At 62.3% G+C, this 42539-nt stretch carries 39 protein-coding genes, 1 tRNA gene and 5 pseudogenes; 27 read left to right on the forward strand and 18 right to left on the reverse strand.

Going from position 1 to position 42539, the window contains the following annotated elements:
- Positions 1–82: 82 nt before the first annotated feature.
- Positions 83–268 (reverse strand): annotated as a pseudogene (locus AB4Z16_RS27055) (3'-5' exonuclease); the annotation flags it as partial.
- Positions 269–434: 166 nt separating this feature from the next.
- Between AB4Z16_RS27055 and AB4Z16_RS27060 the strand changes: the two are divergent.
- The 7 genes from AB4Z16_RS27060 to AB4Z16_RS27090 all read left to right on the forward strand — a co-directional run bounded on the left by AB4Z16_RS27060 (position 435) and on the right by AB4Z16_RS27090 (position 5882).
- Complete coding sequence (locus AB4Z16_RS27060; RefSeq protein ID WP_441514420.1) at positions 435–641, forward strand: hypothetical protein; 207 nt, start codon at positions 435–437, stop codon at positions 639–641.
- A gap of 742 nt (positions 642–1383) precedes the next feature.
- Positions 1384–2124: an ATP-binding cassette domain-containing protein gene (locus tag AB4Z16_RS27065; protein ID WP_441514421.1), complete on the forward strand. Its 741-nt coding sequence runs from the start codon at positions 1384–1386 to the stop codon at positions 2122–2124.
- Positions 2125–2144: 20 nt separating this feature from the next.
- A complete protein-coding gene (locus AB4Z16_RS27070) occupies positions 2145–3170 on the forward strand; it encodes an ABC transporter permease (protein WP_441514422.1) in 1026 nt (341 codons plus the stop codon).
- A gap of 39 nt (positions 3171–3209) precedes the next feature.
- Entirely contained in the window at positions 3210–4223 is a 1014-nt protein-coding gene (locus tag AB4Z16_RS27075; RefSeq protein ID WP_441514423.1) for a sugar-binding protein, read from the forward strand.
- A gap of 523 nt (positions 4224–4746) precedes the next feature.
- Positions 4747–5208, forward strand: a complete 462-nt coding sequence (locus AB4Z16_RS27080; RefSeq protein ID WP_441514424.1) for a Ros/MucR family transcriptional regulator — start codon at positions 4747–4749, stop codon at positions 5206–5208.
- 53 nt (positions 5209–5261) lie between these two features.
- Entirely contained in the window at positions 5262–5549 is a 288-nt protein-coding gene (locus AB4Z16_RS27085) for a BrnA antitoxin family protein (RefSeq protein ID WP_441514425.1), read from the forward strand.
- 123 nt (positions 5550–5672) lie between these two features.
- Positions 5673–5882, forward strand: a complete 210-nt coding sequence (locus tag AB4Z16_RS27090) for a cold-shock protein (protein WP_441514426.1) — start codon at positions 5673–5675, stop codon at positions 5880–5882.
- Between the two features lie 41 nt (positions 5883–5923).
- Here the strand turns inward: AB4Z16_RS27090 and scpB are convergent, their stop codons facing one another.
- Both scpB and AB4Z16_RS27100 read right to left on the reverse strand, forming a co-directional pair.
- Complete coding sequence (gene scpB / locus AB4Z16_RS27095) at positions 5924–6631, reverse strand: SMC-Scp complex subunit ScpB (protein WP_441514427.1); 708 nt, start codon at positions 6629–6631, stop codon at positions 5924–5926.
- A 4-nt stretch (positions 6632–6635) separates the two neighbouring features.
- Positions 6636–7586, reverse strand: a complete 951-nt coding sequence (locus AB4Z16_RS27100; protein ID WP_441514428.1) for a DUF1403 family protein — start codon at positions 7584–7586, stop codon at positions 6636–6638.
- 127 nt (positions 7587–7713) lie between these two features.
- On the opposite strand from AB4Z16_RS27100, the gene AB4Z16_RS27105 reads away from it, so the two are divergent.
- From AB4Z16_RS27105 to AB4Z16_RS27120, 4 genes are all read left to right on the forward strand, one after another.
- The gene (locus AB4Z16_RS27105; RefSeq protein ID WP_441514429.1) at positions 7714–8859 is read left to right on the forward strand and encodes a site-specific integrase; all 1146 of its coding nucleotides are present in this window, start codon (positions 7714–7716) and stop codon (positions 8857–8859) included.
- A 122-nt stretch (positions 8860–8981) separates the two neighbouring features.
- On the forward strand, positions 8982–9563 hold the full coding sequence (locus tag AB4Z16_RS27110; RefSeq protein ID WP_441514430.1) for a DUF433 domain-containing protein: 582 nt from the start codon (positions 8982–8984) through the stop codon (positions 9561–9563).
- Positions 9560–9934, forward strand: coding sequence for a DUF5615 family PIN-like protein (locus tag AB4Z16_RS27115; RefSeq protein ID WP_441514431.1), 375 nt, complete (start codon positions 9560–9562; stop codon positions 9932–9934). The genes AB4Z16_RS27110 and AB4Z16_RS27115 overlap by 4 nt, the downstream gene beginning before the upstream one ends.
- A 597-nt stretch (positions 9935–10531) precedes the next feature.
- Positions 10532–10607, forward strand: a tRNA-Ile gene (locus AB4Z16_RS27120).
- 44 nt (positions 10608–10651) lie between these two features.
- On the opposite strand, the gene AB4Z16_RS27125 is transcribed toward AB4Z16_RS27120, so the two are convergent.
- The 9 genes and pseudogenes from AB4Z16_RS27125 to repA all read right to left on the reverse strand — a co-directional run bounded on the left by AB4Z16_RS27125 (position 10652) and on the right by repA (position 17378).
- Entirely contained in the window at positions 10652–10951 is a 300-nt protein-coding gene (locus AB4Z16_RS27125) for a WGR domain-containing protein (RefSeq protein WP_441514432.1), read from the reverse strand.
- A 187-nt stretch (positions 10952–11138) separates the two neighbouring features.
- Positions 11139–11534: pseudogene (locus AB4Z16_RS27130) on the reverse strand (plasmid partitioning protein RepA); the annotation flags it as partial.
- Positions 11535–11930: 396 nt separating this feature from the next.
- Entirely contained in the window at positions 11931–12365 is a 435-nt protein-coding gene (locus AB4Z16_RS27135) for a type II toxin-antitoxin system VapC family toxin (protein WP_441514433.1), read from the reverse strand.
- Positions 12365–12607 carry a type II toxin-antitoxin system Phd/YefM family antitoxin gene (locus tag AB4Z16_RS27140; protein WP_441514434.1) on the reverse strand — a complete coding sequence of 81 codons (243 nt, stop codon included), beginning with the start codon at positions 12605–12607 and terminating at the stop codon, positions 12365–12367. Before AB4Z16_RS27140 ends, AB4Z16_RS27135 begins: the two co-directional genes overlap by 1 nt.
- Positions 12608–12800: 193 nt before the next feature.
- Positions 12801–13283: an RES family NAD+ phosphorylase gene (locus AB4Z16_RS27145; RefSeq protein ID WP_441514435.1), complete on the reverse strand. Its 483-nt coding sequence runs from the start codon at positions 13281–13283 to the stop codon at positions 12801–12803.
- Positions 13280–13640: pseudogene (locus tag AB4Z16_RS27150) on the reverse strand (antitoxin Xre/MbcA/ParS toxin-binding domain-containing protein); the annotation flags it as partial. The pseudogene AB4Z16_RS27150 and the gene AB4Z16_RS27145, both read right to left, overlap by 4 nt.
- Positions 13641–13712: 72 nt before the next feature.
- On the reverse strand, positions 13713–14942 hold the full coding sequence (repC, locus tag AB4Z16_RS27155) for a plasmid replication protein RepC (RefSeq protein WP_441514436.1): 1230 nt from the start codon (positions 14940–14942) through the stop codon (positions 13713–13715).
- A gap of 156 nt (positions 14943–15098) precedes the next feature.
- Positions 15099–16100, reverse strand: a complete 1002-nt coding sequence (gene repB, locus AB4Z16_RS27160) for a plasmid partitioning protein RepB (RefSeq protein ID WP_441514437.1) — start codon at positions 16098–16100, stop codon at positions 15099–15101.
- A 75-nt stretch (positions 16101–16175) separates the two neighbouring features.
- Positions 16176–17378 (reverse strand): plasmid partitioning protein RepA, encoded by a 1203-nt coding sequence (gene repA, locus AB4Z16_RS27165; RefSeq protein ID WP_441514438.1) that lies wholly within the window; start codon positions 17376–17378, stop codon positions 16176–16178.
- 398 nt (positions 17379–17776) lie between these two features.
- On the opposite strand from repA, the gene AB4Z16_RS27170 reads away from it, so the two are divergent.
- Positions 17777–18022, forward strand: a complete 246-nt coding sequence (locus AB4Z16_RS27170; protein ID WP_441514439.1) for a WGR domain-containing protein — start codon at positions 17777–17779, stop codon at positions 18020–18022.
- Positions 18023–18699: 677 nt separating this feature from the next.
- Here AB4Z16_RS27170 and AB4Z16_RS27175 read toward each other — a convergent pair.
- On the reverse strand, positions 18700–18945 hold the full coding sequence (locus AB4Z16_RS27175) for a helix-turn-helix domain-containing protein (RefSeq protein ID WP_441514440.1): 246 nt from the start codon (positions 18943–18945) through the stop codon (positions 18700–18702).
- A gap of 118 nt (positions 18946–19063) precedes the next feature.
- Here AB4Z16_RS27175 and AB4Z16_RS27180 point away from each other — a divergent pair, with 118 nt between their 5' ends.
- Complete coding sequence (locus AB4Z16_RS27180) at positions 19064–19492, forward strand: hypothetical protein (RefSeq protein WP_441514441.1); 429 nt, start codon at positions 19064–19066, stop codon at positions 19490–19492.
- A 282-nt stretch (positions 19493–19774) separates the two neighbouring features.
- On the opposite strand, the gene AB4Z16_RS27185 is transcribed toward AB4Z16_RS27180, so the two are convergent.
- From AB4Z16_RS27185 to AB4Z16_RS27205, 5 genes are all read right to left on the reverse strand, one after another.
- Positions 19775–22120 carry a MobA/MobL family protein gene (locus tag AB4Z16_RS27185; protein ID WP_441514442.1) on the reverse strand — a complete coding sequence of 782 codons (2346 nt, stop codon included), beginning with the start codon at positions 22118–22120 and terminating at the stop codon, positions 19775–19777.
- 1898 nt (positions 22121–24018) lie between these two features.
- A complete protein-coding gene (locus AB4Z16_RS27190; RefSeq protein WP_441514443.1) occupies positions 24019–24441 on the reverse strand; it encodes a hypothetical protein in 423 nt (140 codons plus the stop codon).
- A gap of 291 nt (positions 24442–24732) precedes the next feature.
- Positions 24733–25503, reverse strand: coding sequence for an RES family NAD+ phosphorylase (locus AB4Z16_RS27195; RefSeq protein ID WP_441514444.1), 771 nt, complete (start codon positions 25501–25503; stop codon positions 24733–24735).
- A complete protein-coding gene (locus AB4Z16_RS27200; RefSeq protein WP_441514458.1) occupies positions 25463–25843 on the reverse strand; it encodes an MbcA/ParS/Xre antitoxin family protein in 381 nt (126 codons plus the stop codon). Before AB4Z16_RS27200 ends, AB4Z16_RS27195 begins: the two co-directional genes overlap by 41 nt.
- A gap of 79 nt (positions 25844–25922) precedes the next feature.
- A complete protein-coding gene (locus tag AB4Z16_RS27205; protein ID WP_441514445.1) occupies positions 25923–26153 on the reverse strand; it encodes a hypothetical protein in 231 nt (76 codons plus the stop codon).
- A gap of 103 nt (positions 26154–26256) precedes the next feature.
- Here AB4Z16_RS27205 and AB4Z16_RS27210 point away from each other — a divergent pair, with 103 nt between their 5' ends.
- The 14 genes and pseudogenes from AB4Z16_RS27210 (at position 26257) to AB4Z16_RS27275 (ending at position 42044) form a co-directional block, all read left to right on the forward strand.
- Positions 26257–27720, forward strand: coding sequence for an ABC transporter substrate-binding protein (locus AB4Z16_RS27210; RefSeq protein ID WP_441514446.1), 1464 nt, complete (start codon positions 26257–26259; stop codon positions 27718–27720).
- A 10-nt stretch (positions 27721–27730) separates the two neighbouring features.
- Entirely contained in the window at positions 27731–28666 is a 936-nt protein-coding gene (locus AB4Z16_RS27215) for an ABC transporter permease (RefSeq protein WP_441514447.1), read from the forward strand.
- Positions 28659–29624, forward strand: a complete 966-nt coding sequence (locus AB4Z16_RS27220) for an ABC transporter permease (RefSeq protein WP_441514448.1) — start codon at positions 28659–28661, stop codon at positions 29622–29624. The genes AB4Z16_RS27215 and AB4Z16_RS27220 overlap by 8 nt, the downstream gene beginning before the upstream one ends.
- Complete coding sequence (locus AB4Z16_RS27225) at positions 29621–30571, forward strand: ABC transporter ATP-binding protein (RefSeq protein ID WP_441514449.1); 951 nt, start codon at positions 29621–29623, stop codon at positions 30569–30571. The genes AB4Z16_RS27220 and AB4Z16_RS27225 overlap by 4 nt, the downstream gene beginning before the upstream one ends.
- Before the next feature lies 1 nt (position 30572).
- The gene (locus AB4Z16_RS27230) at positions 30573–31562 is read left to right on the forward strand and encodes an ABC transporter ATP-binding protein (RefSeq protein WP_441514450.1); all 990 of its coding nucleotides are present in this window, start codon (positions 30573–30575) and stop codon (positions 31560–31562) included.
- The gene (locus AB4Z16_RS27235; protein ID WP_441514451.1) at positions 31559–33667 is read left to right on the forward strand and encodes a hydantoinase/oxoprolinase family protein; all 2109 of its coding nucleotides are present in this window, start codon (positions 31559–31561) and stop codon (positions 33665–33667) included. The genes AB4Z16_RS27230 and AB4Z16_RS27235 overlap by 4 nt, the downstream gene beginning before the upstream one ends.
- Positions 33668–33671: 4 nt before the next feature.
- Positions 33672–35516 carry a hydantoinase B/oxoprolinase family protein gene (locus AB4Z16_RS27240; protein ID WP_441514452.1) on the forward strand — a complete coding sequence of 615 codons (1845 nt, stop codon included), beginning with the start codon at positions 33672–33674 and terminating at the stop codon, positions 35514–35516.
- Complete coding sequence (alr, locus tag AB4Z16_RS27245) at positions 35513–36724, forward strand: alanine racemase (protein ID WP_441514453.1); 1212 nt, start codon at positions 35513–35515, stop codon at positions 36722–36724. Before AB4Z16_RS27240 ends, alr begins: the two co-directional genes overlap by 4 nt.
- Complete coding sequence (locus tag AB4Z16_RS27250; protein ID WP_441514454.1) at positions 36717–37793, forward strand: LacI family DNA-binding transcriptional regulator; 1077 nt, start codon at positions 36717–36719, stop codon at positions 37791–37793. Before alr ends, AB4Z16_RS27250 begins: the two co-directional genes overlap by 8 nt.
- A 27-nt stretch (positions 37794–37820) precedes the next feature.
- Positions 37821–38756, forward strand: a complete 936-nt coding sequence (locus AB4Z16_RS27255) for a pyridoxal-phosphate dependent enzyme (RefSeq protein ID WP_441514455.1) — start codon at positions 37821–37823, stop codon at positions 38754–38756.
- Positions 38757–38820: 64 nt separating this feature from the next.
- A complete protein-coding gene (locus AB4Z16_RS27260; protein ID WP_441514456.1) occupies positions 38821–39381 on the forward strand; it encodes a cysteine hydrolase family protein in 561 nt (186 codons plus the stop codon).
- A gap of 334 nt (positions 39382–39715) precedes the next feature.
- A pseudogene (locus AB4Z16_RS27265) lies at positions 39716–40093 on the forward strand (transposase); the annotation flags it as partial.
- Between the two features lie 129 nt (positions 40094–40222).
- Positions 40223–41252 (forward strand): annotated as a pseudogene (locus AB4Z16_RS27270) (IS110 family RNA-guided transposase).
- Between the two features lie 603 nt (positions 41253–41855).
- Entirely contained in the window at positions 41856–42044 is a 189-nt protein-coding gene (locus AB4Z16_RS27275; protein ID WP_441514457.1) for a hypothetical protein, read from the forward strand.
- Positions 42045–42539 lie beyond the last annotated feature (495 nt).

Raw genomic sequence — 42539 nt, forward strand, 5'->3', positions numbered from 1 at the left:
GTTGAAAGCGATGCCTGAGCATGTCGACCTCTAAGGTCGTTGAGCCAGGGGCGCGCGCGTGGGAGAATGCCCTTCCGCAGCAGGCCAACAGATCCTGGATATGGGCGCTGTCGAGGAACTTGAGACCGCCGAATTTGACGAACGGGATGTTCCGGCGCGTGAGCTCGATTTCGAGCGGACCGCTGTGATGGGAGGCGCGAGACAGCACCGCCTGTTGCTTCAGCGTCGAGCCGCCCTCCCGGTTCTCCAGAACCTTCTCGGCGATGAAGCAGCGCAGATGCACGAGGCCCTGGCGAAAGGGTCGCCGGCCAAAGGTATCGAAACCGCCTTTCTCGTCGGACTGGGACGTCGAAAGCGGCTGCTTGGGCGTTGGGTCGATCGTCGAGTTCAGCCGCGCAGACCCTGAAATCAATGCTCTCAACGAAGCTGCCAGCATGACCTTGGTCAAGGCATTCGCGGCTCGCGTTCGCGCTGGTATGGAAGACGGCGAACTCGACGAGAGGCTCGACGCCGACGCCGCCGGCAGCATGTTGCTGATGCTGCGCTCGGGTCTCAAGGTGGCGGCGCGAGGAGGCGTCAGCGGTTCTGAACTTCGTGACGCCGCATGTCTGGCGTTGCGCAGCCGAACACGCAGCCGCTAACGCCCGCTGCCTGACTAGCCACAAGGCGGGACTTCCACAGCAGTAGCATTGCCGAAAGCGACAAGACACAGAGCGCCATGACCGGACGTTGAGCCATTGCCTGTGCGACTCCGGGCTGAATGGCAGCGCAGGTAGCCGGGGGACCGCGACGATCAACAGATCTCGGTGATCCCCGTCAAAACTGCCGGCGACGAACAACAGGACGAGGATGCGCAGAGGTCGCGCGTGCCCGACAATTGGGAAAGCGGCTGGCCACGTCATGCCGGCTGCAAGGAGGGTGGAGGCTCTCTGAATGCCGGTCCCGCCCCGCCAGACGGGCGGGAGAAGGCAGACGAACGCCTTTACCTGAATGACGAAATCGTCTGTTGAGCGTAGGATTTCGCTGGAAGCATTCTGCGAGGACGATTTGCGAAAGAGCCTGAGGCACAGCAGACGCCCGCGTTCTAGGCATTAGCTATGGAGTCATCGAGGTTCGCGCCGATGACTGCGCTCCGAATGCTCGGCGCGGTCTGAAGAGAATGGACTGCAAATGTGATGTGGCGAATAGCTCAGCTATTTCGACGACGCGGCGGCTGGCGATCGGTTATGTAAATGCACGGCTATAAAAATTAACATCAGATATTTTGAATAATTGTTTAAATCATTTATCACATAAGCTAATATAATTGAATATGACTTATAAAAATTATCTGAATTATGGTTTAAACAAATATAGATCGCCCGAAGCATAAGGAATAGACCTATGCCTCTGCTGGAACTTCGGGGAATTTCAAAGCACTTCGGCGCGATCGAGGCACTAAAGGCCGTCGATCTAGCAATTGACGCAGGTGAAGTTGTCGGCCTCATGGGTGATAATGGTGCGGGCAAATCGACGTTAGTGAAGGTTGTCGCCGGTAATTATCTTCCGTCCGAGGGAGAGCTTCGCCTCGATGGCATGGTCAAGCACTTTCGCAGGCCAGTTGATGCCCGGACTGAGGGGATTGAGGTTGTCTATCAGGACCTCGCCCTGTGCGACAATCTGAGCGCGGCCGCGAACGTATTCCTTGGAAGGGAACTGAAACGCCGCATCGGTCCGCTTGCGGTCCTCGACTACAAGGGGATGTACGCCCGCGCCGCCGAGCTGTTCAAAGAGCTGAAGTCTGAGACCCGCCCCCGCGATCTCGTGAGACTGATGTCCGGCGGCCAGCGCCAAGCTGTGGCAATTGCACGGACACGCCTTGCCAACGCGAAGATGGTGCTCATGGACGAGCCAACCGCGGCCATCAGCGTTCGTCAGGTCGCCGAGGTGCTGGATATGATCCACCGGCTCAAGGATCGCGGAATCGCAGTCGTCCTCATCAGTCACCGCATGCCGGACGTGTTCGCCGTTTGCGACCGGGTGGTCGTCATGAGACGAGGCCGCAAGGTCGCCGACAAGCCTATTGCGTCGAGTTCGCCTGAGGAGGTCACGGGATTGATCACCGGGGCCATCCAGACCGCCTGATGCTGCGCAAGGAGCCGCCCATGTCGAGCGCCGTTACCCGCCCGCTTCAAGGCAGTGTCGCGATCGAGGACGTCACTGGCCTCAGGGAGCGGAGTTTTGGGCAGAGGCTGCTCTCCAGCCAGCCCTTCTGGGTGACGATCGCCCTCATCGTCATGACCCTAGCCATGACCTGGTATCAACCGGAGGCGTTTGCCTCGGCCGACAACTTCTTCAACATCACGCGAAATTTCGCCTTCATCGGCATCATGGCGATCGGCATGACCGCCGTCATCCTCACGGGCGGCATCGATTTGTCGGTCGGGTCGATCATGGGGCTCGCCGGCGTCGTCTGCGGCCTCGTTCTCCAGGCCGAGGGGCATTGGGCGCTCGCAATCCTCGCCGGTCTTCTCACCGGAGTGGTCGTCGGGGTCGTGAATGGCGTCCTGATCTCCTATGTCGGCCTCCCGGCCTTCGTCGTCACGCTCGGGATGCTGTCCGGAGCCCGCTCGCTTGCCATCGTCCTGTCTCAGAACAAGATGATCTACGAATTCGGTCCCTCGGGAGACGCTTTCAATGCGATCGGCGGCGGCTCCATCTTCAGCATTGCCAACCCGGTCTGGGTGCTGCTCGTGCTGGCCGTCACCTTCAGCATCATTCTCAACTTCACGAGCTGGGGCAATTATCTCTACGCCATCGGCAGCAATGAGAACGCAGCCCGCCTGACGGGCGTGCCGGTCCGGCGGATCAAGCTGCAGGCCTATATCGTCTCGGGCCTGACAGCCGCGCTGAGCGCCGTCCTCATCGTCGGCTGGCAGGGCTCCGCCATCAATGCGCTCGGACAGGGTTACGAATTGCGCGTGATCGCTTCGACCGTGATCGGCGGCGCGGACCTGATGGGCGGGCAAGGCGGGGCCTACGGCGCTGTGATCGGCGCCGCGCTCATCGAGGTGATCCGCAATTCTCTTCTCATGGCCGGCGTCGACGCCAACTGGCAAGGCGCCTTCGTCGGCCTGTTCATCGTGTTGGCGGTTCTGCTGCAGCGGATCCGCGGCAGGCGTTCGGCATGATGAATGCCGGACAACCATAACCACCAGGAGGAGACCCTCATGAAAACGCTGACTTTAGGTGTCGCCGCGCTCGCACTGCTCGCTGTTGGAGGAGAAGTTCAGGCTCAGGGCAGGAAATACGTCTTCGCTCTGGTTCCCAAGAACATGAACAACCCCTTCTTCGACCAGGCCCGGGACGGCTGCAAGAAGGCCGAGAAGGAATCCAATGGCGCGATCGAATGTCTCTATATCGGCCCCGGCGAGCATGGCGGCGGCGATGAACAGGTCCAGGTCGTCAACGATCTCATTACCAAGAAGGTCGATGGCATCGCCGTCTCTCCGTCGAATGCAGCCGCGATGGGCAAGGCGCTCGAGGGCGCAAAGAAAGCGGGAATTCCGGTCCTGACCTGGGATTCAGACCTGCTCGCGAAGGACAAGGCTCTGCGCACCGCCTATGTCGGCACGTATAACTATGACATCGGCGTCAACCTCGCGAAGCTCGTCCAGCAGATCAAGCCGAAGGGCGGGACGATCTGCATCCAGTCCGGTGGCGCGGCTGCTGCAAACCATAACGAGCGCATGCAAGGAATCCGCGATACGCTGTCAGGTGCGAAATCTGGTTCCGCTCCCGGCACGAGGCTCTCGGGCCAGAATGGCTGGACCGAGGTCGCAGGTTGCCCGCTCTACACCAATGACGATTTTCCGCTCTCGGTGCAGCAGATGGAAGATACGCTCGGCAAGAACCCAAAGCTCGATGCTTTCGTGCCGACCGGCGGCTTCCCGCAGTTCATCCCGCAAGCGTATCGCAAGGTCGCAGAGAAGTATAAGGCCCGCATCGACGACGGCTCTCTTGCACTCGTCGTCGCCGATACGCTGCCCGTCCAGATGGATCTTCTGAAGGCCGGCCTGTCCAAGGGGCAAGTTGGTCAGCGCCCATTCGAGATGGGTTACAGGACCATGCTGTTCCTCAAGGACATGAAGGACGGCAAGCCCGCGCCGAAGGATCCCACCTATACTGGCCTCGACGTCTGCACGCCGCAGAATGTCGCAAGTTGCGTGGGCTCCGGTAGCTAGCTGTCGAAGCTATGAAGGTTGTTCATCCGGGGGCGGCGCTGGACTGCTGGGACTGCGAAGCTCCAGCACCTGCGCTGGAGATCCCCGGATGAACCCGCCTACGAATGCGCGTTCGATGCCTTGCCGGGAAGCAGACCTTCCGTATGTCGGGAGAGGGCCAGCTTCACCCCTAGTGGCGTCGCGAGGACAGGATTGCCGGAAAGCGGACTTTCCGAACGGCGGCTAAGGGCCACTTTCGCGTCCTCTGGGTGGACGGCCAGTCTTCATGGAGCGGGGCGGTCACCGAGCCCCGAGCCACAGATGGGTATCTGCCAATGTCCAGATATCGGCGTGTGCCAGCTTTGATAGCCATCGGCAGTTGAGGGTGATTTGCAGCGTGGTCCTGCGGCGGTATATCGAAGCTCCGAGGTGTCGCTCTTACATTGTCAACGTTGCCGCCCGAGCGAGAATCATCAGCCCCTTTTTGGGTGACTGGGGACGTTTGCCCCCGGCGGACGTGAACCTCAGAGGATCTGGAATTCGAATGACAAACGAGAGCACACGGCTGGTCGATCTGGCCGCGATGGTCGTTGCGGCCTACACCGCCCATAACAACGTCACTCGGGCCGACCTAGCCGACCTCATCGCCAACACCCATGGCGTGCTGGCAGGCTTGGGCATTGCACCGCCTGCGCCGGCCGCCGAGCCGCGGGTTCCGGCAGTGCCAATCAAAAAGTCCGTGCCCCCCGACGCGATCATCTGCCTTGAAGATGGCAGGGCGTTCAAATCGATGAAGCGGCATCTGAGCAACAAGTACGACATGACGCCCGCGCAATACCGGGCGAAGTGGGGCCTGCCGGCCGACTACCCGATGGTCGCGCCAAATTACGCCGAAGCGCGCTCGGCCATGGCGAAGGCACTCGGGCTTGGCCGCAAGCCGGCCGCGGTGGCGGAGCTGGCTGCGGCAAAACCGGTGCGGCGCGCGAAGGCCAAGGCGACAACCTAACCGAAAAGTGGCGCTCGTCATCGGCCGCCACAGCGATCATTTGCAGAGGCATCATGAGCCGCGCCAGGACCCGCAGACCCACCAGCGCCCGCGACGAGGCCGAGGCGTTGTTCAAGCCCGCGGCTCCCAAGGCAGCAGCGCCGATCGACAAGCGGCCGGCGATCCCCGGAGCCAAGGAACTGGTGTCACTAAGGATCGATCGCGACGTGCTCGAACACTTCCAAAACGCCGGGCCAGGCTGGCAGGACCTCATCAATAATGCACTCCGGGCGGCCGCTGGCATGGCGCCACGTCCTGACAGCTTGCCGCCGGACGAGCCGAATTCGTCAAACGTCGGCTGAGGTGGAATTACCGCCTGCGCCGCCGCGCCGGGGCGTGCAGCAAGTACATCGAACCCGCATCTTGGGCTTGCCGAATTTACTCGCCATGCCATGTTCGCCCGCCCAATAAGCGAAAGGTGGATCATGGCGACAGGAACGGTGAAGTGGTTCAATGCGACCAAGGGCTTTGGTTTCATCCAGCCGGATGACGGCGGCCAGGATGCCTTTGTCCATATCAGCGCGGTCGAGCGGGCCGGTCTGCGCGAGCTTCGGGAAGGTCAGAAGATTTCCTACGAACTTGTGCAGGACAAGCGGTCTGGTAAAACCTCGGCGGACAATTTGCGCGCCGAGTGAGGTGTTAACGCCGGGCGCAACCTTGGAACGGCGCTTGCCGTTCACGGCTCCAGTCCGTCCGACACATTCGGCTCGTCGACGACATCCTGGGAAACCTCTTCATCCTCGTTGTCGTCGATTCCGATCGGAACATCGACGGCCAGGAGATTGTCCTTAGTCAGCAGGCCGGCGTCCTCGAGCTTCTCGATGTCGGGCAGATCGCGCAGACTGGCGAGGCCAAACACCGACAGAAACTTAGGCGTCGTGACATAGGTATAAGGCGCGCCTGGTTGCGGGCTGCGGGGGCCGGCTGCGATGAAGCCGAGCTTGCGGAGATGGCCGATGGTATCGCGGCTGATCTCCTTGCCGAAGACCTTGCCGAGCTCGGCGCGGGTGATCGGCTGAAAATAGCCGATACAGAGCAGCACGAGGCTCTCGGACTGGGACAGGGCCTTGCTGTCGGTTCCGCCGAGCCCGGTCGCGGTGCGGATCGCGACGGCGAAGCTCTTCTTCGTGCGATGCTGCCAGCCGCCCGCGACCGAAACCAGCTCGTAAGGACGACCACGCAATTCGTCGCGGATGTCGGCGATCAACAAATCGAGGCTGCAGTCGCGACCGACGACCCGCGCCAGGGTTTCGCGATCGACCGGCTTGGGTGAGGCGAAAATCACGGCCTCGACCCGTCCCATCCACTCACGCCAGCGCATGTCCGGCGGCAGGTCAGTGAGCTCGGTGTCAAACAGTTCCTCCGCTTGGGTGCGCCTGGCCATCGCGTCAAAGCCCGTAGAGCCGGAAACTCGCGCGACCGCTGAGCTCGCGCACGGCCTGCAGGACGATCAGCCGCTCGAACAATCGGCGCGCGCCCCAGCGCGTCAGATTTTTCGTCTGCAGCGTGCCGGACACGGCATCCTCGTCGAGCAAGCGCCGGATCACTTCCCCTGCCCCCTTAGCGCGCAGCTTCGGCGTGACGGCGGTGAGACGCGCGGCTTGCGGTGCGATGTCGCCAGCGATCCGGCAGGCCTCGGCCGCGGCCAGCGCGAGCGCCACGCAGATCGCACGCTCGAACCCCTCCCCTCCCGGACGAATCCGGCTGCGATCTCCCGGGTTGCGAAAGGCGGCGCCGCCCGCTTGCATCACCAGCAAAGGCACGGCCATCGACCAGCGCATTCTCTGGGCCAAGGCTAGATCGGCGAGCCACCAGCCGAGCAGCCCAGCGTCGGGACGCAGGCACTGAACCTCGATCAAAATCTGGGCCGCGATCAATGGCGCAGGTCGGCCGGAGCGCGTCACCTCATCGAGATCCTCCGGCAACCGGCCGAGATCATTGCTCCAGCGCAAGCCGAGCAGTTCGATCGTCGAACGCAACATCGTCTCATCGAGCGCGGGGGAACGCGAAGCCAGCCAGCGCCACGCCGCGAAGATGTTGCCGGCGGGTCCGAGTTCGGCTCCCGGTTGGCGAAGATGCCAGGCGTCGCGCAACTGCGCTTCGGTCTCGGTCCGTCCGACGAGCGCGACGGCCACGGCAGCGCTTTTCAGGGCAAGGCGCTGACGCCAGGCTCCAACCCAAGGCGGGTCGGCAAGCACCAGATTGTTGAGCGAATTCAACGCGGCGCCAGCCAGAAACGCCGCTTCGGCGTCGGTTGTCACGAGCCCACGCGGCACGGCCCAGCCGGGGACAACCGGGGGCGTGAAAGCGACACTGGCGGTCGAATCGAGAGCGGCCATCGTCCGAGGATCATGTCACGCATGTGCGCTTTAGGCTATGCCTCTCAAACAAAACCGCACGTCCTGTCGACGCGAAAGAATGACCGATAATCTTGCATTATCGGACATTCTACTCTTTATATAAGGAATGGCCGAAAACGACGTCTGGAACGCCGAAAATCACGCTTCGAAGGACGCCGCCCCACCGGAGCGCCCGGCAGCAGGTGTCGATCATTCCGCGCCGCGGACGCCGGCCGAGGAGAGCGACGCCCTCCCCTCCCCGCTCGCCGTGGTGGAAGCCGGCGTACCGGCGCATCTCGAGCAGCTCGCCGAACGAGCCCGCGGCTATGTCAAGGCGGCGAGCTCGGACAACACACGACGCGCCTACGCCTCCGACTGGACGCATTTCACCGGCTGGTGTCGGCGCCAGGCCCTCGCGCCCCTGCCACCGAACCCGCAGACCGTCGGGCTCTACATCACCGCCTGCGCGTCGGGCGCGGCCACGGCCAATCGCAAGCCGAATACGGTGACGACGATCGAGCGGCGGCTGTCGGCCTTGGCCTGGTCCTATACGCAGCGCGGAACGCCACTCGATCGCAAGGACCGCCATATTGCGACCGTGCTCGCTGGCATCCGCAACACCCACGCAGCCCCGCCTCGCCAGAAGGAGGCGGTGCTGCCCGAGCATTTGATCGCCATGCTGGAAACGCTTGATCGTGGCTCGCTGCGAGGGCTACGCGATCGGGCCATGCTGCTGATCGGCTTTGCCGGTGGCTTGCGGCGGTCCGAGATCGTCGGTCTCGACGTCGGTCGCGACCAGACGGAGGACGGCCGCGGTTGGATCGAAATCCTTAATTTGGGCCTGGTCGTCACCTTGCGCGGCAAGACCGGCTGGCGTGAGGTCGAAATCGGACGGGGCTCTGCCGACGCCACCTGCCCGATCGTGGCGCTGCAGACCTGGCTGAAGCTTGCCAGGATCGCCCACGGCCCCGTATTTCGGCGCGTGACCGGCCAGGGCCAGTCCGTCGGCCCCGAGCGCCTCAACGACCGAGAGGTCGCCCGCCTGGTCAAGCGCACCGCACTCGCCGCCCGGGTGCGTGGCGATCTCCCCGAGGGAGAACGGCAAGAGAAGTTCGCAGGCCATTCATTGCGGGCCGGGCTCGCCTCCTCGGCCGAGGTCGACGAGCGCCATGTTCAGAAGCAGCTCGGTCATGCCTCGGCCGAAATGACCCGTCGCTATCAGCGTCGCCGCGACCGCTTCCGGGTCAATCTCACCAAGGCCGCGGGATTGTGACGAGGTCCGGAATAGGTCGGCAGCTGGCATCAACATGCCTCGGCCGCCACCCACACGAAGCGCGTTCCAGCTTGTCGAGGCGGCCAACTGAATATATATTCCTCTACAAGGGAGTAATTATCATGCCCAACGAGTTTTCCGCCCGCGAGGTAGCCGAACTGGCCAATGTTCCGGTTCGCGCCGTCGACAAGGCGATTGAGGAAAAGGTGCTGGCGGGCATCCGTGCAGCGGCGCCAGGCCGACGTCGGATGCTTCCCCTTCACGCTGTACCGTATGCGGCCATCGTTGCCCGATTGCCCGTCACTCTTTCGCTCGAAACGAAGCGCGATCTGGCACGCGCGCTCGGCAAGCGTTCGACTGCGCGCATGACGGCCGAGCCGTTGGAGATCGCACCTGCAGTCACTGTAGATGTGTCCGCACTCGTCGGATCTGACCTCGCTGAGCGCGCCGAACGTTATGGAAAAGCGCGGGAGGATTTCGTTCACGTCGATCCCGACATCATGGGTGGCACGCCGGTGCTGCGAGGCACTCGGATGACGGTGTATTCCGTGCTGGGGCGCATTGATGGTGGCGACAGTGTCGACGATGTCCTCGAGGACAACCCTCATCTGACACGAGAGGCGGTCGAAACTGCAGTGTTCTATGCCCGGACACACCCCATCATTGGAAGACCTGGTGGCCGCCCTTGGGCGAAGGCCGCGTGAAGTTGTTCATCGATGAATGCTTGTCCCCGCAACTGGCTCGCCGTCTCAACGAGGAGGGACGGCACGATGCGACCCACCCGCGCGACAAGGGACGGCTCGGCGAACCCGATCACGTCGTGCTGGCGCGTTGCCTGGATGAAGACCGAGCGATCGTAACCGAGAATGCTGTCGACTTCCGCAAGCTGGTCGCGCGCCAGGAATTGCATCCTGGGCTGATCATCCTTCCAAGCGTCAGTCGCGAACAGTCGTTCAGCCTGTTGGTCAACGGGATCGCCCACCTAGCATCGCAGGGCGGGCCGTCGGACGTTATCGTCAATCACGTTCTCGAAATTGGGAAAGACGGAAGCTTCACGTTGTCTCCCCTCCCCTAGCGGGGCTTCCTCAGGCGAAGCGATATTCACATCCGACACTGCCCGTTCTGGGGACCTCTGGAACCCTCGCTGTAAGCAAGCGCGCCGCAAAGCCCCATAAATGACCATTGGCGGCTTTTAAGCACCCGACCTCACCGACCTAGCCGTCACGAGCTCGAAGGGCACTCAGCGAGCTTCCTAAGAGGTCGATTTTTTCGCCTCGAGCCGAATTCGCGCGCCTTCGCACGATCAGACCTAGCGGAGCAGCGGCAACACGATGGATGCGGTGATCGCCACGGCGATGGCGCTTCGAATGAGGATCCCGTTGATCCGAGCCATAGAGGCTTCAGAGCTGTCCGGCATATGCATAACCTCTCCTCCCTCTTGGTCCAGTTTCGGACTCATCCCGGCCTCACGCAATCGCGATTGTTCGCGAACCGGCAGACTCCCCTCTCGTGTGGCCAGACAGCAACGGGGCCAGCCCCCTTCCCTCCTCGACGATCAGCACGCGGGGCGAACGAGTCAGCCTACCGCAGAGACCGAGGGCTCATCTCCGGTCCAGGAGGAACGAATGCTCAGCCTTGTTTGCCCATCGCGCAGAATGCTAAACGCCGGAGCGGGCCGGTAGCTCAATGGTTAGAGCTCGCTGCTCATAACAGCGCCGGTGCCGGTTCGAGTCCGGCCCGGCCCACCACGCTCTCTGAAAAGCAGCCGTCCCGACAACGGTGAGCCTTCCGGCTATGCCCCTTCATTTGTCACTGAAGTTGCTACGACGTCGTAGCCACGCCGGGTCTTCCTGAGGAGCCAGTCCTGCAGCGCCTCGGCTGCGGTCTCTTGATCCCCGTAGAGATCCAATCGCCGCCGACCGGAACAGCCCCGGCGCCCCCATTCGCGCACGAGCGCGACATCGCCAAACAGCGTTGGCTCAATCGCCAGCACGTAGAACCGAGCCATATTCTGCGCTGGATCGGATCGGTCCAACACCAACATCTGCATCCGAGGCGATATCAGACGGGGTGATGTCGGCTGGAACGACATCCACAATGACTTCTCCAGCGTCCAGACGCTGACGCAGTTCGGCGTTCTCTCTCGACATCAGAGAACGTGTTCTGCAATGAGCGCACCGAACCGGCGGAAACCCGATGCGGCGTTTCGGTAGGTTTGTTGTCAGCTGACAACGCTGGCGGCGCCATGAATAGCGAACTGATGACTTGAGAGCGCTTGCTCATCGGCCCCAGGCTCCCTTGAGTTCAGCAATCTCGTCGTTCACACCATCGACGGAATCAATGGCACGATCATACGCCGCTCTCCCCACGGAGCCGCGATCTCGTAGAGCGATTGCTTCGTCAGGCCTGCATTAGCGATCGCAGTCGATTTCCACGCAATTGGACGCAAAACGTGCTCGCCGAAATGATATCTCAGCCAAGCAACAATTTGCGCCTCAGGCACGTCATGGGGGTCGTGCCGTGTGACCACGTATCGCAAAAAATCGAGCTCGATCTTTCCCCCGGCGTCCTCGATCACCTTCATGAAATCGGTGGTCATGAGAAAGAATTATGAGCATCGCCGTAGCGGCGTTCAGCGCGCTCATCGTCAGGTAACCAAGTTGCGGCGGGCTATCGCCCTGGAATTCCCGCCGAAGGCCCATAGGCGAGCCTCTGAGGAGGTCGGGTTTTCCTGGCTCGCGCGCGGAAGTAAGCCCGGTGTTGCGCAACCTTGCAGATCGTCCCGGGAAGCGCTATTTTGCCGTAGTGGACGGCGGATGTTGGCGCACCTGCCGCCCTTTAGCGACTTAGGTTAGAAATTGGACCCGGACAGCGGCTGGCCAGCCTGTCCGGGTCTTTCTAATCGTCTCCGTGATGCTTAGCGGCATAAGCCACATTTGAGCACCTTCGGTTGGAGGGCGAGGCACTCGCCTTGCCTAGGGTGGCTCCATTCCTCCGAGGCGCGCCGGCTGGCGGCGGCGCATACTGCTTCCACCCTCGAATCTCTGAATTGTAGCGTGGACCTACTCCCGCTACAGTTCCGGCAGTGCAGCTAATGGGTCGATCGCTCTCACGCCGAGCGGTTCAAAATGCCTGAGATTGCGGGTTAGCACGGTCAGCTCATGAAGGCGGGCTGTGGCGGCGATCGCGATATCCTCAAATCCCGGCTGATGGGCAAGCGAAGCATCAAGGATCTCCCCGGCAATATGGGCACACCGCAGATCGAAAGGCAGCAGCTTCTCCGCATAGAGATGCTCTATGCTCTCCCACCATTCCGTCAGCCCTCGCGCCTTCTTCGTAGCGCCTTCCCGTTCGGCCTTGGCGATCCCGGATTTCACCTCAGCCGCCGAAATGACCGACAGAAAAAGCCGCGGGCTCGCCACGTCTAGCCATTCTATGAGCGCCCCGACGCGCCCTCGTTTCGATGGCGCCAACGCTGAGATGACGTTCGTATCGACCAGAAACATCAGATATCGACGGAGCGGCTCAACTTGCCGCTGCGCGCTGGAATATCGCCGTCGTCGCCTGGGAACGCTGCGAGCAGCCGGCCGAAGCTCGGGATCTGCGCGAGCTTCTGATATTCCTCGAACGACAGCACGACCGCTTCCTTCCTGCCGTGTCGGGTGATGACCGCAGGGTAGCCGCGGACAGCTTGATCGACGACAGCCGAGAGCGTGGCCTTAGCGTCCTTAATCTGAATTTCTTTCATTCCCCGCTCCCATGACTACTGTGGTCATATAGCTAGCGATGGCGGCTCTCGCAAGCGGACAGGCTCAAACCGAATCCACTCGTCACAATGCACGGCGCCTCGATGGTTTGTCCAGGAATCCTCGGCGCAAGTCGTATTCGGACGTGACTGACGGCCCCTCTTGAGAGGGCATCTTTTTTTCGCGCCGCCGCCTTTACGCGGCGAACAACCAGCGGTCCCAGAAAACGGGCTGAAGCAAACTCGCTTCGATCGCTCGGGAGTCAGGATGCGCCGGATTGACGAGGATATTTCGGTAGAGGCGGGCAACGCCGATCGGAACGATGAGAATGGCGCTGCGCCTCTCTCCGTACCAGCGCTCTCCAAAGGCCTTGCTCACTGTCGCGGGCATTTCATCCCAGCCAGGCAACGCCGGCGGCGAGAAGACCTCGTAGGATAGCCCCTTCGGGAATGTGAGCTGGATGAAGTGCTGATTGGGCTGCAGGCGCCCACTGCCGTGCACCAGTTTCTCAAGGAGGGCCGTCGAGAAATGCTCGCTGGGGTAAATCAGCGGGCTGCCCGCCGTATTCCAGCGCCTAGGCGCTATCGTGGATCCAGTCGCATCGAAAATCGGGTAGGCTCCTGTCGGATTTCCAATCTGAGAACCCGGCACGGTACGGTCCAGAATCTGCGGAGTCACGCAGCCGTGCCGTATTTCAGGCTGCCGAGCACGTCGAGCATGTTCAGAGCCTATCTCGCTATGAATAACGACCTCGATCGGGCGTCGATCCTCCAACATCGGATGTGGCCTGAAGAGAAACTCCCGCGCCTCGTCTTCATCCTGCCAGACGTCGAGTGCAAGGCTCCAGGTGCGCGCAACCCGCGCCAGCCGTGCCCCCTCGTCCGACGAGAGGCGGTCCGCGGTGTAGGGGGCCTTGGGGATGAGCCTGTATTTGAACTGGGCGTCGCTGGGCGCGATCAGTCGCGCCACGCGCTCGAGCGAACCAAACGGCAGGCCGTCTTCGATCCGGGCGATCAACCCGAAGGGCGAACGGCTGCACCATCAAGCAGCTTGCCGTGTCCATGAACGAGTAAGCCAGATCGCCCCCCGGGCGCCGTGTCGACGTCGTCATGCCCGTTGCTTGTCCCGCTTTCTGGTGCCAATGAGCGCCATGAGCATCGGCCCGATCGAGAATTCGCCGTTTTCGGCCCGCTGTGTGAGGGCTCGCAGATAGCCGCCCGCGCTGGACACGGTTTCGCCCTTCTGCAGGATGCTAGCGATGACGATTGCGGCGTCGAGCTCGCCCATCACGCTCTGAGCATGAAGCCAGGCACTGGGGCTAATTCCGAGCATCGGCCTAACGAGCGCGGCAGCCGCCTGAAAGTCGCGCCAGTTAGCCACCCCGCCCTTACTGTAATCGATGATGTCGGGGCAAGCGTCGAGAACCATTCCTAGCGGGAACGTCCGATCTGGCATCCGCAGCGGTTCAGGAGAACTCTCAGTCCTCGCCCCCGGGCTCTCTGGAGAGCGTGGTTCAAGATCAATAAGGGAGTCTGGATTTGAATTCTGTATGTGACGCTCAGTTTGAGACTCATTGGTGCTAAGTTTTTGTGATTTTACGTGATCTTCCAGCAAGTTGAGGATCTCATCGGCCAAGAGGCTCAGCTCCGTGGCAATCGGCTCAAGAACCTCGCGGGTGGCGGAGCGCGGAATCCGCCCCACGACGCCCCGGTAGAGCTCGTGAAGCTCCGTCCAATCGGCCGGGCCGGCTCCGTTGCGGCGGGTCGAAACGCCCTCCTCCATTCCGGTCGCGATCATCTTGCAGATGTCCCGCCGGCAAATAGTGACGCGCTCCCGAACGAGCTTCAGAGCGCGTTCTTCTGCGCGAACTTCATCAGCCAGTCGCTCGAATTCCTCGGCCCTGGTGACGAGTGGCGCCAGATCAAAACCAAACGCGAGCTCGATGCCGCCGGCGCGGTCCTTCCGCGCGTAACGCTTACCATTCGGGCTGTCGCGCCGGATGATAAAGCCGACATCAACGAGCGCGCCCAAATGCCGTCGCAGCGTCGCCGGCGCCATGCCGTGAGCCCGAAGGCAGAGCTGCTGGTTAGACGGGAACACGATAAGCCCCTCCCCCGTGAGGACCGTCTCCGGGTGGAAAGTTAGCAGAGCATCCAGAACCGCCAAAGCGCGCTCCGAGATGCCGAGCTTCTCCTTTGCGGTGCAGATAGCCCGAAAAGTCTCCCATTTATGAACCGCCTTTTCCGGCGGGCGTGTCTTTGCCCCCGCTTGGCTTGCCACAAGGGCAAGTGTCAGCGGTCGCCGCCCAAAGGGCGTCGTCGAGAGTCGTGGTTCCATGTCCTTTGCCCTATTCAGGCAAAAGAAATCCGCTCGCCGAATGGCGCAAATCTCTCTCGAGACTCTTGACGGTGATTCGAGGAAGTGCGATTCTCGGTTTGCTTAAGACAGAGAGCGCTCTCGGAACATCCGTTTCGGGGGCGTTTTCTTTTGCGGTCAATCTCCGTTGTTACGATCTTTCGTCGTCCTGAAGTCGCGATAAAGCTTCTCCAGGTTGCTCGAAATGAAATTGCCGAACTCGCCTGCATCCTTGGACTTGAGCGAGAGGCTGAATGTCCGCCCCGTGTTCTTGAAGTTCGCAGCGACACGATTGTCAGTGGGTGTCCATTGACCTTCCGCCGCCCTCGCCTTCTGTGGGCGCCTGTGCGCCTTCTTGAGCCGGTCCACCAGGAAGTTGAACCGGTCCGAAGCCGGCGTCTGATCGAAGTCTGCCGACTGGACGATTGCAATTGCGGTTTCGCGTTTCGCCGGGTGAGCGATCAGCTGCTTTAAGTCTTCCCAACGCGGACGACCTACCCCTCGGGCGGCGCCGAGCGCCTCAAGGACTTCCTGCGGAATCACCTCGACGAGCGTGAACATCCTCGCGACAACCGTGTCGTCGACACTGACGGCAGCCATAATGATCGCCCGGTCCTGCCCGAGCTTGCGCAGACTGTCCGCGAACCGCGCCTTCTCGATGAACGATAGGTTGGCCCGCCGGGCGTTCTCTTGGCCCTGAGCGACGATGTGCGCGGCATCGTCCAACGAACGGATGACAGCTCGGACGCGCTTGCCTAGCTCCCGCGCGACACGGTGGCGACGGTGGCCAAAAACAATCATGTGCCGGCCGGCAATCTCAGGGTGCGGTCGGACGAGGATGGGCTGTAACTGCCCCTCCCTCGCAATTCCATCCTTTAGGAGCGCGAACGCCTCCTCATCGTCATCGACGCGGTCGGCGACAAATGAGCTATCGACGAGGTCGGGGTCCAGCTCAACGACGACTTCTCCGTCGGCGATGAGCTTCACCTGATCCGCCATCTCCTCGATTGACTGCTTCATGGCGCGAGACGCTCCGCGGTTCGCGTATAGCGCCCGCGCTTCTTGGATTGGAGACAGAGGTGCTGCGACGCCTTCGGTCGGTGCCTCAATCGCCCTCATTAGCAAACCTTTACGCGCCATTTTTGCCCGTAGCTCCGCGTAACATGTTGAACTGCCGAAGCGATTTGGGTTTCCGTACAGCTGTCAATTCGGCAGTCATTTCCGCCCCCACGCGTCATGCATCAGGGAACGGATCTCCTCGTTCACGGCGTTTAGCGAATCGATCGCACGGTCGTAGGTTTGACGGGTAAACTGGGACCGATCGAGTTCATACAGCGACTGATTCGTGATCCCGGCGTCGGCGATGGCCGTCGACTTCAGCATTGGGTTCGACAGCATGAACTTCGGGAACATAGCCTGCATGAACCCAACCATCTGAGCCTGAGGCCCATCAGTCGGCTCGTACCTTGTCACGAGATAGCGAAACCATTTGAGCCTGACGTCGGCACCATGCCCCACGATGGAGCCAAGGATCCCACCGAGCATCAAGAGGAACTGGCTCATCGACATCACGTCCAACATCTGGGGGTGGATCGTGATGATGACAGAGGTCGAGGCGGTGAGCGCCGTGAGCGTGAGGTAGCCAAGTTGGGGCGGGCAATCGACAACGACAACGTCATATCGATCATCGACATCCTTCAGCACGGCGCTTAGCCGCAAGAAGAATTGCTTTCCCTCAATCGAGCGCTGCGCCGCCATCGGCGTATCGTACTCGTACTCCTGGAGTTCCAGGTTCGCGGGCACGATGTCGAGTCCAGGGAAATTGGTGGGCCAGATGACATCTGTGATCGGCACCCGATCGGCCGTGTATTTCAGACAGTCATACAGCGAAGGATTCTTGTCGAGCTCCGGCTGAATTCCATGGAGCGCCGACAAGGATGCCTGCGGATCCAGATCGATTGCAAGAACCCGATGGCCGGTGAGGGCGAGGTACTGCGCGAGATGTGCAGCCGTTGTCGTCTTGCCGCTGCCACCTTTGAAGTTGACGACCGAGATCACCTGAAGTGGCTCGCCAGGCCGCCGGTGCGGCACATACTTCTTCACACCCGACCGTCCGTGACGGTCCAGATACTGCCGAAGCTCAAGCATCTGCTCGGCCGTGTAGGTGCGTCGCCCCGAGGAAGTCGTGGTAGGCGTTGGCCCCTTGCCTTCCAGATGAAGCTTTTTGACGTTCGACGGCGTAACTCCGAGGAAATAGGCGACTTCACTGAGTGTGAACGACCGCAAGCCCTTCTTCGCGTTGGGTGGGTAATGTTGGATACGCAGCAGATTGAGCTTCTCCGAGATCAATTCTCCCTGCTGGAGAATGATCTCGTGAAAAAGCTTGCCTGTATCATCGCTGATGTTCGCGAAGTTCATCCAGTGGCCGCCTATCGGAATAACGCTTTTCCGGAGCAGTGACGCTTTTCCGGAGCAACGGGAATTGCAAGCGTGAATTATGCCCGATTCGCGCGAGGCGGCAACCGATTTTGAGTTAACGAGAAGTAAACTCAAAATTTTCCAGGAGGCCCGGTCAAAGCATTAGAACTATCGTGCCAGAACATATTGATAAGGCGGACGAATTTGACGTTCCGTACAGCTGTCAATCGAACCGCAGCATCGGTTCAGAGCCACGCATTTTTGAAAAGGTTCGAGGTCCCAATTTGTCACACATTCCGATCAGGAATCGTTTGCCGTTGATCGATTCTTAAAATGCATTGGACCGTGAACCGAAGAACCGACGATTCTACGGTGCCTGTCAATCAGCGGCGCGGGTCATGCTCAACCTTATTGTCTTAGATAGAATTGATCGAACCCGGGACATGCATCGGTTCTATGTGCTCTCAATAGAGCCGACCCTCTGGGGCGAGCTGAGCCTCGTTCGCCAGTGGGGCAGGATTGGGAGGCGAGGGCGCAGTCGCGTCGATCTACATTGCGACCACGCATCAGCCAGGGAAGCACTGGATAGCTGGCTCGAACGAAAGCGAGGTCGGGGCTATGTCCCTCGTCAACCTACGACCTAGGTTGAACGCTACCGCTCTGGACCGTAACCCTGCCGCGGACGTCGATGCCGAAAACCTCCAACGGAACTTCGAGGACATCGTTCGCGATTTGAGGGCTCCAGCCCTTTTGGCTGCCGACGAAACGAGACGCCCCAGAAAAGTCGGCACTGACGCGTACGTAGCGAGCAGAGGGCCCGCGCTCACATGGGGCTTACAAGTCGAGACACCACCGATGGTTACGTCTCTGGCTTGGTCCCAGAAGGGGCATGGCTCGATCGACGTGATCAAGTGGCGCGCGGGCCGGATTCAACTGACGGTCAGGAGCGCCATCAGCATCGGCCCATGAGCGTAGGCGTGGCGTGGTGTTTAGTGTCAGGGTGAGGCGGCACTGGTGCAGGCGGTCGGTCGCATCGCCTCGCCCCCTTTTTATCCGTTAAACCTCGACCGAGAGCTTGCTTCGCCGAAGCTCAGAGTAATCTCTGAGCTAGCTCCCTTACGCGTGATCCATGATTTTGGAACCTGCACGCAGGACCAAGCAAAATTTGGCGCGAAGCCTCTTTGGGCAGAAGATCTTGCTGGGCTCGAGCACTGGAACTGAGGGAAGGGCGATTGAGTCATCTTTTTGGACCGTCCGCCAAAGGACGTAGAAGACTGCGTCGCGGAACTGCTTTGCAATTTTTGGCGGCATCGATAGCCCGTCACCGTTTGTCCACAGTACGTGGACTGCCGAATGGATGGCCGTCATCAACAAGGTCGCGGACCGCCACTTCTAGCGCCTGAGAGATTTGCCAGAGGCTAGTCGCAGTCGGGTTTCGCTGGCCCATTTCAAGTGCGCTCACATGTGCCCTGTCGACGCCCAGACGCTGCGCAACTTGAGCTTGGGTGAGCCCCTTGGTCAGCCTAGCGGCTCGCGCATTCGCGGCGATCACCTGTCTAATATCCATTTCCGCATTTATCTGCGGAGAGCCGTTTAGCGCGACGCGGTATGCCGCGTTGCGCTATAACGCACATTGGGGTTATGACCGTTGAACTTTCATGAGCGCTTAGGTGGTGCGAGTTCTGATGGATCGCTTTCCTTCGCCAGCGCGCGGCTTTTCCAAACTCAGGCTCGAAATTCAGTGGGTGTTAATCGATAGCGACCGCGTCAAATATCTTCTGGTGGTGGACGTGTTCGGAAGTTTGACAAACCGCGATAACTGGCAGGAGATTTTCGATGGTTGGTGCGCCGCACAAGGTCACGCGCCAAAATTTAAGCGCGGCAACAGCCGAACTAATCGAACCGAAGCGAAGGTAACGCTTCATGGCTATCATCCGATTGTCGACTTTTTGGTGAGGTGGATAGGACTGGAAAATCTGCCGATAGGGCAGCCGGACCAGTCAAAGATAAGTCAGCTAGAGTCTGAGCTAGAACTGCTTCGGAAGCAGAACGCAGAATTGATGCAACTGCTCACCCAAGCTCGTGATGTGCCACGTCAAAAATCTGGAAAATGACAACACGGCATGCCGACCAAAGGACATGTCAGCAGAAAGCTCATGTAGCTGCTGGCTGCTCTCAAATTATAGAAGAAACTGTTTACTCCCAAACACTTCTGAGCAGGATCGCGCTGAGATCTGAAATTTTGAACCCGCGTCGATCGCGTTGGGCTGCTCAAAGCCCCGAATAGGGAAGGGGATCGGGCTCTGATATCGGGACGGGCAGCCTCGAAAACATCAGGCTATCGCCCGGCGATGAGAGATGCTGAAAATGTTGGATCGCTGCTAAGGTAGTCATCGCTAGCGCTCCGGACCTCCGCGTCCGCGTTGACGGGCGATCGCCAGTCTCTTCTGCAGTTGCGCGATACGCTCTGCCTCCTTCTTGCGCCGCTCATCATCGGTGAGCGGCTTCGGCCTCGCCGGATTTGATGCCACGGGCGTTCCGGGCTGAGGCTCTTTTGCAAGCGGGCGCGGTTCGATCGCGGCCGACATTGGCGCTTCCAAAGGCTTAGGCGGCTTGATGGCATCTGGCGAAGTATTGGGCTGGGTTGCTGCACGCTCGGCGGCGAGTGCCTTCGCTGTATTGCGGACCCTGCTTAGACGATCGACGGAGTGATTTCCCATGCCGGCTCGACCGGCCTGCGACGCCGACTGGCCGCCGGCGACCGCAGCCCCCTGATTCGCCTTAAACGCGGGAACGAGGATGGCGGGTTCTGCCATGAGACGCTCGGTCATCCCGCGCATCGCCTTGTTCAACGCCGCGTAGTTTTCCGCGCGAATTGTGACGTCGTCGAGTTTCTTCGCCTTAACGACCAGTCCCTCGGCCTTCTGAATTTCAGAGAGGAGAAGCCGGATGCGATTGTCGACAGCCTCGACAGTCTTCCTCATCTCGCCGGCGATGGCGATAGCGGCATCATCGGCGTCGTCCCGTGCCTTCTTGGACTTGAGGCGTGAACGCGACTCAAGTTTCGCCGACACATGCGAGATGGCATTGCGCTCATTGACGAGCTCGGCCTTGCGCGCCGAGAGACGGACGATTTCCTTAGCGGATTTACTTGCAATGAGCGCCTCGGCCGTTTGACGACCATGCTGTGGTCCCAAGGCCCTTTCGAGCCAGGCTCGGCGATAGGCTTCATAGGAAGCATCCGCTTTTGCTATCGCTGCAACGGATTGCAGATTGGTCGCCCATTGCTGGTTGGCTAGCTTCATGCCCTGTGCCGTTTCCAAGCCTTTCCGCTCGCGCGCATAGGAGGCCGGATCAACGCGATCTCGTGCCTTCTCGGCCACGCCCATCTCCACATACGTACGTGGGTCTAGGCGTTTCTCGGCACCAGCGGCAGCCAAATGCTCATTCGCGAGTTTGGCGAATCGCGCGCGCTCCGTCCGGATCCATGTCTTTTCCTGGCCAATTGCGAGGAGCTTCGGCTGTAGGAATGGCCGGTTGGAACGGCTTTGCCGCCGCGCGGTCTTAAAATGCTTCACATAGGCGAAGTCCCAGATCAACTCGCCGGAGCCGGGCTTCTCGGGATGCTCGATCTTCTTGGCGGGCCGGTCGTAGAGATTGATGTGCACATGATAGTTCCGGCTATCGTTGTGCTTGTTTGGAGCGTGGATGGCGGCCCAATAGGGGAGGGCGAGATCCTCGTAGGGCCGGCAGAATGCCTTCGCTAGCGACAGTCGCTGGGAGGCGGTCAATTCGTGCGGAAACTCGATCACGAGGCGCGTCTGGACCCGGCCGCCGCGACCTACCAGGAAAGCGATTGGCGCGTCTGGTAGATCATCGACGCTCTGCTCGGCCGAGATCCTGGTGAAGCCTGCTTTCTGGAATATCTCGATGAGCTTGAGACCTTCAGCTTCCGTGACGCTCTCCGAGACCGCCTGGTTTGTGGCCAGTGCCACCGAGAGAGTTGAAGACAATGGGGACGAAGTCCGGGCCATCTCCCGGATATTGGCCCAGACGGCAGGGCCCCTCTCGGGATCCAGGATCACCTTGGTCTTGCGGGGCGCGTCTTCGGCATTATCGACCGCTTCCCAGAAGGCATCACGCTCCTCCCTGGTCGTGCCAATGTTGCCGAAGGAAGAGATTTCCACGCCATCGCGGGCGACCTGTTCTAGCTTGGAGGGTTCGTCGATGCATCCCAGCACTTCTTTCGACGGAATAACCTCTACGGCGTCCTCGCGGTCGATGTAGCGCTGGTGTTTCCTCCCACCACTGAGAGCTGACGCGACGCTTTTTTGCCCCTTCAACACATCAACCAACTCACCTCCCTTCGAGAAAGTCGTGACCGAAAAATGGAAGGAGACAGCCCCGTTTTGGCCTTGCGGTCTGCTGGTCTGCCTATGTGCCTTTTGGCCGTGGAGACCGCTCGCGGTCCGAATACCGGGTCTGGCCAGAACTCGGGCGATGTCGCCAAGTCCAACACCACCTCGGGACACGTCCTTCATGCGACGCAGGGCCTGCCGTTCAATAGAGTTGACCCGATGGAGGGCACCTGCAGCCGCACGCTCTCCTTCCTCGGTCTCCCGTTTGTGATCGGCCTCGATTTCTCGCTGTGCCCGTCGATTGTCCTTTCGCGCCCGCAACTTCGCGGCGCGCTCATCGGCTGCAGTACGCTTCCTGGCGGCAATGTCGTCGAGATCAATCATACAAAGGCGTGAAAGCGAATCCGGGATTGCGGCACCACAATTAAAGCTCGAAGCCCACCGGCTTCCAAAGCCGCCGTGGTTCTGCGCGCTTCAGCATGCGCTCATGATTAAGAACTAACTAAGGGCGACTGCCCGCGGATCTTCATCGCCGCCTCGGTCAGCTATCGCAATCTCGACGGCGCACCGTACCCCACGATGAGAGGCACTGCGACCAGATCGATGAGATCGTCGAGGGTCGAAAGCCCAGCGGAATCACGATCAGGAAACCGCTAAGTTGATCGATGATCAAATGGCAGCCGCCTTCCGCGAGCTGATGCAGATCAAGGCGGACCAGCGCAAGGCGCAGGCGGGTGGGGACACCTTGCACTGACGCAATATCAAACGTGATGACACGATAGAGGCCTGGAATTTCCGGGCCGTTTTTTTGGGCCGCGACAGGCATTATGCGCGGCCAATTAGGCAACTCGCCACGACAAGGATTTGCCGCGCTGTGGCACCGCCTGGAAGGGCGGCGTGCGGGTGCTCTGGCGCTGGACCAGGGAGATTCTCGAACATCGCAGTGAGCCCGGAAATCTCACCTGACCGGCGGCATATCGGGATGCTTTCTGATCTCCGCACACAGGCCGCCATTGGCGGCCTGTGCGTCCCAACTTTGGGGCGCGCGGAGACAGCACGATTTTTCCTAGGAGCCTTTCGGCGCCGCGGAAAGGGCGTCCGGCTAGTGGCCGGAACGCGAGTCAACTGAGCCTTAGATCGCGATTTGCCCGTGGCCGGAAACTTTTTCCGGACCGGTAAAATCGCGGGTCAGCAGGCAAGCTCGATTGGGTCGGGAAAACGGGCTTGTATCAAGTTTTTCCATCCTTCCCACTTCGGGAAGGATTAGCCTCTCAGAGCCCAAAGCCGAAAGGCAGTAAAGACTGGAGCCCCGCTCCAGCTTTACGGTATTGGGCCCTATGCTGTTTCTTCCGGAAGTTCAGCCTATCAGCGGACCTCGGAAAAAGGCGACCCCCGAAATTCGGAGTTTGGGGGTCGCCGTGGTCAAATCGAGGGATATAAAGAGGTGCGAATTGAAGCGCGAATCATGGGTTGGAAAAGGGCGACCCCCGAAACGCGGAGTTTGGGGGTCGCCCTCGTGAATCAGCGCTGAATCGGGAGCACCGTTGACCGCTGATAGAGAGCTCGGAAAGGCGACGCCCAAAATGCGGAGTTTGGGGGTCGCCCCGAGCGAAAGCCCCTCGTCGTCGGGCATGAATCCGTAGCGCTGAATCAGCGGTGAATCGCAGCGGACAGGCAAACGGATTGATGCATGTGAGGGGCAGCCGTCAGGCTCTTGCGGCAGGGTGGATCGGTAGCCCTGGCGCCGCGTCAGCGACCTCGTTGAATCGGAAAGTCGAGGTGCCGGGAGGCAGATGATGGCGACCGTATCGGTCGACTGCGGGGCGACCATGAATCAGGCGGCCCGGCGGCTTGCCGCTCAAGCCCATGGTTGCGCGTGCGCAAGGTCTGCGGATGGGGATTGGCCAATCGGCCATAAGAAAACCCCGCGCGAAACGGGCGAGGTCGGGCCTGCACATCGGTCTAAGGTCAGGGCTGCGCGATGCTGACGGTGATGGCGAGCGCGCCTCCGAGGCTTAATCGGATCTCGACCCGGCCTCACGCGCTCACCGATTTTCGAGGGGCGTAATCGGCTTTCGACGCGCGACCTCGCTGCGAGGGACTCGGACCTCACCACCTCTCTACCCTTGCAGATTCATCCGCTCCGCCTGGGATTGTACTCCTGACCTTTTTGCCCTCTTCGCCCTAACCGACTTTCTCGACGCCCCTGCAATGCCCGATCGACCACTGGGATTGTGGGATCGGACAAAAGAAATTCCCCGCCAACGGGCGGGGCCGCGATCTTAGTCTGGTTCGATCTTGGCCGGGCTTCCGCGCGCGCACGTCGCGGCGTCGCATATCTGCGCGACGCCAATTTCGCCGAAATAGTCGATGTCTTGGCTGGTGAATAGACTTGGGTACGGAGGTACGGGGCTCGATGGCGGTAGAACCATGGCCACAGGTTCGTCGGCGGTCAGGTACGATCCGATAGGGTAACTTCCGTAGGCCCGAGGGCTGGTGCGTCGGACGTCAAGATTTGCGGAAGGGTACTCGCCGCCGCCCGATCCGCATTTGTGACGGATCAAATGCTGGAACATGCCATTACGGCGTTCCAGCTCAGCGCGCGCCATGGGGTCCGAGGCGAGGCGCGCGTCATCCTCCGCCCGGGCAAGCTGCTTGGCTCGCTGGAGCTCGTAGTAGTCGAAGGATGCGATTTGCGAAGCCATTGGAGTGTCTCTGTGCCTCGTCTTTTTACGCCGCTACTCCGATTACATCAACAGGAGCCGATTTGGTTCCTGGTAAGATTGAGCGGCATGGTCCTGACGAATGGGTGAGATTTGCGATCAGATGAGTGCAAGCTGCGATCCATGATCGAGGCGAAGCCGGCGTTGAGCTGATAGTCCATGGCTTCCTGGAAACCGTCGTCGCCACAGACGTGGGGCATCGTCCTGTTCCTTCCGAGGATTCGGAGTTGATCGTCCTCGATCGACCCTTCCGCTCCGAAGGGGAAGTCTTTCCTAACCCCGATCCCAGTTCAGCCTGGCAATGCGGGGGTCCGCGGCGAAGGCGTCCCGCCCAAATTCGAGCGCCTGCTGCGGGAATTCGCAGAGAGCGCGAACGCCGGACGCGCTGAGACGCATGCGCCAGGTTTGTCGTTCAACAGGGGCTGGCTTTGCGAACGCGCGACAGAGCAGTATCGCGAGATTACTACCTTTTGCAGGATCGCGAACCGACTGGTAGCGGATCACATCGGAATCGGCATTCCGGGCCGCATCCGCGAACGCCTGACAGCCCTCATAGACGATCAGATCAGTCCAAATGGCTGCGTCCTTGGAAAGCGGATCCTGAGTAAGATCGAGGACGGACGGGGTTGCGACAGCAGCCGAAAAGGCCGTGTACTCGGCGGCGTTGGACGGCCAGGCCGTCTCGGGAGATTCGGAGAAGAATAGCAGCCGGTAAAACGCCATTTCAGCGATCGCCGTCGTCGCTTGCTCGCCTGCGTAGTAGACGCCGGCGGTCCGCCCGGCGCGCCGGAAGCGCGATCCGTGGGGATAGAGCGCGCCGTACCGGAAGGGCGTCGCGAGAAGGAAGTCGAGGTGACGGCATTCCGCCGGAACGGGTGGCTTCGACTCCTCGATCAGGTCTTCGAGCAGAGCTTGCTCGGCGAGGGTGTCGGTGAGCTTTAGAGTAGAGACGCGGTGCTGGGCCTCAACGAGGCGCCAGCACGAACCCTCGAAGGGCTGAAGCTCAGACGAGAGCGCGACGCGCGTCCAGGTAGGCGATGACATCGACAAGTCCACTCACGGTCTGAAGCTTCTCGATTGGTCGCGCATCGAGAGCGGTATTGGGATTGGAAAGCCAGCTGGTCGCGATCTGATCGTCGCCTCCGACAATCGCATCGAGGGACCGAAAAAGCCGAACGAACAGGATGGCGAGCTCAAACGGCTTGGTGCCAGGCTCCAGGCCAAAGGCACCGCGCTTCATGCGTGAGACAGTGGCCTCGCTGATGCCTATGATCGCCGCGAGGGTTCGGGCCGTGATCTGAAGCTGCTCGGCCGCGCGGATCGTAGCCTTCGTGATGACCGCGCCGGCCTCGGGGCGGGAAGCGTGACCGGGAAGAGTGGGCATATCATATCCTTTCCTGTGAAAGAATAACATAGAACAATTCCCTTTGAAAGATGTCCGCATCCTGTTTATTCCTGGCGGCTCACGGGCGCCGCGGATCAACACCGCTGCGAGCTTTGAGCACGGCGAGTATTTCGCCGGCCAGCACGCGCCTTGCGGCGATGACGGGGTCTGCTTCGATGCCTTCCGCGATGTAATCGACCACGTCGAGATGGCAGGGCTTCGGCGCGCAGCCCGTAAAGCTTCTTGACAATTGAATTGCGTGGTGAAACGTTTCCATGACGAACGGAAACGTTTCCACGGAGATTTCCATGAGTGACAGTTTTCTCGGCCGTCGTGCATTCCTCCAGGGCGGGGCCGCAACCGCCGGGGCGCTTGGTCTCCCCTTTTCTGTGCGAGCAGCCGATGAGCGCTCCTTGACCGTCGCGATCCCGTCGAACCCCTCGACCTTCGACCCGATCAACCAGGGCAATCACGATGCCATGGTGGTCAACCAGCTGATCTTCGAGAACCTCATCGAGATCGACGGCGAAGGCCGCCGTCGCCCCATGCTTGCGAAGGCGATGCCGGCGATCTCCGCCGATCGAACCGAATATGTCTTCGAGCTACGCGACGACGTCACATTCCAGAACGGCCAGCCGTTCACTGCGGAGGATGTGAAGTACAGCTACGATTATATGCTCGATCCGGCTCACAAGGCGCTGCGGCGCTCGGTCTGGACGAACATCGAATCCGTCGATGTCCTGGATCGCTACAAGGTGCGCTTCAAGCTGAAGACGCCTTTCCGCCCCTTCCTCGACTACATGACCAAGTATATGGGGATCTTTCCGGCGGGAAGCCGCGAGAAATACGGCAACGAAATTTTCCAGCAGAAGCCAGAGGGGCTTGGAACCGGGCCCGGCATCTTCGTCTCGGCGCGTTCCAACGATGTTGTTGAGTTCCGCCGCAATCCGAATTATTGGCGCAAGGACAATGTCGGCTGGGACCGGCTGCGCGTGAGGATCGTCTCCGAGGAGGCGGCCCGGATCGCTGCGCTGCTATCGAAGTCGGTGCACATCATCGGTGCGCCCCCCGTTCGCGACTATATTCGCCTGCGGCAGGCCAAGGCGCAGGGCATCACTGGCGGCAGCCGCCCGGCGCTCGGTAGCATGATGCTGATGATCCACAACACCCGCAAACCGCCGTTCGACGACCCCAATTTCCGCAAGGCGGTGTCGCTGGCGACCGATCGCAAGACCATCGCCGAGAAGATCTTCAACGGCTTGGTCGAGCCCTCGGCGGTGCCGGCACCGGCCTCGGCCTGGTGGTACAACGCTAATGCTGCCGAGGCGCTGGCTTTCAATCTCGACAAGGCGAAAGCCTATCTCGCCAAATCCCGCTATGCCTCCGGCGCCGAATTCGAGCTGCTCTATTCCTCACAAGGCTACCTGCTGGATGTCGGCGACGCGGCCCTGTTCATCCAGGCCTCGCTGGCGCGGCTCGGGATCAAGGTGAAGCTCCAGCCGCTCGAGACCGGCCAGCTCATCGAGCAGGTCTTCGCCGGCAACCAGACCTCGGTGCTGATGGCGGTGATCGGGCCGTCCGATCCGACCTTCATCATCCAGGGCATCTATACGCCGAACCAGGTGATGACGCGCAGCTCCGGCTATAGCAGCGAGCGGCTCAACACCCTCCTGTCCGATAGCTTCCGCGTCGACGACGAGCCATCGCTCGGGCCGATCCTCGCCGAGATGCAGGCGATCCTGGCAGAGGATTCGCCCTCGACCTGGATCGGCGCGATCCACAGCTTCAACCTCTGGCGGACCAATGTGCAGGGATTCGAGCCCAATACGGGGATCACGCTCCGCCTGACCGACGTGGCCGTGACCGACCCCCGCTGAGGCGAGATCGATGTGGTTCGCAGGTCGAATAGCTAGCAGTGTTGTGGTGCTTACCGTGGTCAGCGCTCTGCTGTTCGCGTTGACACGGCTGACGCCATTGTCGCCGGCGCGGATCGTGCTCGGCGCCGATGCCACTACCGAGCAGATCCAGGCGTTCGAGCATGATCGCGGCCTCGATCGCAGCCTGCCCGCGCAATACGCGGCCTGGGTTGCACAGCTTCCCCGGTCAGGGTTCGGGACGTCCTACATCACCGGCCGCTCGATCGATCTGGAGCTGCTCGAGAGCTTGCCCGTGACGGTCGAGCTGGTGGTGATCACCTTTCTGCTGACTTTGGTCGGCGCGATACCGCTCGGTCTCATCGCTGCGCTGACCGAAGATCGCTGGCCGGACCATCTGATCCGCATGCTATCCCTGATGGCCGTGTCGGTTCCGGGCTTCTGGCTTGCCCTGATCCTGATCCGCGTCTTCGCGGTCAAGCTGGAGTGGGTGCCGCCCATCGGGATCACGCCGCTCGCCGAAGGCTGGCACGCCCATCTTGCCTCCCTGGTGCTGCCGGCCCTGTCGATCGCGCTCTACTATATCGGTGCGCTCAGCCGCCTGATGCGCGCCGGCGTCATCGAAGTCCTGGGACAGGACTATGTCCGCACCGCGCATTCGCTCGGCTTGAGTCGGGGGCTGGTGGCCCACTACGTGGTCAAGAACGCGCTGCCGCCCTTCGTCAGCGTCGCCGGCATGTCGTTCGGCTACATGTTCGGCTGGGCGATCATTATCGAGCTGGTCTTCAACATACCCGGCCTGTCACGGGCGCTGCTGACCGCGATCACCCAGCGCGACTACCCGATGATCCAGGCCACCGTCCTGGTCGTCACGGCGATGTTCATCGTCTCGAACCTCGTGGCCGATCTCACCCAGAGGCTGATCAACCCAAGGCTGCGACATGCTTGACGTCATGCGCTCCCCGGACGCTGCATCCGCAGCCGAGGCCGCCAGGGCGCGGCGCCCGCATGCGCTCTCCGGGCTCGTCGGTCTCCTTGGTCGGCTTGCCGGGACCCCGATCGGTCTTGTCGGCCTGGTGATCGTCGGCTCGCTCAGCCTGGTCGCGCTCTTGGCGCCCTGGCTCCCGCTGCACGATCCCCTCGACCTGATGATGGAGTACCGGCTGGAGCCTCCGGGCGGATCGTTCCTCCTCGGCACGGACGAGATGGGGCGCGACATCCTCGCGCGCCTCGTCTGGGGCGCCCGGAGTTCCCTGATGATCGGCGTGCTGACCGTCGCGATCGGGCTCTCGGGTGGCGTCTTCGTCGGGACCTTGTCGGGCTACTACAGCGGAACGCTGGTCGAGAGCGCCCTGTTGGGCCTGATGGACATCTTCGCCGCGATCCCTCTGCTCGTCTGGGCCATCGCGATCGTCGGCATCTTCGGTACCGGGCCGGTGCAGCTGGGTCCCATCCTGCTGCCGAACGAAGTCAAGATCGTCCTTCTCGTCGGGCTCCTCTTCATTCCCGGGCTGGCGCGGGTCGCCCACGGTCTGGCTCTGGCCGAGGCCAAGGCGGACTATGTCGCGGCGCGACGCCTCCAGGGCGCTGGAGCATGGTCGATCATGACCAGCGACATCCTGCCCAACATCCTCTCGCCGATCTTCGTGCAGGCGAGCGTCCTGATCGGAATCGGCATCATCATCGAGGCGTCACTGAGCTTCATCGGCCTCGGCGTGCAGCCGCCGACGCCGAGCTGGGGCGGCATGCTGGCCGATGCGCGCTCCCTCGCGTTCTCTGATGAATGGTGGGTCGCGACCTGGCCGGGCCTGACCATCTTCCTCGCCGTGATCGGTTTCAATCTGATTGGAGACGCGCTCAGGACAGTGCTCGATCCGCGGCGGCGTGACGGGGGACCTGCCCTATGACCACGCCCGCACTATCCCTGGCCGATCTGTCGGTCGCCTTTGGCTCCGGGGCCGCAGCACGAAAGGTCGTCCATGGCGTGACCCTTCAGGTCGGCGCCGGCGAGAAGCTCGCCATCGTCGGCGAATCGGGTTCCGGCAAGAGCGTCACTGCGCTGGCAGTCATGCACCAGCTCGGGCGTTCGGGGCGGGTTGCGGGCGGCTCGATGCGCCTCGACGGCGAGGACATCACCAGCCTGCCGGAAAGCGCCTGTCGGGACCTGCGTGGCCGCAAGGTGGCGATGATCTTCCAGGACCCGATGACTGCCCTCAATCCGGCCTTCACCATTGGACGGCAGCTCGTGGACGTCATTCGCAGCCACGACGATCCCGGCCTCAAGGCCGCGCGCCTCCAAGCCGAAGAATTCCTCGGCAAGGTCGGCATCGACGACCCGCGCCGTCGAAGCGGTCAATATCCTCACGAACTCAGCGGCGGCATGCGCCAGCGCGTGCTGATCGCGATGGCCATCGCCTGCCGGCCGCGCCTGCTGATCGCGGACGAGCCTACGACAGCGCTCGACGTCACCGTTCAGGCCCAGGTCGTCGCGCTGCTGCGGGACATCTGCGCCAGCTTCGGGATCGCGCTGCTGTTCATTTCGCACAATCTCGATCTGGTCGCCGAATTCTGCGACCGGATCGCGGTGATGTATCGCGGCCGGATCGTGGAATCCGGCAGCACGGAAGCGATCTTCGGCTCGCCGCAGCATCCGTATACGCGGCTCCTGCTCGACGCCATCCCGCGACCTGGCCGCCTGCTGCGAGCGGCATTGCCGGGCCGCTTGCAAGAAAGCCCCGGCGAAGGGGCCTGCGACTACTTTCCCCGCTGTTCCCTGGCGGATGTGGATTGCCGCGTGCGGCCTGCCTTGCAGGGCGATGGCTCGCATTTGTGCGCCTGCTGGCGGAGTGCCTGAGATGATGCAGGCAGAGAACTTTCCATCGCCACTTCTTGCTGCCGCGGGTGTTGGCCGGCGTTACCCCGTCGCGCATTCGCCACTGGCGCGGCTGTTCGATCGCCGCACGACATCCGCCCTTCTCGGGGCGAGCCTGGAGGTGCGGGCCGGCGATGTCCTCGGGATCGTCGGCGAAAGCGGCAGCGGGAAGTCGACGCTCGCGCGACTCCTTGTCGGCCTCGACCGCCCGAGCAGCGGCCGGGTTCTGTTCGAAGGGCGCGATCTGTCCTCGTTTGCGGCCACGGACTGGCAGCGTTTCCGAAGCCGCGTCCAGTTCGTCTTCCAGGGTGCGCACACCGCCTTGAACCCCCGCAAGACTGTTGCGCGCAGCTTGAGCGAAGCCTTTCCGGACCAGCCTGCGCCGGACGCACTCAGCGCCTTGCTGGCACAGGTCAGTCTCGGGCCGGAGCTGCTCGACCGGCTGCCGCATCAACTGTCGGGTGGACAGAAGCAGCGCATCGGGATCGCCCGTGCCCTGGCCCGCCAGCCAGAGGTGCTGATCGCCGACGAGCCGACATCGGCCCTCGACGTCTCGGTGCAGAGCGAGATCGTCGCGCTGCTGCAGCAGTTGCACTGCGACCGGCAGCTGACGCTGGTGATCATCAGCCACGATCTCGGGCTCGTCGGGGCGTTCTGCGACCGCGTGCTCGTCATGTATGCCGGGCGCATCGTCGAGACAGGGCCTGCCGCGCAGATCCTGGCGGAACCGGCCCATCCCTATACGCAGCGCCTGGTGGCCGCCATCCCACGCGGGCTCGCCGGGCGCAATCGCCCTGCCGAACCGCCGCTTTCAGAAGCCGCCCGTCATGGCGGCTGCCCCTTCGAACCTCGCTGCAGCAACCGGATGCCGATCTGCGCGGAAAGCGAACCGCCCGAGGTTCGTCTCGGTGAGCGGCTCGTCGCCTGCCATCTCGCGCCATCTCGGCCCATCATCGCGGAGACTAACCCATGACAACGCGCTCGTTTCGCGTGGGCGCCGATATCGGCGGCACGTTCACCGACATCACCTTCCTCGAAAACGGCGAGACGGTTCACTCCTTCAAGCACCCGTCGACGCCGGACGACTATAGCCGCGGCATCGTCGACGGCATCCTGGCGCTGCTCGAGCGCATCGGGGGCAAGGTGAGCGAGATCGAGGAGGTCGTGCACGCCACGACCGTGGCGACCAACGCCATCTTGGAAGGCAAGGGCGCCACGACCGCTCTGCTGACGACGCGCGGATTCCGGGACGTCCTCGAACTCGGCCGGCTGCGGATGCCGGAGCTCTACAATCTCAACTATGAGAAGCCGACGCCGCTGGTGCCGCGCCACAGGCGCTACGAAATTCCCGAGCGCATCGGGGCGCGTGGCGAGATCGTCCTGCCTCTGGACGAGGAAGCGGTGGCCGAGGTGGCGCGCACCATCGCGGCCGAGGGCACGCGCGCGGTCGCGGTCAGCTTCCTGCACGCCTATGCCAATCCGCAGCACGAGCGGCGGGCCTGCGAGATCCTGACGGAGATACTGGGCCCGGAGATCTTCGTCAGCTGCTCCAGCGACGTCTTGCCGGAAATCCGCGAATACGAGCGGACCAGCACGGTGGTGGTCAACGCCTATCTCGGGCCGGTCGTGCGCTCCTATCTGCGGGCATTGACGACCCGGCTGCGCGAGGCCGGCATTCACGCTCCGCTGCAGGTGATGCAGTCGAGTGGCGGCGTGATGAGCGCGCTGGCGGCGAGCGAGAAGCCGGCCTGCATCATCGAATCCGGCCCTGCGGCCGGGGTGATTGCGGCGGCCCGCATCGGTGCGGCCGGCAACTCCAGCGACATCATCACCATCGACATGGGTGGCACCACCGCCAAGGCCGCGATCATCGAGCAGGGCCAGCCCGCACGCACCACGGAGTACGAAGTCGGGGCCGGGATCAATATTTCGAGTAAGCTGATCAAGGGCGGCGGACATGCGGTGAAGCTGCCCTTCATCGACGTCTCGGAAATCGGCGCCGGCGGCGGCAGCATCATCCGGGTCGATGCCGGAGGCCTGATCCAGGTCGGCCCCGACAGCGCCGGCGCCGCTCCGGGCCCGGCCTGCTATGGCGCGGGCGGATCCCGGCCGACGCTGACCGATGCCCTCGTCACGCTCGGCTACATCAATCCGGAATACATCGCCGGCGGCGCCGTGCGCCTCGATGCCGAGCGCTCCCGGCAGGCGCTCAGCGAGCAGGTCTGCGTGCCGACGGGCCTCGATCTCCAGGCCGCGGCGCATGGCGTCTACGCCATCGCGGCATCGACGATGATGCGCGCCGTCAAGGCGGTCTCGACCTATCGCGGACGCGATCCGCGCGACTTCACTCTGTTCGCATTCGGCGGCAACGGCCCGGCCGTGGCGGCCGAGATCGCCCGTCTCCTCGACATGAAGCGCGTCGTCGTCCCGTCCCATCCCGGCGTCTTCAGCGCGCTCGGGTTGCTCTATTCGACGACCGAGCACGACCTGATGCAGACCTATTTCTGCGCCCTCGATGGCATCGATTCTGACGAGCTCGACATTGCCTATAGCAAGCTCGAGACCAGCATGATCGCTGGTCTGGAGGCGGACGGGTTCGCGAAGGACGACATCGAGATCGACCGGCTCGCCGACCTGCGTTACGCCGGGCAGGCCTATGAGCTGACGATCGCGGTCGCCCGCCATCCTGACGGCGCGATCGACATAGCGGCCACGAGCGAGGCCTTCCATCGGGAGCATGAGCTGACCTACGGCCATGCCTCGGCGGGCGATCCGCTCGAAATCGTTAATATCCGCGTCACCGGTCGCCCTCATAGCGAGAGCGCCGCGACCTACCGGCCGTCAGCTCCTCAAGCGTCCGCGGCATCGTCCGGTGCCCTGCCGGCGCGGACCTGCTGGTTCGGCGCGGAATGGGGCCACCTGCCGACGCCGGTCATCACCCGCCGGGACCTCGCCGCCGGCGATCGCCAGAGCCCGCTGATCGTCGAGGAATACGACGCCACCTGCGTCGTGCCGCCCGGCTGGACCGCGGGTCTGGATGACCTGGGCAACCTCGTGCTCACAGCCTCCGAAAGGTAACGCCATGCTTGCCACGAATTCTGTTCCCGATCGGACGCGTTCTGATCCGGTGACGCTGGAGATCGTCAAGAACGCCCTTGCCTCGATCGCCGACGAGATGGCGCTCGTCATCCTGCGCAGCGCCTATTCGCCGATCGTCCGGGACTCGATGGACTATTCGACGGCGCTCTGCGATCGGGACGGACTCATCATCGCGCAGGGCCTCACCAACCCTGTGCATCTCGGCTCGTTCCCGAGCGTGATGGCGAATATCCTCAAGCGCTTCGGCGGGACGATGCAGCCGGGCGACGGCTACATCACCAACGATCCCTATGGTGCCGGCGGCATGCATCTGCCGGATGTCTATCTGGTCAAGCCGGTCTTCCATGACGGTGAGGTCCAGGGCTTCGTCGCCAGCCTCGTCCACCACACCGACCTCGGCGGCATGGCGCCGGGCAGCATGGCGCTCCATGCGACAGAGATATACCAGGAGGGTCTCCGCATCCCGCTGATCAGGGCGATGCGCGAAGACCGGATGGACGAGAACCTTCTCGCCTTCCTGGAGGTGAACTCGCGCATTCCGGCGCAGGTTCTGGGCGACCTGCGGGCTCAGGTCGCCGCCTGCGCCGCGGCGGAACGGGGTTTCGGCAAGGTGCTTGCGAAATACGGCGTGCTGCCGATGCGCGGTATGCTGGCCGAGCTGCACGACTATGCCGAGCAGCTTGTCCGCGACGAAATCCGCGCCATGCCGGATGGCGTCTACGAGGCGGAGGATTTCATCGATGGCCTCGGCGAAGTCGATGGCCCGATCCGGTTCAAGGTCGCGGTCACGGTCGCCGGCGACGAGATCGAGATCGACTGGACCGGAACCAGCGGAGAGGTGCCGGGCGCCATCAACGGGCCCGTCGCGATCACCTATTCAGTCGCCTATGCCGCATTGCGCTGCGCCGTTCAGGCGGCGGTGCCGAACTGCGAGGGCTATGCCCGCCCGGTCCGGGTCGTGGCGCCGCTCGGCACAATCGTCAATCCGCGTCCGCCCGCCGCCTGCGCTGCGCGCGGCGTCATGGCCTACCGCATGCTCGACGTGCTGTTCAACGCCTTCGCCCAGATCGTGCCGGACCGGATGCCGGCCGCTGGCGAAGGAGGGCCTTCAGCCATTTCGCTGAGCGGCGTCCATGACGGCAAGGCCTGGCTGATCACGGACGGAATCCTCGGAAGCTGGGGCGGCCGTGCCACCAAGGATGGTGTCGACGGAATCGCCAACCCCGGCGCCAACCTGTCGAACATGCCCGTGGAGCTGATCGAGGCGCGCTACCCGCTACGGATCGAGAGCTATGGCCTGGTTGCCAATTCGGGTGGTGCTGGGCAACGCCGCGGCGGCATGGCGATCACGCGGTCCTATCGCATCCTTGGGAAGACCGCGGCCCTCACTGTCCGCTCGGACCGCCGCGCGCATCTTCCACCGGGGCTGTTCGGCGGGTGCCCGGGGTCGCCATCCCTCAATATTCTCGATCACGACGGCAAAGCCGATCTCCTGCCAGTGATGCCGATGCGGACGCTCGCGCTGCACGAGGGCGATCTCTTCACGCATGTCGCGCCCGGCGGCGGCGGCAATGGCGATCCGCTGGAGCGCGATCCGGCGCATGTGGCCGCCGATGTACGTGACGGGCGCTTCACCGAGGCATTTGCGCGCGATGTCTATGGCGTCGTGATCGATGCGGATGGCCGCGTGGATCCCAGCGCGACGAAGGCCCGCCGCGACTGCCTGGCAGCCGATCCTTCCGGACTTGCTGCCGCGCAACTTCGACTTTTCATGGACCGCAATCGGAGCATTGCCTCGAACACCGAACGAAAAGGAGAGGCGGCATGACCGTGCATGCAGCATTGACGGGTTACGATCCCGCCCAGACGCGGACGGACTGCCTCCGGCACGATCGCGCTCGCCTGCTGCGCCCGAGCTGGGCGGAGCTCGATTTCGGCGCGCTGAGCCGGAATGTCGCCGCGACGCGCCAGAGGGTTGGCCCGGATGTCAGCATCTATTTCGTATGCAAGGGCGATGGTTTCGGCTTCGGCGCCGCCGCGGTCGCAAAGGCTGCGGAACGTGCGGGAGTCGACGGCTTCTGCGCCGGCAGCCCGGATGAGGTCGTCTCGATCCGCAGCACCGGCACGACACTCCCGGTCCTGCTGTTCGCGTCCACTCTTCCCGCCGACCTGCCGGCTGCGGCACGGCTCGGCGCCACGGTGACGGTGCAGAGCATCGCCGATGCGGAGGTGGTGATCGCCGCAGGCGAGGCGATCGAGGTCTTCGTCGAGGTCGATTGCGGCCTTGGCCGCTATGGCTTGCGCCGCGAGCAATGGCCAGGCGTGCTGCAGCGCCTTCGTGCCGCTGGTCACGTCACGGTTCGGGGCCTGTACTCGCACCTGAGCACGCCCGACGATCCGGATGTGAGCGGTCGCCAGGCGGAGCTCTTCCGGCAGGCCGCGGCCGATGCCGCCGCAGCCGGACATGACGACCTCACGCTCATGCTGGCATCGAGCCGTGTGGTGCTGGCCTATCCGGACATGCTCTTCAATGCGGTCGATCCCGGGCGGCTGATCTATGGCGGAGGGCTCGACGAGAACTGGATGGAGATCGGCGCTCTCTCGCCTTTGCTCAAGGCCGTGAAATCCCGGATCATCCAGATTCAGGAGCACCCTCCCGGCACCGTGCTCGGCATAGGCTATGGCGCGCCGATCGCCATCGCGCACGGCATGCGCACCGCAGTCGCGCCCATCGGCTTCTGGGACGGGCTGAACCATATCCCGCCACTGGGCGAAGTCCTGATCCGCGGCCGCCGTTGTCCTGTGCTGGGCCGCCGGACCTTCCAGCATTCGGTCCTCGATGTGACTGCGCTCGGCGATGTCGCACTGGGTGACGAGATCGTCGTCCTCGGCCTGCAGGGAACCGAGGAAATCTCGATCCACGATCTCGCCAAAGCGATCGGCATTCCCGTCATCGAACTGGTTCCCCGGCTCGCACGGTGCTTGCCACATGTGTATGTCGATGAGGCGCAGGAGAGGGGCGGTCCGGGTGAGTGAAGAAAGGGCGGGGCAAGCGACGAGCGAGCCCAGGACCGTCACGATCAAGGATGTCGCCAGCCGGGCCGGGGTCGGCCTCGGCACTGTCTCGCGCGTCCTCAACGGAAATGAGAATGTCGCGCCCCAGTTGCGCGACCGGGTCTTCCGGGCCGTTCAGGAGCTCGGCTATCGTCCCAACTCCGTCGCCCGCTCCATGCGGCTCGGCAAGAGCTACGCCGTCGGCTGCCTCGTCACGGATATTCGGCAGCCGATCGCGGCCGAAATGATCGCAGCGGCGGAGACGACGCTGGGCCGGGCCGGCTACACGCTGATTGTCGCGAGCACCCATTTCGACGACAAGCGCGAGACCGAGCTTCTGTCGTTGATGCAGAACCGCGTCGTCGATGGCATGCTCTTATTGGTCAATCGCGACAACGATCCGGATGTCACGCAGCGGCTCGCCGCGATCAACATCCCGATGGTGCTGTGGGAACGCAGCCCGAGCGGCGGCTTCGACACTGTTCTGACCAAGCATCGGGACGGCGCCCGCAGCGCGACCGCTCATCTTCTCGAACTGGGACACCGCGAGATCGCGCTCGTCGCCGGTCATCTCGACACTTGGGTCGGCCGAGAGCAGAAGGCGGGCTTCGATGCCGCGTTCGCGGACCACGGGCTGGATCCTGCGGCGGGTCTGGTCTTCGAAGTTGGTCCGTTCAAGATGCGCGAGCTGGAAGCGCTATTGCGTCGCGAACGGCCGATCACGGCCATCATCGCCAATATCGACGAGATTCCCGCGATTCTACTCTTCTGCGCCAACCGCGGCCTGATACTGCCGCGCGACCTGTCGATCGTCTCGATCGGTGACGCCAGCATCCTTGAAGTGATGACGCCCTCGATCACGGCGGTACGCGGCAACGGCACGAAAGTGGCGCAGCTCGCGGCCAATCTCCTGCTGAAGAAAATGTCCGACAAGCAGCCCGAGACTGTGCCGGAGCGTCTCACTGTCGGGATGCAGCTCAAGGTCCGGCGTTCTACCGCTCCTTTAGGCACGGGTGGCGAGAATGGTTCGGGCCGCCAGGGGCGTGTCTGAGCCCGATCGCTCACTATGGAGAAGACCGTGGCGCCCCTCCATGTCAGAACGCCCGCCTGCTACTCACCGGCTCTCTCCCGCGCGAGCGGCCGCAAGGTCTGGCTGAAGCTTGAATCTCTCCAGCCGACGGGATCGTTCAAGCTCCGCGGCATCGGCCTTGCGTGCCAGCACTATGCACGGAGGGGGGCCAAACGCTTTGTCAGCTCCTCCGGGGGCAACGCCGGGATCGCCGCCGCCTATGCCGGGCGCGAGCTTGGCATCCCGGTCAGGGTGGTCGTTCCCGAGACGACACCGGCAAGGGCGCGTCGCCTCATCTCCGGCATGGATGCCGAAATCCTTGTGCATGGCGCCTCCTGGCAGGAGGCGAACGAGCACACGCTCGCGATGCTGGGAGACGGCAATGCGTTTATCCACCCTTTCGACGACCCGGTAGTTTGGTCAGGGCATTCGACGATCATCGACGAGGTGGTCGAGGATGGCGTGCGGCCTGACCTCGTCGTTCTCTCCGTCGGCGGCGGGGGATTGCTCAGCGGTGTCGTTGAAGGCCTGCAGCGCCACGAGCTGACGACCCCCGTTCTGACCGTGGGGACGAAGGGCGCCTCCTGCCTTGCGCAATCGGCTGCCCGGAACGAGCGCATCGTCCTGCCAGCGATCGACAGCATCGCGACCTCCCTCGGCGCCCGCCAGGTGGCGGAGCATGCTTTCGCTCTGCTGTCGAAGCATCGCATCGGCTGCGCCGTGGTGTCGGATCTTCAGGCAGTCGACGCTTGCCTGCGCTTCCTCGACGATCTTCGTATTCTCGTCGAGCCGGCCTGCGGGGCAAGCATCGCCGCGATCTACGAGCAGGTGGCGGAACTCGCCGATTTCCAGAACATTCTGGTCATAATCTGCGGCGGGGCGTTAGCGACCGTAGAGCAGCTGACAGCATGGCGTCGCAGCCTCGCGTCAGCGAGCGCTTCCTGAACTCAGGCCGAAGTTCGCGTTCGAACCATAAGGCCTGGTCCCAATCTAACGCGAGGAGATTCCGATGACGGTCGATTTCCAGGGCAGCTTCATCGAGAAAGCGGCCCTTGTCGTCATGCACTATCAGGTGGATGTGTTCGACATCCTGTTCGGCGAGCAGCCATCACCCTTGCTGGGTCGTTGCAACGCCTTGATCCGACGTTGGCGTTCCACCGGCCGGCCGATATTTTTCCCGAATTTTTCTCTAGGCGGCGGCCATGAACATGCGCCACCGACAAGCAATCGTCAGATCACCCCATATCTCCCGACCGGGCGATTTCGGACCGGACTGCCTGCCAAAGGGCTGGCGGTGGAACCGGTAGACATCTTCTATGCATGTCCCCGAGCCAGCGTGTTTTATGGCACGTCGCTTGACGCCGACCTACGGACGCGCGGTGTGAACACGCTCGTCATGGCCGGTATCAGCTCGACCGGCGTTGTTCTTTCGAGCGTCGCTTGGGCCAGCGATGCAGATTACGATCTGCGCCTGGTCGAAGACTGCTGTTATGATCCTGATCAGGCCGCGCACGAGGCTCTTTTTCGTTCAGGATTCGGCGGGCGCGTGGAGGTGGTGCGCGGGGCATAAAATGGCTCGGCCTATCCCCTTGTCAGCTACCTATCCGCCAACTGCTCTGAATTTGCCGCCGCCGAACGCTACAGTCGCGCATACACCAGGTCGTGCGTGACATAGTCCGCGAACAGGAAGTCCCGGATCGCAGCAACCTTGCCGCGATCCCAGCCGATCAAGATGAAATAACGCGGCGCGCCATCGGGCTTGTCTGGACTCGTAACCAGAACAGCGGGGTGTCTTCCACGAGGGCGGCTGAAAAGTGCCAATGGGTTTCGGCGGCATAACGACCGAAATAGTTGCCGACATGGTCTTTTCCTTCGGCCGGCAATCTGCCGAGCAGTTCAGCCGGGCTCGGACCATCGCGCGGTTGATGACCACGGGTCGCGACAATCTCACGAAGGCCGAGACTGTTACGATCGCGGCGATCGAGAACGGCGTACCGGCCTTGGTAGAGGCCCGCGAAATCGTCGCCGGCTTCCACGCCATGATCAGGTCGAGGCGGGCCGAGCCCATGGCTTCCTGGATCGAGCGCGCGTCGCAAAGCCTGGTCGCCTCATTGGCGAATGGCGTCCGGCGCGACGAAGCCGCCGTGCGAGCGGTAATCCTCTCGACTTGGTCAAACGGCCAGACCGAAGGCCAGATCACCCGTCTCAAGCTCGTCAAACGCCAGATGTACGGCCGCGGAAAGATCGACCTTCTCCAGGCGCGCCTCATCGGAGCGCAATGATCCCGAACGTCAGCGAGATTGCGTCAGACCCAAACTTGCACACGATGACGTAATTACTGCCGTTGAGCCCCTGACTTCAGAGTGACGGACGGCAGGCAGCGGCGCCGGCCCGAGCACGGGATGGTCATCATGAAACAATATGTCGGGCTGGATGTATCGCAGAAAGAGACCAGCGTTTGCGTCGTCGATGAATCTGGAAAGGTCGTCTTTCAAGGCAGGGCGAGGTCCGATCCCGGTGCTTTGGCTGAACTGCTGAGCAAGCGCGCGCCGAGCGCCGAGCGGATCGGCTTTGAGACCGGCGCGATGTCGAGCTGGCTGTGGCATGAACTCAACCGGATCGGCCTGCCCGTCGTCTGCATCGACGCCCGGCACGCGAAAGCCGTGCTGTCGGTTCGAATGAACAAGAGCGACGAGAACGACGCCCAAGGCCTGGCGGAGTTGGTTCGGGTCGGCTGGTACCGAGAAGTCAAAGTGAAGAGTGCAGAGAGTCAGGCAACCCGATCCCTGCTCGTCGCACGCTCGAGGCTTGTCGCCATCCGCCGCGATCTGGAGAACCAGATCCGTTCGATGCTGAAGGAATATGGGCTGCAGTTCAGCCGATCGATTGGTGCGCAGTTCCGGCGAAAGGTCCTGGAGCTGGTTGTCGAGGGTCATCCGCTCCGATCCGTGATTGGCGCGCTCCTCAGCGTCCATGAACAGGCTTGCGAGGAACAGGAGAAACTCGATCGTCAGGTCCGGCGCCTCGCTCGTGACGACTGCACCACGCGCCGGCTGATGACGGTTCCTGGCGTCGGCGTGGTGACGGCGCTGACCTACCGCCACACGATCGATGATCCCCTCGCGCTTCTCCTCGGCCAGCGATGTCGGTGCCTACCTGGGTCTGACTCCGTGGCGAAAGCAATCCGGGGAAACGGATGTTAGCGGCCGTGTCTCGCATTGGGGAGATCGTCTGCTGCGAACCTATCTCTACGAGGCAGCCAGCGTCCTGATGCATCGAACCCAGAAATGGTCGACGCTGAAAGCATGGGGCATACGTCTCTCCAAGCGGATCGGGATGAAGAAGGCCAAGGTGGCCGTCGCACGCAAGATGGCCGTGCTCCTCCACTGCATCTGGGTCGACGGCACCAGCTTTGAATGGGGAAGCGAAAAGACGGCATAGTTGTTATCCGCGTCAACCTGCTCACGGGCGCCACTCTCGGCACTCGCGATGTCCCCGCCGGGACGGCGGTTGTGGTGACCTCGTTGTTTCGGCTGACGTCCACTGGAACGTCGTTGCACACGTTGAGGCACCCGACCCGTACATCATCATGAGGCGCTCGACCTCGGAAAGGACCATGACCCCGGCGATGACGGCGCGAAATCTGAGTTGACAGCTCCCCGCAATTAAAGGGCCGAAACACAATCCGCCTCGCCTGGTATCCACTGGCCACTGAAGGTGGGCGACTTGTCTCAAAGCAGACGCTCCAAAGGTCGCAGATGGGTCGTGAGCTGACAGTCCCGCYAGGTCTCTGGCTGCTCTCCAAAGTCGGAGCTTTGGCCGCTTCATGGGGCACTTCGAGGGGAGGGCCAGGCCTAGCGAGGCCAGCGGCSGTTCGTTCCGGTCGAAATGGCCAGGATCACGAAACAGACTGTTGCTGCGATCAGCAGCGTCGCGATTAGCGTTACCGGGATCAGCATGCGGACCTCCGCTGCGATCATTGAAATCTCCTCAACTTAACCCTCACGCGTTGGGTGGGGTTCCGCATCACATCCGGAGCATTTGATGGACACGACCGCAGCACGCCGGGGGCTGGTCGCCGGCTATTCGCTTGTTGTTGGCCGTGGCCCGCAGTCCAATAAGGCGACCACGGACCCCTTCGGCGTTTTGGCGCAGCTCTCCTTCTTCGTCGGCAGACCCTTGTTGGTCAMGAGCAGAAGGCTGATCGCGACGCCGGCAACGGCACAGGCATAGGTCATACGCTTTCTCCGATCCTTCGATCGGCCAATGAGAGGCGCATGCGATGGCCATTGGGTGATCCCGATGCAGCGCTGACGCGATCATTCTGTGACCGGCCGCGCCCGATTTCCTCGCCCGCCGCGCGCGGGCTTTTTCATTCCTGGAGCATTGTCTGGTGACCTTCAAGGGCGCTGCGAAGCGCCTTGGCGATATCGATTTGCCTCGGATCGGCGACACCTTCAGCCTTCGGGACGCTCTCTTGAACATGCAGCGGAGGATCGATTGGCTTGAGGGCCGCTCGCGCACTGGTCCTTCCTGAAATCGAGCGGCTCACCGCCGCAAGATGGCTGCCGGCCTGAGCGGCTTGATCCCTGACCTGGGCCCGGCCTGCTCCCGCGGCGCCGGGCCGTTTTTTGTGGGGGGACTGCCTATATTGTCGGGCCAGCGAGCAGACGCTGGAGCTGAACGTTGGTTTCGTAGAGGCGCGGAACTCAGGCTAATCTCGATGGT

The organism is Allobosea sp. TAF32 (assembly GCF_052113585.1).
Lineage (GTDB): Bacteria > Pseudomonadota > Alphaproteobacteria > Rhizobiales > Beijerinckiaceae > Allobosea.

Bases quoted from the DNA above. Each gene is read 5' to 3' on its own strand.
- AB4Z16_RS27080 (WP_441514424.1), top strand. From the start codon at position 4,747: ATGACAAACGAGAGCACACGGCTGGTCGATCTGGCCGCGATGGTCGTT.
- AB4Z16_RS27090 (WP_441514426.1), top strand. From the start codon at position 5,673: ATGGCGACAGGAACGGTGAAGTGGTTCAATGCGACCAAGGGCTTTGGT.
- AB4Z16_RS27085 (WP_441514425.1), top strand. From the start codon at position 5,262: ATGAGCCGCGCCAGGACCCGCAGACCCACCAGCGCCCGCGACGAGGCC.
- AB4Z16_RS27215 (WP_441514447.1), top strand. From the start codon at position 27,731: ATGTGGTTCGCAGGTCGAATAGCTAGCAGTGTTGTGGTGCTTACCGTG.
- repA (WP_441514438.1), bottom strand. From the start codon at position 17,378: ATGAACTTCGCGAACATCAGCGATGATACAGGCAAGCTTTTTCACGAG.
- AB4Z16_RS27075 (WP_441514423.1), top strand. From the start codon at position 3,210: ATGAAAACGCTGACTTTAGGTGTCGCCGCGCTCGCACTGCTCGCTGTT.
- AB4Z16_RS27225 (WP_441514449.1), top strand. From the start codon at position 29,621: ATGACCACGCCCGCACTATCCCTGGCCGATCTGTCGGTCGCCTTTGGC.
- AB4Z16_RS27205 (WP_441514445.1), bottom strand. From the start codon at position 26,153: ATGGAAATCTCCGTGGAAACGTTTCCGTTCGTCATGGAAACGTTTCAC.
- AB4Z16_RS27105 (WP_441514429.1), top strand. From the start codon at position 7,714: ATGGCCGAAAACGACGTCTGGAACGCCGAAAATCACGCTTCGAAGGAC.
- AB4Z16_RS27235 (WP_441514451.1), top strand. From the start codon at position 31,559: ATGACAACGCGCTCGTTTCGCGTGGGCGCCGATATCGGCGGCACGTTC.
- AB4Z16_RS27175 (WP_441514440.1), bottom strand. From the start codon at position 18,945: ATGGATATTAGACAGGTGATCGCCGCGAATGCGCGAGCCGCTAGGCTG.
- alr (WP_441514453.1), top strand. From the start codon at position 35,513: ATGACCGTGCATGCAGCATTGACGGGTTACGATCCCGCCCAGACGCGG.
- AB4Z16_RS27200 (WP_441514458.1), bottom strand. From the start codon at position 25,843: ATGCCCACTCTTCCCGGTCACGCTTCCCGCCCCGAGGCCGGCGCGGTC.
- scpB (WP_441514427.1), bottom strand. From the start codon at position 6,631: ATGGCCAGGCGCACCCAAGCGGAGGAACTGTTTGACACCGAGCTCACT.
- AB4Z16_RS27180 (WP_441514441.1), top strand. From the start codon at position 19,064: ATGGATCGCTTTCCTTCGCCAGCGCGCGGCTTTTCCAAACTCAGGCTC.
- AB4Z16_RS27195 (WP_441514444.1), bottom strand. From the start codon at position 25,503: ATGTCATCGCCTACCTGGACGCGCGTCGCGCTCTCGTCTGAGCTTCAG.
- AB4Z16_RS27060 (WP_441514420.1), top strand. From the start codon at position 435: ATGACCTTGGTCAAGGCATTCGCGGCTCGCGTTCGCGCTGGTATGGAA.
- AB4Z16_RS27100 (WP_441514428.1), bottom strand. From the start codon at position 7,586: ATGGCCGCTCTCGATTCGACCGCCAGTGTCGCTTTCACGCCCCCGGTT.
- AB4Z16_RS27070 (WP_441514422.1), top strand. From the start codon at position 2,145: ATGTCGAGCGCCGTTACCCGCCCGCTTCAAGGCAGTGTCGCGATCGAG.
- AB4Z16_RS27230 (WP_441514450.1), top strand. From the start codon at position 30,573: ATGATGCAGGCAGAGAACTTTCCATCGCCACTTCTTGCTGCCGCGGGT.
- AB4Z16_RS27110 (WP_441514430.1), top strand. From the start codon at position 8,982: ATGCCCAACGAGTTTTCCGCCCGCGAGGTAGCCGAACTGGCCAATGTT.
- AB4Z16_RS27140 (WP_441514434.1), bottom strand. From the start codon at position 12,607: ATGAAAGAAATTCAGATTAAGGACGCTAAGGCCACGCTCTCGGCTGTC.
- AB4Z16_RS27135 (WP_441514433.1), bottom strand. From the start codon at position 12,365: ATGTTTCTGGTCGATACGAACGTCATCTCAGCGTTGGCGCCATCGAAA.
- AB4Z16_RS27240 (WP_441514452.1), top strand. From the start codon at position 33,672: ATGCTTGCCACGAATTCTGTTCCCGATCGGACGCGTTCTGATCCGGTG.
- AB4Z16_RS27170 (WP_441514439.1), top strand. From the start codon at position 17,777: ATGCTCAACCTTATTGTCTTAGATAGAATTGATCGAACCCGGGACATG.
- AB4Z16_RS27185 (WP_441514442.1), bottom strand. From the start codon at position 22,120: ATGATTGATCTCGACGACATTGCCGCCAGGAAGCGTACTGCAGCCGAT.
- repB (WP_441514437.1), bottom strand. From the start codon at position 16,100: ATGGCGCGTAAAGGTTTGCTAATGAGGGCGATTGAGGCACCGACCGAA.
- AB4Z16_RS27065 (WP_441514421.1), top strand. From the start codon at position 1,384: ATGCCTCTGCTGGAACTTCGGGGAATTTCAAAGCACTTCGGCGCGATC.
- AB4Z16_RS27125 (WP_441514432.1), bottom strand. From the start codon at position 10,951: ATGTCGTTCCAGCCGACATCACCCCGTCTGATATCGCCTCGGATGCAG.
- AB4Z16_RS27220 (WP_441514448.1), top strand. From the start codon at position 28,659: ATGCTTGACGTCATGCGCTCCCCGGACGCTGCATCCGCAGCCGAGGCC.
- repC (WP_441514436.1), bottom strand. From the start codon at position 14,942: ATGGAACCACGACTCTCGACGACGCCCTTTGGGCGGCGACCGCTGACA.
- AB4Z16_RS27190 (WP_441514443.1), bottom strand. From the start codon at position 24,441: ATGGCTTCGCAAATCGCATCCTTCGACTACTACGAGCTCCAGCGAGCC.
- AB4Z16_RS27260 (WP_441514456.1), top strand. From the start codon at position 38,821: ATGACGGTCGATTTCCAGGGCAGCTTCATCGAGAAAGCGGCCCTTGTC.